Raw genomic sequence first — 57,671 nt, 5'->3', positions numbered from 1 at the left:
TATTATAATTAACAATTTATGCAGCAAACCACAAATACTATTTTAATGGTACGTCCGGAAAATTTTAGAATGAACGAACAAACGGCCGTAAACAATTATTACCAAAAAGTGTTGGATGGCATATTGCCTGAAACCGTTAATGTTAGGGCCCAAAATGAGTTTGATGCCTATGTGGAAAAACTTCGTGGTGTAGGGGTGGATGTAATTGTGGTTAAAGACAAGGTTGAGACAGATACGCCCGATGCCATTTTTCCAAATAACTGGGTGTCGTTTCATGAAAATGGTGATGTTGGACTTTACCCTATGTTTGCAGAAAATAGGCGGTTGGAACGTAGAGAGGACATTTTAAACATCCTTGAGGAAAAAGGTTTTCAAATAAATGATATTATTGACTACACAAGCGCTGAGGAAGAACATGTGTTTTTAGAGGGAACTGGAAGCGTAGTTTTAGACCGAATGAACAGAATAGCTTATTGTGCCCTTTCCCCAAGGGCAGATGAGGATTTGTTTATTGAGTTTTGCGAGGATTTTGAATATATGCCTGTCATATTTACTGCAAACCAAACAATAAATGGCAACCGAAACCCTATTTACCATACCAACGTAATGATGTGTGTGGCGGAAACTTTTGCCGTAATTTGTTTGTCTTCTATTGATGATAAAAAGGAACGCAAAAATGTGATTAAACACTTAAAGGAAAGTGGTAAGGAGATTATAGATATTACTGAAGATCAGGTGAAGCAATTCGCCGGTAATATGCTTCAAGTAAAGGGTTTTAATAATGAACGTTATTTGGTTATGAGTCAAGCGGCTTTTGATAGTTTGACTAAAGCCCAAATACAAACCTTAGAAAAGCATAATAAAATACTTTCTAGTTCTTTGGATACGATAGAAGCTTGCGGAGGAGGAAGTGCCCGCTGTATGATGGCTGAAGTTTTTTTGCCAAAAAATTAATGTATTCTATTCTGAAGGCCTAGATTTTGGTAACTGTACGTAAAAAGTACTGCCTACCCCTTGGGTGCTTTCAACCCAAATTTTGCCATTGTTGAGTTCAACAAGCTCCTTGCAGATGGATAAGCCTAAGCCCGTGCCTTTTTCGTTATCGGTGCCCATAGTGGTAAACGAACTATTTTTGAATAGCTTTTCCATATTTTGCTTAGAAATACCAACACCCGTATCGGCAACACTTACAATGCAACTTCCGTTACTAATATGGTTTGAAATGGTAATGGTATCGCCTCGTTTACAGAATTTTAAGGCATTGGCCAATAGGTTTTGAATAACGATTTCAAACATACTTCTGTCAGCATAGGCAAAATCGCGTAAAGAATGATCTACCAAAGTGATGCCCTTATTTTCCATGCGAGGCTCAATAAGTTTTACCTTGTCCTCAAATACTTCTTGGACGTCGAATAAACTCGGTTTAGGCTCTAGAGATTGCATTTGCGATTTAGACCAATTCAATAAATTGAATAATAGAAGTGAGGCATTATTTGCATTTTCGCTCAACTCAGGAATTAAATTATCAAATTCCTCTCTTGACAAGGATCCATCTTTTAGTAAATCTATAAAACCATTTATTGAGGATAGTGAATCTTTTAAATCGTGCGATACAATTGAGAAGAGCTTATCCTTTACATTATTTACGTTTTCAAGATGTTTGGTTTGCTCTAAAAAGGCTTCGTTTTGCAATTCTATTTTAATATTCTTCTCTTCAAGTTCCTGCATATACTTAATGTTGCTGTTACGCTTTAAGTATATTAAGATTAAAAAGGTGGAAACAATGGCAAGTGCAGCCAATAGTCCGTAGAATATTAATTTATATTTGCCTAAGCGTTCATCAGATTTTGTTTTTTCAGCTAATTCTTGTTGCTTGTTGCTTGTTGTACCGACTACTTCAGGTTCTATTGCATTGGAACCAAAATCAAAGCCTTCTAGTTCAGAATTTCTATTAAAATTTGTCTTTTCATCCTTTAATTCATTGCTTAATTCATAGTATTCGCGCTGCCAAATAAAAGCTTGGTCAAATTGTTTTCTTGTAGAATCAAGCGTTTTGAGCAATTTATAATGCTTCAGCAATTCGGTTTTGTTATTTAGGTCCTTGGCGATTTGTCCAGCTTCCATGAGTTGCTTTTCAGCAGTACCCAAGCGGTCTTGCCTGATGTTTAAATCGCCTAAATTGTTTAATGTTAACAGCATACCTAACTTATCGTTGGTTTTTCTATTAACATTGTAGCCATCTATGAGGTATTTGGTGGCATTGCCATAATCGTTGAACTTTAAGTATTCACCACCTAATTTAGGTAAAACTAGTCCTAGTAGCGAATCATTTGCAGCTGCATTGCCATTTAAAACTTTTTGATAGTAATCAATGGCCTTTCGGTGTTCTTTTCTGTTCGAATACAGTTCGGCTAGCTTTAAGTTAGATTCGTTGATGCCCTTGGTGTCTTTTAAAAGTTTTTGCTTTTCCAATGCTTTAAGGTAGAACTCAGTGGCTTTGTCGAAATCATTGATGTTGTAGTAAGCTTTCGCTAAGTTGCTGTACGCTAAATTAAGGTCTTTGTTAAGGTCTCTTTTTTCCAATTCATTTATGGACAAAAGAGAAAATTGTAAACCTTTAGTATAATTGCCACGTTCTATTTCAATCAACCCAATGCTGTTGTTTACTTTTGCAACACCTAACGTATCTTGTAATTTATTGAAAAGGTCTTTGGATTTGTTATACCCACTAATGGCATTTATGTAATCTCCTTTATGGGCATAAATTAGTGATTTGTAATAGGTAATTTCTGCAATGCCTTCCGTGTAATTTAGGGTATGTGATAATTTTTCACTTTCAATAACATACTTTAAGGCACGGTCGTAATCATTAATATTGTATAACGATTTTATAAGCTTCAGGGAAGTATCAACTTTTAAGGAGTCTTGATCTTGAAAAGCTAGTTCAATAGATAAACTATCTATATCATTGGTTTGTGCAAAACCAAGAGATAAAGATAGTACCATCAACAAAGTAATTATTCTCCTCATATAACAAGTTAAATCACAGCGGTAACAAAGCCACACTTTAAAAGGTGTCTTATAATTTGAGGGAAAATAAGAGAGCTTTCTTAAGCTATAATTGTTTGTTAGTTAATTTTATCCAACCTAGATTGGAAGTAATAGCATTACCACGCAAAAGTTGAAAAAAGTGATTTTATAATCTAATTTCTGCGTTTTAATACCAATAAATTAGTTGAAACGACATTGAAAAAAAAGGACCAAAATCGACCAATAGACGAAAGGCAAAAATCATGGAAAAAAGGAGCATTTGTCGATGAAATGCACACTTTTTCTTTTATTGTTTTTAATTAATTGTAACTAATTGAAAATGTGTATTTTATAATTTTTTAAATTTCTGTGTCGATTATAGCCTTTGTTTCTAAATAAGCGGAATATAAGTCTTCGAATTTATATAAATCCTCAGCATTATGAAGTAGTAATTGTGATAAGCCCTAAGAAAATCTACTTAAGAAATCCATTAAAAACTTGATTTAAAAATTCTATCTTTGCACACTTAATAAAACGAGTAGAATGGGCCTTCAGGAAACCTTATCAGATTATGTGAAACAAGCTGTAAAATCAAGTTTCAATGTTGCATTGGAATCTGTTGAATTTCAGTCTACTAGAAAAGAGTTTGCAGGCGATATTACAGTTGTTGTTTTTCCCATGTTGCGTTTTATAAAAGGAAACCCAGTGCAGATTGGTGAAACCATTGGTAACTATTTGGTTGAAAACGCAAAGGATGTTAAGGCATTTAATGTTGTAAAAGGGTTTTTGAACATTGAGATAAGCGATTCATATTATCTCAATTTTTTCAATGGAATTAAGGATAATGAAACTTTTGGATTTTTACAGCCAAGTGCCAATGAAAAGGCCATTATGGTTGAGTATTCTTCACCAAACACAAACAAACCTCTGCATTTGGGGCATATCCGTAACAATTTGTTGGGCTACAGCGTTGCCGAAATTTTAAAGGCTTCGGGTAAAAAGGTGTATAAAACCCAAATTATAAACGACCGTGGCATTCATATTTGTAAAAGTATGTTGGCGTGGAAGCTTTTTGGAAATGGTGAAACACCTGAAAGCACTGGTTTAAAAGGCGATAAATTGGTTGGTAATTATTATGTGAAGTTCGACCAAGAATATAAAAACCAAATTCAAAGTTTGTTGGCCGAAGGACGTTCAGAAGAAGATGCTAAAAAAAGTGCGTCTATTTTATTGGAAGCGCAAGACATGTTGCGTAAATGGGAAGCTGGCGATAAAGAAACAGTTTCCCTTTGGGAAAAAATGAATGGTTGGGTGTATGACGGTTTTAATGAAACTTACAAAAATTTAGGTGTTGATTTTGATGCGTTGTACTTCGAAAGTAATACCTATTTATTGGGAAAGGAATTTGTTGCCGAAGGTTTAAAAACAGGTGTGTTTTACAAAAGAGAAGATGGTTCGGTTTGGTGCGATTTAACTGAAGATGGACTCGACGAAAAAATAGTGCAACGCGCCGATGGTACAGCGGTTTACATGACCCAAGATATTGGTACGGCAATACAACGTGTAAAGGATTATCCGGATGTTGGCGGAATGGTTTACACCGTTGGCAATGAGCAAGATTACCATTTTCAGGTTTTGTTTTTAATTTTAAAGAAATTGGGTTTCGATTGGGCTAAAAACTTATACCATTTAAGTTACGGGATGGTGGATTTGCCTAGTGGAAAAATGAAAAGCCGTGAAGGAACTGTGGTTGATGCTGACGATTTAATTGCCGATATGGCCAAAACCGCCGAAGAAATCTCTGAAGAACTTGGGAAACTTGATGGTTATTCAGAAGAAGAAAAACAGGAACTCTATAAAATCATCGGTTTAGGCGCCTTAAAATATTACATCTTAAAAGTGGATCCCAAAAAGCGCATTTTGTTCGACCCAAAAGAATCGATTGATTTTCAAGGAAACACAGGGCCATTTATTCAATACACCTACGCCCGAATCCAATCAATATTGCGTAAAAGTAATATTGACGATGCGGTCACCCTGAGCGCAGTCGAAGGGTCAATAGAGTTACATTCAAAAGAAAAGGAACTTTTAAAACAAATACAATTATTCCCAGAAGTTGTTCAAAATGCCGCAGAAAACCATAGCCCAGCCTTAATTGCCAATTATACCTATGATTTGGTGAAGGAGTTTAATTCCTTCTACCAAAATGTGTCTATTTTAGGAGCAGATTCCGAAACAGAAAAAACATTTAGGGTACAACTTTCAAAAACTGTTGCAAACACCATTAAAAACGGTTTTGGGCTTTTAGGTATTCAAGTGCCCGAACGGATGTAAGGTTAAATACTAAAAGTTTCCGGTCTGTATTAGCTCGTCGAGGTTGCCAAGTGCCATTGTAAATCCTTCTTTAAAGCCCATTGCAATTATTCTTTCTAGTGCTTCAAGGCTTTCGTAAGTGGCAACAATAGACACTAATGTTTTATTTCCCTTTTCGGTAAAGGTGTTGGTCCATTTTGTTCTGGGCATATCCATGTTTTCATTTCCGTTTTCATCACAAAAGGCATCCAAACCCGTATAGCTTTCTTTTGGATTAATTTTTAAATAATCATTCTTACACCAGTGAATGTCATTTTCAGGACTTATCATGTAATACAACCACGTGCCACCTTCCCGAAAATCCATAGACTTGGTTACGGTTTTGTATGGTTTTGGTGCCCACCATTGGTCTAGTATCTCAGGTTTGGTCCAAGCATCCCATGCTAGATTGAGGTTAGCCGCAAATTCACGCTCCACATTTACCGTGTTGTTTTCTTTGTTTACAATGAAATTGAATAATAAGTTGGTTTGCATAATTATTGTTTTTTAAGGGTAATGTTGTTTTTCAATATTTTTTTAAGAGATGTCTGCTTTAAAGTGTTTAATTTTTGGTTAGTTATGTTGAAAATAGAAATCAATTATGATTTTTTGTTTTGAATTTTTGCAAAATAGTTGTCGAGGTTATCAAAGCGATCTTCCCAAATTCTTCGCAATTGATCCAGCCACAAATCAACCTCATTCATTTTGTTCATTTTAATATGGTAGTAAATCTCACGACCTTGTTTGCTGGATCCTATAAGTTCGCATTCATTTAAAATTTGAATATGCTTGGAAATGGTTGGCCGTGCCACATCAAAATTATTGGCAATGGCACCAGCGGTCATGGTTTGTGATGCCAAAAGGATTAATATTGATCTTCTTGTTGGGTCTGCAATCGCTTGGAAAATATCACGTCTTAATTTCATTATGAAGTTATTTGACTACAAATATATATGAAGTCATTTGACTACGCAAATTTTTCTATGAGTTTTTTGTTTTGAAATAAATGTGGAAATTAAAATCTCACCCTAAAACAAACATTAGGTGTAATACCTAAGGACTCATTTTCAACCTTATTCACTATATTTTCGTTATCAAGTGTGTAGTAGGTATTGATGATGTTTCTTTTGTTGAGCACATTCCAAACGGATGCTCCAATAGTAGCATGTGCGGAGTCCGAAATATTAAAGGCATATGTAGCCGAGCAATCAGCGCGTAAGTAATCGTCTAGATTGGTGCTGTTTGGGTCGGCATAGGTAATGACGTCATCATTTGGGTCGTCATCAATACTAGGTTCTGTGTTGGGTTTTCCGGAGTGCCAGTTCAGTCCCACAGCCAGTTTGATGTTGTTGTTGGTGTAGGTTCCGGCGAAGGTTACGGCATGGGTAATATCAACGTTGTTTGGAAAGGCTTTACCATTGTTCAAATTGTCAAATTTGTAATTGTTTGTGCTGTACGAGTAGGAAATCCAACTGCTTACAATATCACTAAATTGTTTGTTAATCAGTACATCAACACCTTTAATTTTGTAACTACCTATAGCGTTAACAAACTGAAATTGGTTTTGGAAACCCTGACTTCGGGTGGTTATGCCATCAACTTTTTTAATGTAAGTTTCGGCACTGACCAGTAATTTGTTTTTGTTGAAATGAATACCCGTTGAAAGTTGTTTGCTCTTTAAAACCGGAATAGGGTAAATGGTTTGGTTGCCATTAACAATTACTTCTGTATTGTTGTTTGAAAGCACCCACCGGCGTTTTTCAATTCCCAAAAAGTCATTTTGCAAATCGATAATCTGCGAGGTTGTCTGACTTTTATATTCGCCCAAAACTTCAAATCTAAAATTGCTTAAAAAACGTTGACTAAAACTCAATCGGGGTTCGGGCAAAATCATGTTAAATTTGCTGATATAGTTTAAACGGCCACCTAGGTTAAGACGTGTTTTTGCATTATCCGATAAAAATTGACTTTCGGTATAAATGGCATGTGTTCTTAAAACTTCCTTTACATAGCTTCTAAAGTTGGGGTTGTTAACATCTTCTAAATTGCTTATACCCACTTCGGTAAATTGGTAACCACCATTAAAATTGAAATTTAGATTGGCAGTGTAGTTAATGTCCAATTTCGCTGAGCCATCATAAACCTCATTTTCTTGGATGAGGCGTTGATTGTTTAAAATATCGAAATTTGTGGCATCCAAGTCGTAATTGGAAACATAAATTTGTGATGTGGTTGAGAGCTTGTCGCTCCAATCTCTAGTATATGTCAACCCTAAAGCTAAATTGTTCTGTACTAATTTGCTGTTTAAAGCCTCGCTTTGGTCATTTATGGTAGACTGCTCATCATAGTTCAAATTGTTGTTCACATTTAAAAAATGAAAGCGAAGATGGTCTTTTTTAGAAATATCATAGAGGAATTTGGCTGTGATATCATAAAAATAAAACGATTCATTTTGTGAAATAAAATCGTCACTTTGTTTTGCAACATTAAAGTCTGAATCCTGAAAAATTCGCTTAAAATATTGGTCATACGTTGAAGTGTTTATCCAATCGGTAATAGAACGCCGGGTAGATAGTTGCAACTCGGTTTTATTTGTCAGCGGAATTTTAGCAAAAACGTCGCCATTAATTAAATTGAAGCCTATTCCAGCGTCAAATTCTTGGTCAATGTAATCAGGCAATTGCATGTCAATAATACTCGAAATACCATCGCCATACTTAGCCCGAGTGCCATTTTTATAAACGTTTATGCGTCTGGTAATGTAGGGGTTAAAGGCAGAAATGAGCCCAAAAAAGTGTCCGGACTGGTACATTTTTATGCCGTCCCAAAGCAATAGATTTTGGTCGTGCGTACCACCACGAACGTTAATGTTCGAAACCGTTTCATCGGCACTTAAAACGCCCGGAATAGCTTGTATAGTCTGCAGAACATCAGGTTCAATAAGACCTGGTAGAATACCAAAAGTTTGTGGTTTTATGGTAAGCGATCCATCATTTAATTTTGTGATACCTGTGGTAAGGTAATTGGTTACAACCACCTCTTTAAGTTTTTGTCTTATAAAATTTGATTGGCTTTCTTTTTGTGTTTTAATGACGATGAACCTATTGTCCAAAATTTCAAAATCCAATTCGGTTTCAATTTTAAGGAATTCCAAAGCTTCTTCCAAAGAAAAACCTAGAGGTGGCATGAGCGCTTCTTTGCCTTCTATGGTTTCATCAACATAAGAAAAGCTTACGTCAAATCTCTCTGAAAGAACTTTTAAAATGGCAATAAGCGGTTGCTTTTCTTCCTGAATGGTCTGGGCCTTTAACATGGCAACATTCAAAAAAATTAGGGAAAAAATAATAGAAAGAATGTAGCTTCTATTCACGCTTTAATGTAATAGTATTGTTGGTTTTACTATAGGTTACATGTAAAGGTAAGGTAATTGATTTTAAAGCAACATCAATATCTTCGTGTGTAAAACTACCTGTGAACAATTGGGTGGAATCTATGCCCAATAAAGTAATATCAACATTGTATTGTCTTTCAAATTCGGCAATGACCACTTTGTAAGGTAAGCTTGTAAATGTACTGGCGTTATTTAACCACGAAGGCATGGTGAGGTGCTCTTTTTCTTTAGCAATTGTTTTCCCATCAATAATTAAAAAACTGTCTCCAGGTTTTAATTTTGTTTCTTGAGAATTGTAGGTTACCCCAACAAGTCCTTCGTAGCAAATAACCTCAAAATAATTGTCCCGATGTTTTACATTAAATTGAGTTCCGTAAACCGTAACGGTTCCAGATGTTGTGTTTACCTTAAATGATGATCCTTTGGCAACATTAAAAAAGGCTTCTCCTTGAAGTTCAACTTCACGGTCAAGTTTCCAGTCCTTTTTATTAAACACCAAAATGGATTTAGCATTGAGGGAAACACTAGATGCATCAGGTAATTCTATGGTTGTTTTTTGAGCATATTCTGTTGAAATGGTCGTATCTAAAGTCGTCGTGTAATAATACAAGCCAAAACAAATGGCCAATATGGCAGCAACGCGCATGAGTGGCTTAAACCAATGTGTTTTGGTTTGTTTTTTGCTTTTAATAGTAGATAATACGTTTTCCAGTTCTTTGGAAGTATCGTAATTATCTACTTTAAAAGCCTGCAAACTAGTATCTAACTTCACTAAATCATCATAGTTCTCAAGGTTTTTAAACGCCTTAAGTTCTTGATCATTTAGGTTGTTGTCCAACCATTTCGATATGAGTTCTTCTCTATTCATCATTTGCTTATTCAACTATATAACAGTTAACTTTTATTTTTTCCTACCCTACCTTTAAAATTTTTTTTCTTTTAAAGAGTTAAAGTGGAATTTGGAAATTATTTCCCAAGTTTCAAAATACGCATGGCTCCTTGAATGACCAATATCAATACAATAGTGCCAATAATTAAATCAGGTTTGTTGGAATTGAGCCAATTAACCAACAGCCCAGCGCAAATAACACCTAAATTTATTATTATATCGTTTGAGGTGAAAATCATGCTGGCTTTCATATGTGCTTCTTTTTTACTTTTTGATTTTTGCAACAGGTAAAGACAAATGCCATTGGCCAACAGTGCAAAAATGGAAACGACAATCATGGTAGAAAAGTTTGGGAGTTTTTCTGTTCCAAAAAAGCGCCTCAAAACCTCTAAAAAGCCAATGAATGCTAGGACAATTTGAAAATATCCTGCAAGTTTTGCTATTTGTTTTTTTCTTGAAAGTGTTCTACCTACTGCCAAAAGACTAAGTCCATAAACAAAAGAATCTGCCAACATATCTAAGCTGTCTGCAACCAACCCCATGGATTTGGAAAAAATTCCGGTAACCATTTCTAAAACAAAAAACAGAAAATTAATTCCTAAAACCGTCCAAAGTAGTTTTCTTTGATTTGAGTTTTCGGCAAAATTGATTTCTTCGGTTTGTTCTGTTTTTATTTTTTTATCACCTAATTTAAGCTCACCCAATAATTTTTCAATTTGGTCAATCCCTCCAGAATGATAAATGGTCAATTTTCTGTTGGGAATATCAAATAGCATATTTTTAATATCAGAAACTCCCTGTAATTTCATCCGGATTAAGTTTTCTTCCGAAGGGCAATCCATTTTGGTGATTTCAAATAATGTTTTTTCCACTTTTTATAGTTCCTTAATGTCTTGCCTCAATTTTTCTAAAGCACCATAAATACGCTTTTCTACGGCTTTGGTTGAAATATCCAAAAGTTCGGCTATTTCCTTAAACCGTTTCCCTTCAACACGGTTCATCATAAAAGCTTCTCGTTGGGCTTCGGTTAAATTGCTCAATGCTTTTTGCAATTTGTCATTATATTCAGCTTGCTGCATTAAAAATTCCGGGCTTTCGTTGGTGCTCGTTTTTGGTTTGGTTTGCTGATGCTTTAAAACTACCTTTTGGTGCGCTGCTTCGTTTAGCATTAAGTTATTGGCTGTGGTAAATACAAAACTCTTGGCTTTATCGGGTGTTATTTTTGAACAGTTTTCCCAAAGTTTAATGAAAGCTTCCTGTACTTTGTCTTTTGGGTTAAGTAAATCGCCAAATTTATAGTAAAGAAAATTGTGTAAGTCTTTTGAATATTTATTGAATATGGAAGAAAATAAATGCTCTTCACAAATATTTTCATGCAGCTGTTTTTCCATGGTTATTGGTAGTTGGTGCCACTAAAATAGGCTTTTTTTGAAGTTTGGGATTTAGAGATTTTAATTTTTTTTAACATTTGGGGTAGGAATTTTTAAAGTTATCCTGTTTTATAATAAAAAAGCTATGTTTAACCCAAAATCATTTACCATGAAAACTAACATGAAAACGTTATTATTAATTCCTTTTTTTGCCCTTTTATTGTTCACATCTTGTCAAGAGGAAGTTGTAGACATTACTCCTGCTGACGAAAGTGAAGCCCTCGCACCCGATTCTGAACTGACCACCTTAATGTTCTCCACTTCTATCATGGACGGATCTGCCGACAATATTATTGACGGTGCCAGTTGTCTGTCTGTTGAGCTACCGGTTACCGTTATAGTTAACGGGCTTGAAATCATTATCGACTCTAGAGAAGATTTTAAAGTTATTGAAGCTATTTTCAAAGAATTTGACGATGACGTAGATAGATGCGACATCGTGTTCCCTATTACCATTATTTTATCCAATCACGAAGAAATTGTGATTGAAAATCGTGCCGCCCTAGATGAACTGATTAAAGAATGTCGAGGCGAGAACGAGCCAGATGATGACATTGAGTGTATCGATTTTCAGTACCCTATTTCATTTTCAGTATTCGATAAAGATTTTCAAATTATTGATGTTGTACAAATAGAAAACGATAGACAATTATACCGTTTCATAAAGCGTGTAAAAAATGCAGAAGTTATAGCTAGCCTTAATTTCCCTATCACGCTTGAATATGCCGACGGTACAACCGTTGAAGTTAATAGTAACCAAGAATTGGCTACAACGATTAGAGAAGCCAAAGATGCCTGTGATGAAGATGATGATAATGATTACGGCGATGATGATTTCACAAAAGAGCGCTTAGACGAATATTTGAAAATGTGCCCATGGGTTGTTTGGGAATACAAGAGAAACAACCAAGACAATACAGCTGAATATAAGGAGTATGCCCTTAACTTTAAAGAAGATGGCGTGGTTGTTATGCGTGCCAGAGGTGGTGATATTTTAACCGGTACTTGGAGCACACGCGTTTCTGACAGAGGAGCTTTATTAAAAATGGAGTTTGACAATTTAGCTGACTTTACCCTAGAATGGATTGTTTACGACATTGAGGACGGAAAAATAAAACTTTATGAAGAAGGTGGTAATAGAATCATCATGAAGAAAAATTGTGATGTAATTATTGATATTACAAAAGAACGTATCGAAAACTTCTTGCAAGCATGTATGTGGCGTGTAGCTCGCTTAAATGTTGATGGCGTTGATAACGTATCAGACTATATTGGCACACCATTAAAATTCTATGCAAACAATGTTGTAAAACTAAGAGTAAACGGTGAGTTGGTTGAAGGTACTTACGAAATTGGTATCAGAAATATTGGGTTCATCTTGCAAATCACTTTGGACGGAAGACCTAATTTGAAACTAGAGTGGTTAATCACCTTCTTACAAGAAGATTTGATTAAGTTGGAAAATGCAAACAATCAAATGATACTTGAAAGACACTGCCCAGACGGCGATGGCGATTTAAATTACATTGATGACGTATTGACGAACGGATTGTGGGAAGTGGCCGCATATCATGTTGCCGGTAATAACAACCCAGAACCATTCTACATGTACACTCTAGATTTTAAAATATCTGGTAGAGTAGTGGTTACCGATCCTAACAATGGTACTTTTGGTGGCGCTTGGTTGTCCTACAGAAAAGAAGGTTTAAATCTTGGGTTATATTTTGGAAATAACGAACCATTTAACTTGTTAAACCACAGATGGAAAATCAGTGAAATCACACCAAACAGAATTGAAGTGAAAGACTTAAACGCCAGTGGCGAGATAGAAAGAATATTAGTATTGGAAAAGAAAGTTTAATTAGTTAAAAAGGGTACTTGCCTCATTCGGTTGGTTAGGTTAATTAGTTGAGTGTCCTTTTATAAAGGCTGTCAAAATTTGGCAGCCTTTTTTTATATACACATAATGTTATGTTTCTTGCCATAATACGCTTCAAATCATTAAATTTGCAACTCTAAAAATGAAGAAGAATTATGTTCAATAATTTAAGCGATAAATTAGATAAAGCCTTACACGTTTTAAAAGGTCATGGAAGCATTACGGAGGTAAACGTTGCCGAAACCTTAAAAGAAGTGCGTCGTGCGTTACTTGATGCCGATGTTAACTTTAAAATTGCGAAGGATTTTACCAATAAGGTTAAGGAAAAGGCATTGGGTCAAAATGTATTGACCACACTTCAACCAGGGCAATTAATGGTTAAAATCGTTAAAGACGAATTAACTGAACTTATGGGTGGTGATGCTGAAGGTATAAACCTGTCTGGCAACCCGAGTGTTATTTTAATGTCTGGTTTACAAGGTTCTGGTAAAACAACATTTTCTGGTAAGCTTGCTAATTATCTTAAAATTAAAAAGACAAAAAAACCATTATTAGTAGCTTGCGACGTGTATCGTCCAGCTGCGATAGACCAGTTACATGTTGTTGGAGACCAAATAGGGGTTGAGGTTTTTAGCGATAAAGGAAATAACGATCCCGTTGCTATTTCACAAGCGGCCATTGCCCATGCAAAAGCCAACGGATTTAATGTGGTTATAATAGATACCGCCGGTCGATTGGCTGTTGATGAGGCTATGATGACTGAAATATCAAACATTCATAAGGCTATCCAGCCCCAAGAAACCTTGTTTGTTGTAGATTCCATGACGGGTCAAGATGCGGTTAATACGGCAAAGGCTTTTAACGATATCTTGAATTTTGATGGGGTTATCCTAACAAAATTAGATGGTGATACCCGTGGCGGTGCTGCAATTTCCATTAAATCTGTAGTGAATAAACCCATTAAGTTCATTGGTACGGGTGAGAAGATGGAGGCTATTGATGTGTTCTATCCATCGCGTATGGCCGATCGTATTTTGGGTATGGGTGATGTGGTGTCTTTGGTTGAACGGGCTCAAGAACAGTTTGATGAGCAGGAAGCCAGAAAACTTCAAAAGAAAATTGCCAAAAACCAATTTGGGTTTGACGATTTCTTGAAGCAAATCCAGCAAATCAAAAAAATGGGAAATATGAAAGACCTTATGGGTATGATTCCTGGTGCTGGAAAAATGCTTAAGGATGTGGATATTGATGATGATGCCTTTAAAGGTATTGAAGCCATCATTCATTCCATGACTCCAGAAGAGCGTTCAAATCCATCAATAATAAATGGAAGTAGAAAAAAGCGAATAGGCAAAGGTTCGGGTACTTCGGTTCAAGAAGTGAACCAGCTTTTAAAGCAATTTGACCAAATGAGCAAAATGATGAAAATGATGCAAGGCGGTGGCGGTAAAAAGATGATGCAGATGATGAAAAATATGCGCTAATCAAGTTAAAAGTTAAAAGTTTCATGTTGAGCGCAGTAGAAGCATCTCAATTAAAAGAACCTATAATTTTTGCCAAACATCAATAAATAAGCAAAATGACCATTTTAGACGGTAAAAAAGTAAGTAACGACATTAAAGAAGAAATTGCTGAACACGTAAAGGCGATGGTTTCCAAAGGTGAAAAAGTGCCTCATCTGGCTGCAATTTTAGTTGGATCTGACGGTGCTAGTATGACTTATGTGAATGCCAAAGTAAAGGCATGTGAGCGTATTGGCTTTAACTCTACACTCATAGAATTGCCAGAATATACTTCTGAAGAAGAATTACTCGATAAAATTAATGAGTTAAATACAAATGACGATATTGATGGTTTTATAGTTCAATTGCCTTTGCCCGAACAAATTGATGAGCAAAAGGTACTCATGGCTGTAGATCCAGATAAGGATGTTGACGGTTTTCACCCTGTAAATGTTGGAAGAATGGCTTTAGATTTGCCTACTTTTTTGCCTGCAACACCCTTTGGAATTCTTGAATTGTTGGAGCGTTATCAGGTTGAGACTTCTGGTAAAAATGTTGTTGTTATGGGAAGAAGCCATATTGTTGGCCGTCCTATTAGTATTTTAATGAGTCAAAAGCGTAAGGCCGGTGATGCCACGGTAACTGTGGTACACAGTCGTTCAAAAAATTTAAAGGAAATTACCAAAGAAGCCGATATAATTGTTGCTGCTATAGGGATTTCTGAGTTCTTAACAGGAGATATGGTGAAAGAGGACGTTGTTATTATCGACGTGGGCATTACCCGAGTACCAGACCAAACCAAAAAGAATGGATACCGATTGGCAGGAGATGTGGAATTTGAAAGCGTTAGCAAAAAAGCAAGTTACATTACGCCGGTACCAGGTGGTGTTGGACCAATGACGATTGCTATGCTCCTAAAAAACACACTCTTGGCCAGAGAACGCAAAAGCCATCGAGACTAGGGTTATTTCTTTTTTTAGAATAGTTTTTTTATCTATTATAATTAACTATCTTTTTAAAAATTTCTGTTTCTATGAAATCTTTAAAATGTATACTGTTAATTGTAAGTTTCTCTTTTTTTAGTTGTAAGTCCGATACTAAATCCAAACTCACATTCAATGTTAGCTTATCAGACAGTTTATCAAGTCAAAAATACGATGGTAGGCTGCTGTTAATTATTGCTGACAATGATGCTTCAGAACCTCGTTATCAGGTAAGCGAAGGATTAAATGCGCAACCAATTTTTGGGTTGAATGTTGAGGAATGGAATGGAAATCAATCCTATAATTTTGATGATTCAGTATTTGGTTTTCCCTACAAACAATTATCTCAATTAAAGCCAGGAGAGTATTATGTTCAAGCTGTGTTGAATAAATATGAAACGTTTAATTTGTCCACTGGTCAACAAGTAAAGTTGCCTATGGATAATGGCGAAGGACAGAAATGGAATATTTCTCCAGAAAATTTATACAGTGAACCAGTTAAAATAACGGTTTTAGATACTGAAAATCAATCTTTTGATATTGTTTTAAATAAAGTTATTCCCAAAATAGAAGAACCTGAGGATACGGATTGGATAAAGCATATAAAGATAAAATCTGAACTGCTTTCAAAGTTTTGGGGGCGTGATATGTATTTAGGGGCTCATGTTCTTTTACCAAAAGGCTTTAATGAGCATCCTGAGGCTAAATATCCGTTAATGATTTTTCATGGTCATTTTCCATCAGATTTTGGTGGGTTTAGAACCGTTCCCCCGGATAAAAATTTAGAGCCTGACTATTCTGAAAGATTCCATGTTAATGGCTATAATAAGATTCAGCAACAAGAAGCTTATGATTTTTACAAGAGATGGAATGAACCGGATTTTCCAAGGTTTTTGATTATTGAAATACAGCATCCCACGCCATATTATGACGATTCCTATGCAGTTAACTCGGCTAGTCAAGGTCCATTTGGTGACGCCATCACCTATGAACTCATCCCATATATTGAAAGGATGTTTAGGGGTCAGGGACAAGGGTGGTCGCGCTTTTTGTATGGAGGCTCCACTGGTGGTTGGGAAGCTTTGGCAGTTCAGGTTAAATATCCTGACGAGTACAATGGCTGTTTTGCAGCTTGCCCAGACCCCATAGACTTTAGGGCTTATTGCCTAACTAATATCTACGAAGACGAAAATGCCTACTATGCTAAAAGTAAACACAAAAGTCTCGAGGTTCCGGGGCATAGGGATTATTTAGGTAAAGTGTCAGCAACCGTTAAAGATTATAATCACATGGAATTAGTGTTGGGAGATAAATCTAGGTCTGGTGGACAATACGATATTTGGGAAGCTACCTATTCACCACAGGGAGAAGACGGTTACCCTAAAAGAATTTGGGATAAAATGTCTGGTGAAATAGACCATGAAGTTGCGCAATATTGGAAAGAGAATCATGATTTGAGATATATTTTGGAGCGCGATTGGTCTAAATTGGGAGATAAATTAAAAGGTAAAATTCATATCTACTGTGGCGATATGGATAATTTCTATTTAAATAACGCCGTGTATCTCATGGAAGATTTTTTAGAAAGTACCACGGATCCTTATTATGACGGTGAAGTAGATTATGGAGATAGGGCAGAGCATTGTTGGAATGGTGATCAAGAAAACCCAAACCATATTTCAAGATTGCGCTATAATAGTATGTATGTGCCCAAAATCATGAAGCGTATATTAGAATCTGCCCCTCCTGATGCTGATTTAACCAGTTGGAGGTATAAGTAAGAAGGCACCAATATTTTTGAGCATCAAACTTACCTAGCCTGTATCTGTACGTGAAAAATTTATTTATTTTTTCGTTTCCCTTTTTGAGGCTTATATTCTTTTGAGGAATTGGAGATATGTTCACTTAGAATTTTGAATTCATCCTCGGTCAGTTCTCTATGTTGGCCTATAGGAACATCAAGCTTAATGTTCATTATTCTCACCCGTTTCAGGGTTTGTACTTCGTAGTTCAAATAGTCGCACATGCGCCTGATTTGACGATTTAGGCCTTGGGTAAGAATAATTTTGAATTTATAGGTCCCAAGTTTTTCAACCTTGCACTTTTTTGTGGTTTTTTTCAAATCTTCAAGATAAATTCCACCGGCCATTCGTTCAATAAAGGTTTGCGAAATGGGTTTGTCAACAGTAACGATGTATTCCTTTTCGTGATTATTACTAGCGCGCAAAATTTTGTTTACAATATCACCATCGTCAGTAAGAAGAATTAAGCCTTCACTAGGTTTATCCAATCTCCCAATAGGGAAAATGCGTTTTGGATAATTTATAAAATCAATAATGTTGTCTTTTTCAACTGAAGTATCTGTAGTACATACGATACCTATGGGCTTGTTGAAGGCCAAATAGACAAATTCCTCTTTAGTGTTTTTTATCTCCTTACCATCAACAGCAACCACATCGTTTGGGGCAATTTTGGTTCCCATTTCTGGAACAACGCCATTTATAGTAACCCTACCGGCATCAATAAGTTTGTCGGCTTCTCGCCTAGAGCAATAGCCAACTTCACTTAAATATTTGTTGATGCGTTTTAATTCGGTTTCTGCCATGGCTCAAAAATACAATAAACTTAAGCGTTTAAAAAGTCTAAAATATGTTGGTAGACTTTTTCAGATCGCAACCTGTGGCCATATCCGTTGGTTTTAACCAATACAGAATTCTTGTAAACACGTTTAATATCCAAAGCTTCCCTAAAGGAAATAATTTGGTCTTTTTTATCGTGAATAATGAGGCCTTTTGCATTAATGTTACTAAAGAAATTTTCAACGCAATAATATTCCGGTAAATGGCCAAAATATTTCAAATAATAACGGTTCATGGCCTCTGCAACTCTGTGGTTATACCCCATCATCGTTGTATAGTTTTTTACTGAAATGCCAAGATTTGAAGGGGCTCCCAATAAAACCAACTTTTCAATGGACGGAAGATTGTGCGTTTCTTGGGCAATAACAATGGCTGTTCCTCCAACGGAATGCCCAATAACAATTTCAGGCTTATATTGATTTATAACCACGTCTAGGCACTTGGCATATAATGGTGCGTTGAATATTTTGCTTCCTGATGCACCATGGGCAGGGGCATCAATAGAAATGATGTTGTAGTCGTCTTGTTTTAAAAGTTCAATTAAGTTTTTCCATCTAAATGAATTACTATCCCAGCCATGCACCAATAAAACAGTTTTGTGGTTGCCTTTCCATTGGTAAGTTTTTACCTGAAAGCCATCACATGTTACATCCATTTGTTCAGCTGAGCTTAAATATTGAATGCCTTCTTCGTTTAACTTGGCATTTCGAGGGGTAGAAAAGATTTTAACGGCAAGTTTGGCGGCTAAGTCTGATGAAAAATAACTTAAGGTGTTAATGGCCGACCCTACAATTTTTATTTGGTTCATTAACCTTCTCTGTTTACTAAATCCATAGAAAATGCAGGTGTGCAAATGGCAATATATTCGCAAACTTCAGTAAATGGGTTGGAATATTGAACCCTAGTATTCTTTTCAATCTTAATGGATTGTCCCGCTTCTAAAACAACGGTCTCACCTTCAATGATAAATTGTTTTTTCCCTTTAATGACAAAGGTGTATTCGTCAAATTCTGGGCTTTGAAAGGGTTCTCTCCATCCTGCAGGAGCTGTCATATGGGCAATGCTTATTTTTGAATTCCCGTCCGTGGCCAAACCAAAATGTTCTTTAATTATTTTTCCATCTGTTGTAGGAACAACAAACGGAGCATTTTGTATGGTGTATTTCTTTTTTGTCAAGATATTCTTTTTTGTCTATAGTCAATCGTCAATGATCTTTCATGGGTTTTCTTTTTATCATGCCACCCTTTAAATCTTTAACTATACCCATGATGATAAACGCTTTTTTGTCAATTTTGTCAATCTCTGTTTGCAGCCTTGGGAGTTCCAATCGAGTTACTACGGTATAAATGATGTCTTTGTCATAACTTTTTCCATGGCTGCCAAATCCACCCTTTCCCGCATAAATAGTACAAGCCCTACGTAACTTTTCAATTAACATAACCCTAATCTCTTCATGGTTATTTGATATGATTGTTACGCCAACATATTCCTCAACGCCATCAACAACAAAATCGACTGTTTTGGCAGCGGCCAAATAGGTTAAAATGGCATAAAGTGCTGTTTCAATAGATAAAATATAAGCGCCTGCCGAAAATATTATAATATTGATGATTAAAAGGACATCTCCAATGGTAAGTGATAGTTTCCGGCTTAAAAATATGGCCAAAACCTCGGTGCCATCTATAACGCTTCCGCCACGCATGGACATTCCTATTCCTGAACCTAAGAAGAACCCACCAAAAACAGCGATTAGCAGTTTGTCGTCTGTTATTGTTGGGTACTCTACAAAATGAACAACAATAGCCAAAAGTGCAATAGCAGCTATACTTTTTAAAGCAAATTTGCTTCCAATGGTTCTATAAGCCAAAATTAGAAAAGGCAGGTTAACCACTACCAGCAAAAGGCCCAATTCCAACGATGTAATGTTTTCTAGCAAAAGTGAAATACCAGTTGCTCCACCATCTATAAATTTGTTAGGTAATAAGAATCCTTTTAAGCCAAAGCCTGCTGAAAAAACTCCAATGACAATGAAAATATATTCCTTAATGGCATGAGCGAGCTCCACTTGAAACCTTCTCACCAAAGGCACTATTTGTTTTTTGCTCACGGGCTCTCCAGCTTGTTTTTTTTCAAGCCTTTTACGTGCGGCATCAACTAATAGTTTGGCTAAAAATGGATTCATTTAAAAGTTTTTCAATTATTCCAATTTATAAAAAAGTATTTAATTTTTGCATTATCAGGAATGTGTGTGGCTTCAAATTTTAAATCCATATCAAACCTTAAATTGGCGGGCAGTTCTTTTTTGTCTATGGTAAAGCTTGCGTTTATACCGTCGATGGTAACAACAATCGAATTGATTAAGTTACTGATTTTAGATATTTTGTAGCTGTCCTTAATGTCCTTAAAGGTACTTAATGTGCCAATGTTTTTTTCGGTTTTAAAACGTTCATCAAGAATACGGACACTTCTAATGGTTGAGGTAGAATCCAAAGCATGTTTGGGTGTAAGCGTCAAAAGCTTTTTGCCTCCTTTTTCAAAAATTTCAATAGTATTGGTACTCCCAGCAAATTCATCACCACTTATAAATTTAGAGATGGAGTCTGTAGCAAAAACAGTTTTTAAGTCTTTAACTTGGGTAGAATCAGTTAAAAAACCAATATGTTGTTTCCCAATTTCAAAAGGGTTTTGTTCTTTTTTGCAGCTGGCGAATAAAATGATTATCGCCATTGAGCCTAAAATAGATAAGCGCATAAAATGGATTTAGGTTTGTTAATTGTTAATTAGTTTTAGGTATGTAATGAAATCGAAAATTCTTAAAACGAGTGCCTTCTGAGGCTTTTCCTGCTGGAATTAGTGTAATATGCTCGGATTGTAAATCTGTTATTTTTCCATTAATTTCTCCATCCTTACGTTTTGTATAGATAACTTTTTCATCTGTATTATACTCCCAAGTCCCAATTATAAAGGAGTTGTCTTCATTATAGAGAAGATATTCACCATTCTGTTTGAATTCATAGTCGTTATTAGGAGATTGTGGAAGTCCTTCAATTTTTTTTCCATTAGCTGTTCCATAATCCAATTTCCAACGTTGGAAAAATTTTTCTGGCAATTCGGAATTTTTCTGAGCTTTACAAGAATTTGTAAAGACTAAAGCTCCTAATATTAATATCAATTTGAATATTTTTTTCACAACTTTAAATTGATTTCAAAAAACCTATTTTTTCATCACTTTGGTTAAAATACCAAAAACACTTCTAATAAAGGTAGCACTGGTCAAAACTTTAACCACAGGATTCATTCTTGTGCTTCTTCGAGTTGAAGAAGTTTTTTTGTTAGATTCCGCTTTTTTCAATGCCTCTTTTTCTTGTCTAGCCTTTTCTTTGGCCTCTTCAGCCTCGGCGCGTTCTATTTTATCGTTCAGCATCTCATAGGCACTTTCCCGATCGACAGTTTCGTTGTATTTTTTTACCAATTTTGACTTTGAAAGCAGTTGACTCAATTCGGCATCGGTCAATACATCCATTCTGCTCATTGGGGCACGCATCATGGTTGCAGCCAGTGGGGTGGGGCGACCTTTTTCATCCAAAGTGGAAACCAAAGCCTCGCCAATACCCAATGAGGTTAAAACATCGGTGGTGTCGTAATAATCTGAATCTGGATAATTTTGGGCAGTTAGCTTAATGGCCTTTCTGTCTTTAGCGGTAAATGCCCTAAGAGCGTGTTGTATTTTTAAACCTAACTGACTTAAAACGGCTTCTGGTACATCGGTTGGGTTTTGGGTGACAAAATACAGACCAACTCCTTTACTTCTAATGAGTTTTACAATGCTTTCAATTTGATTTAACAATGCTTTTGAAGCTTCGTCAAAAATTAGATGGGCTTCATCAATAAACATGATGAGCTCCGGCCTGTCGGTATCACCTTGCTCAGGGAATGTGGAATAGATTTCCGCCAATAGGCTCAGCATAAAGGTTGAAAACAGTTTTGGGCGATCCTGTATATCGGTCAGTCTGATGATATTGATATAGCCACGTCCGTTTTCATCAATGCGAAGCAAATCTTGAACATCAAAAGAGGTTTCGCCAAAAAATAAATCGGCACCTTGTTGTTCAAGCTCTACAATTTTTCTTAAAATGGCACCTGTTGAGGCTGTGGAAATTCTACCATAAGCATCGTCGAATTCTTTTTTGCCTTCATCAGTGGCGTATTGCAATATTTTTTTGAAATCCTTTAAATCTAAAAGAGGCAGTTTATTGTCGTCACAATATTGAAAAATAACGGCAACAACACCAGATTGGGCTTCGCTTAAATCTAAAATCCGTGATAGCAAAACTGGGCCAAATTCACTTATGGTGGCCCTTAACCTCACGCCATCTTGTTCCGAGAGGGTTAATATTTCAACAGGAAACGATTTGGCTTCAAAAGGCAAGCCTATTTTTTCGTGGCGTTCGTCAATTTTTGGATGTCCCGGGCTTGGCTGTGCTAAACCACTCAAATCACCTTTTATGTCCATCAACAATACGGGAATACCTTTATCACTTAAGTTTTCGGCCAAAACCTGCAACGATTTTGTTTTTCCGGTACCAGTTGCCCCGGCAATTAGCCCGTGGCGGTTCATGGTTTTTAATGGGATTTTTACATGCGCCCCAGTAATAGTTTCACCATCCAACATCGCGGCACCAACAGGTATAAAATCGCCTTTGGTTGTATTGCCCTCAGTTATATATTTAAAAAATTCTTCTGTTTTGCCCATACGCGTAATTTTTTATAAAAATAGATAATAAACTCATCAAGTTCCAAAAAATCAAAATCCAAATTCCAAAGTAGGTGCTCAATAATAAATCTTCAGGCTTCGTGCTTCTGTCTTCGGTCAAAAAAAGTATCTTTGCACACTTATGAATTTACAGATACAAGAATTGGTAAACAAAGGCGAAATGTTGCCGCTTATGGAAGAGTTTTACACCATACAGGGTGAAGGATTCCACAAAGGCACTGCGGCCTATTTTGTTCGGATTGGCGGTTGCGATGTGGGCTGCCATTGGTGCGATGTTAAAGAAAGTTGGAATGCCGAATTGCACCCACCCACCGAAACTTCTAAAATTGTTGAAAACGCCAAAAAATATAGTGATACCATCGTAGTAACAGGTGGCGAACCGTTGACTTGGGACATGACTACGCTGACCGCAAAACTAAAGGCCGAAGGCATGCAGATTCATATCGAGACTTCAGGAGCTTATAAATTAACAGGTACTTGGGACTGGATTTGCCTGTCTCCCAAGAAAATGAAGTTGCCCACAGAGGAAATTTACAGTAAGGCCGATGAACTAAAAATGATTGTTTATAACAAAGACGATTTTCGCTTTGCTGAAGAACAGGCTGCCAAAGTAAACAAAAACTGTATTTTGTATATGCAGCCCGAATGGAGCAAACGTGATAAGATGATTCCTGAAATTGTGGATTACGTGATGAAACACCCCAAGTGGAAAGTGTCGTTACAAACCCACAAGTATTTAAATATACCATAAATGAAAAGCCCTGAGAATTCAAGGCTTTTTTTATGGTCATGCTGAACTTGATTCAGTATCTCATCAAATATTTCTATTTTAAGGGAACAGCAACTCTGGTCGTACCCCAAGCTAAATACATATTATCATCGGCAAAAGCAATTGAAAACGCTTCAACTGCATCTCCACTAGAAACAAGAGCTTTTACACGCAAGACATCATTGTCTTCTTTATAGCCGTAGGCTCCCCAAACATCAGTGTCTTTGCTCAATATTATTGTCCATTCGGTTTCGCCGGGAATGGTATATAGAGAGTAAGTGCCTGCCTTTACTTCCTTCCCTCCAAATTTAGTGTCCTTATAAAATTTAATTTCGGTGGCCTCATTTGCTCCAGTTCTCCAAACTTTTCCCATTGGAGCTAAGGTACTCATGTCTCTACCATTAAGTTGCGGACGGCTGTAAATAACTTTTATCATGGGCGGTGCATTGCGGTCTGTTTTATAATAGGCAATGTCTAGCGGACTTTTATCAAGTTTTGCAAACTTTTGGGCATTGGCCTGAATTGAAAATACTAAGGTAAATGCTAAAACAATGGTTGGGATAAGCGCTGGCTTTTTCATATTCTTTTAATTATTAGTTTAAGTTTTAAAGTTAATGGTTAATTGTCTTAAAATAACGTTAAAGCTGTATGCAAGTGTTAAATTTTGCTTTTTTGACCGATTTTATGGATTGTTTCTTAAAATCCCTAATGAAAAAGACCTTGATGTAAAGTAGAAGATATGTTCCCTAGAAAATTGCGTATTTTTATAGGTGAACTTTAAAAGTACACCTTCTGATGAAAACACCGGTAAAGTTGAAAAAAATGAAACTTCTACGTTTTGGGCGCGATTTTAAACCCGACCAAGAAGTTATTTTAAGAGATTATTTGGCCATAGAACGTACCCGTTTGGCCAACGAGCGCACTTTGTTGTCTTACATCAGGTCTTCATTGTATTTGCTTTTAGGAAGTATTGCGCTTTTTCAAATAAAAACTTACCCTGATTTTCAGTATTTAGCGGTTACGGCTTTGGTTTTTAGCATTATATTTTTTTCTATTGGGGTGTACCGGTTTGTTCTATTAAAGCGAAGTTTGAAAAAGCTTTACTACATGTCTGAGGTCATTGAAAATGAAAGTAAAAAGGAATAGCTGATTTTTTGCGTTTTTACCATTCTCTAATTTTTCCTCGATGCCAAAAATGGCCACTTTCAGGATTGCTAATTAATAAATTTCTAATATCCTTAGCAACATCTGTTGGTTTTCTTGAAGCATCACTTCCACCCATATCTGTTTGAGTCCACCCTGGGTCAAAAGAAGAAACAATGATATTTTGTTTTTCAAGTCTTTTTGCCAACAGCTTTGTGTACATATTCAATGCGGACTTAGACATTTTATAGTGTGGTTGAAATTCATCAAAATTCTTTTCGCTGAACGAACCCCAATCTGAAGTAATATTGATAATTTGTCCGTTATCATTAAAATTAGAAATTAGCTTTTCAGTAAGCTCAATAGTTCCGAATAGATTCACATTAAATGTCTGTTTTAAATGGTCTAGGTTTATTGCAGATTCATTCCAGTTTTCCAATAAAATACCAGCATTATTAACAAGAAAATCAATTTTTATATTTCTAATGTCCTTAATGAAGTTGGCTATCGATTCACTTTCAGAAAGATTTAGTCTATAACATTCAAAGTTTGGCTTTGAAATGGAACAATTACCTGAAGTTGAGGTGCCAATAATTTTTATATTATCATTGGTCAATAAGTCAACCGTGGCTAATCCAATGCCCCTGCTACATCCAGTTATTATTCCAGTTTTCATTTTCGTTTAGGTTTTTCAATATGCGAGTTTAAATGAATTATATATTGTCTCCATCCTTTTTATTGTTTGTCTAAGCCAGCATGCCAAGTGTCCATGCATATTTTCCAAATGCCATTTTCTTGTTTTCTCCAAGTGGCCACATATATTCCTCGATTATGGGAGGTGTCTTTTGTTTTTCTGTTTACAAAATATTCATTGTAACCTCCAATTGTAATAACTTGATTTTTACTAATTATCATTTCTGGTTCATCAAAACTCTCTAGGCCTAATGAAAACATTTTTAAATAGTTATTCCATTCAATCTTTCTGTCTTCAACACCTTTCTGTAATTTTCCAGAAGGTGTGAGTCTTAAAAAGTCGTCTTCAAAATATTTAAAAAATTCATCTGTACCCTCTCCGTAAGAGTAATACATTTCATTGTATGTCGTTAAAACTTGATTCATAATATCTTCCTGATTAACCCTTTTTTCAGAACAACTCGTCACAATAAGAATTCCTATAATTAGTGCCGTTAATTTTTTCATAGATTTTATTTTTTGGTTAAAAATTATTTAAATGAATATACATGTCATTATAAAATGGTTTTCTTTTTCATTTTTAAATTAAGGGCAACTGTCCAAGAGAGTATCAGAATGAAAGCTGCTTTTTGTACCAAAGGCGAGTATTCTATCAAGTTTTCATTATAGTAGAACAAATTATTCATGCCCACAATTGCCATACAGAATATTCCAAATACTTTGAAAAAAGTGAATTTGTTTTTATGAAGTGCCCTAATCATTCCAATAATAACCACAACACCGCATATACTTAGAATGGTAGTCATGACGTCATGAAATTTTGTGAAAATGAAAACTGCCGACAACATTCCCAACGCACCAGAAATTTTTATAGTTAAATTCCAATTTCTGTTTTTTTCAAAGTAGTCTGCAAATTGAAAGAAGAAAAATGTCATACTGATGCAAAGCATACTTATTGCACCAATGGCAACCGGTCTTGCATTGTTTTTGAGGCCATTTATACCATTTTCGCGCATTAAGTTACACCAATAGTTATTGCTCCAATCAAACCCTACAGAGTTTACATCAAATTGTGAACCTCCAGGATATAATGTAGCAGCATAAATGTAAAGTATGATGAAAATCAAAATCCCTATAGTGGGCAAAAATCTAAATGATTCTTTGGCGTTTATCATTTTTTTTTCACTTTCAATAAATGTGTTCCATCTCGCTATATGCCAACTTTTATTCCACTTATCTGGAAAATAAAAAGGGATATCCCAAGTTTTAGGCTGCGTTCTTCTGTAAATATAACCTATAATTTGCTATAAAAAAATCCCGACAAAAACGGTCGGGATTTTTACTTGGTATGGTTTTATGCGAATTAAGTGATCTACTTGCGTATTACTTTTACATTCATTTCTTCTACCTTTTTATCGGACAATAAAGAAGGTGCGCCAAACAACAAATCATCGCTCGTACCTGTTTTTGGGAACGCCATCACTTCCCTAATTGATGATTTTTTCTCTAAAATCATCATCAATCTATCTACACCCCAAGCAATCCCACCGTGCGGTGGTGCCCCATAATGGAAGGCTTTGTACATGGTGCCTACGCTTTTTAGCATTTCTTCTTTATTGTAACCCATGTTACGGTAGGTGGCCTCTAAAATTTCAGGTTTGTGAGCCCGCACCGAACCGCCGCCAATTTCGTAGCCGTTTAAGATTAAATCGTATTGCTGCGCGATGATACTTCCGATTTCTTCCTCTTTGCCATTCATATGTTTTTCAATGTCGTAAATGGCTGGCATGGAGAACGGGTTGTGGGTAAAGGTCCAACGGCCTTCATCGGTTTTTTCAAACATTGGAAAATCAATAACCCATGCAGGTCTCAATTCCTTCGGGTTGATTAATTTCAACATACTACCCAATTCCTGACGAACGGCATCCAAGGCTTTGTTGGCCGTGGCATAATCGGCAGCCGAGAAAAACACAATATCACCTACTTGAGCGTTGGTGGTTTTAATGATTCCTGCGGCAATATCTTCACCTAAAAACTTGATAATGGGCGACTGCAAATCGTTTTCGTTTACAATAATATAGGCCAAACCTCCCAAACCGTGTTGTTGGGCTATGGCGGTCAGTTTTTCAATTTGCCCTTTTGATAAACGCTTTTTGCCTTGGTCTTCAGCCGAAACTTTAATGCATTTTACAATACCGCCATCGTCAATAGGTTTACTAAATACTTGGAATGTGGTATCCTTTACAATTTCGGTAATGTCTTGAAGTTTTAAACCGAATCGTAAATCGGGTCTATCACAGCCATAGCTGTCCATAGTTTCTTTATAGGTCAATACTTCAAACTGACGCAAAATCCATTTGTTTCCATATATTTTGGTGACAATTTCATTAAACATTTTGGTGTTTAAATCTATAATTTGCTGCATACTGGCAAAGGCCATTTCAATATCCAATTGCGTGAATTCCGGTTGGCGGTCGCCACGGGAATCTTCATCCCTAAAACAACGGGCAATCTGGAAATACTTTTCGTAGCCACTAACCATCAACATTTGTTTAAACTGCTGTGGTGCTTGTGGCAAGGTATAAAACGCACCTGCCTGTTTTCTTGATGGCACGATGAATTCGCGTGCACCTTCATCGGTTCCAGCACTTAAAATTGGCGTTTCAATTTCCAAGAAATTTTCTTCATCCAAAATGTCGCGCAACAGTTTGATGACTTTGTGGCGGTTTACAATCACACGGCGCACATCGTCATTTCTGTGGTCTAAAAACTTATACTGGAAACGTACGTTCTCGTTGGACTTGGTGGCTCGTTTTATTTCAAAAGGAAGTGTTCTAGATAGGTTTAACGTATCTAAATTGGTGGCTTCCAATTCAATTTTTCCTGTTCTTAACGCAGGGTTATAATCGTCCTCTTTACGTTGAACGATGGTTCCTGAAACACTAATAACCGATTCGGGTTTTAGTTTTACCAATTCGTCCAAATTTGGGAACGATTCCCTGCTCAAACGCACTTGGAATTTCTCGGTACTTGAATCGCGCAAATCGATAAAAATAAGTTCACCATGGTCGCGCACACTTGATACCCATCCTGAAAAAGTTACCTTTTCAGAAATACTTTCATCGGAAATATCGGTGATGAGATGTGTTCTGTATTCGTCTTTTACAACAATAGGAATTTGCGGTAGAGCCTCTTCCTCTTTTTTTGTAGTTTGTTGTGGAGTTGTTCGTTGTTCAGTTGTACTTCCGTTTTGCGTCTTCGGGCTTATATCTTCCCCAGAAAGCGCATCCAAAATTCCCTCGCGAATCACTTTTCCAGAAGCCCCCTTACCAATAATGCCAATTACTTTTCCAACTAAAATGCCAGCTTTTCCTTGATTGCCCGCTTTAATGTCGTTGGCAATGGCTTCATTTTCTAAAATCACCTTGGCAATGGAAGCCTCTATTTTTTCTTTGGAAATGGTGTTCTCTTCAAAATATTGGTTGTAATCAAAGGTTCTATCTTTTAGGTATTTGGTAATTGCATTTTGTACCAAAACCGACGTGATTTTTTCCTCTTTGAACAACTGAAAAATTTCAATTAAATGCTCAATACGGTGAATATCGCCATAATCATCTGCACCAATATTGTTCACCAAGGTTTTGGCTACAAACGATGGATCTTTTAGCTCATCATTTATTTGCATAAAGGTTTTTGAGCGCAAGGAATCTGCCGTAAAAAACTTGGCATCCTGCGGTAAAACACCACCTTTTATTAAAATAGATTCCACAGCAAAAGGCAGTGAACTTACATCCACATCAATAGATTCTACAACGCTTTTTATATTCACAAAAGGTAAATCGGGCTCCGAAATAAAACGGTAATCGGCCTCAAATTCCTTTTTACGCATCGTTTTTGTTTGCTTTAAATCGGCATCAAAAAGTACGGTGGTTTGTTCGGGCCTAAACTCCTTGTGCTCCAAATAGTAGTTGAGTTGTTTTTCAACTTCCTCCTTTAAAGCCTCGACCATAAACTTAAACGAGTTGAGGTTTTTTATTTCGGTACGCGGATTTAAATTGTAGGTATGTTTTTTACGAAGTGAAACTGAAACATCCGATTTAAATTCCCCTTTTTCGAGGTTGGCTTCGGAAATTTTTAAATTTTGAACAATACGCTGAATGTATTGTGCGTAGGTTGAAGCATCCTCAATGTGGCGAATACAAGGTGTGGTTACAATTTCAATTAGCGGCACACCAGCTTTGTTGAAATCGACCAAAGAGATTTTCTTTTCGTGCATCAATTTTGCGGCATCTTCCTCAATATGAACTTGGGAAAGACTAACGGTAAATTGCGAGCCGTCGTTTCGGAAACACGAAATCTGCCCATCAGGAATCACTGGATTGTGAAACTGCGTAATCTGAATATTTTTCGGGTTATCTGGGTACTCGTAATGCTTTCTGTCCCAAGAAATCACTTCATTTTCAAAAGTTGATTTTACGGCTTTTCCAAAATAAATGGCTTTTTTAACAGCCTCTTTATTTACGGCAGGTAAAACGCCCATTTGCCCCGTGCAAACCGAACAGATGTTTTGGTTTGGGATGTCGGTTTCTTCGTTCGCGCACGAACAAAACAATTTTGTTTTTGTGTTCAATCGAACGTGGGTCTCCAGACCGATTACTAACTCCAGTTCGTGAGTTTTTAGTAACTCATTTAATTGTTCCAGTTCCATTATATCGTGTCTTTTAAGAAGTTAGCAAACTTCAAAACAAGTTCGTCGTTATTTTTTGCGGCGGTAATTTGCATGCCTGTTTCGGTACCTTGTGGTACGGTTAATGTTGGTAGTTGACCCAAACTAAAACCAACCGTGTAGGCATCGCTTAAATACATGGCCAGCGGGTCTTTTAAGCTGTCCCCAATTTTTGGCGGTGTACTTGGAGTTACAGGTGAAATGATGATATCCACCTCGTTAAAATCTTTTTCAAAATTGTTGGAAATGGCGTCGCGAAGTGCCAATCCTTTTAAATAAATTTCATCTGAAAATCCTTGGGAGAGCACTTGGTTTCCACCGACAATTCTGCGTTTTGTTTCTTCCGAAAAATTTTCAGAGCGTGTTACTGCATAGGTTTCTTTTAGGTTTTCAGATTCAATACGGTTGCCGTAATTAGTGCCATCCAACCGTGATAGGTTAGATGCCGTTTCAGCCATGGCTAAGGTATAATATGTCGAAACCAAGGTGTTTGATTCAAAGAAATCCAATGCTTTTACTTCAATGCCTTTGGCTTTTATTTTTTCAATGGCGGCTAAAAAGTCAGATTTCACCTTGCTGTCAATAGCTTCACTTTCAATAAAGTTTTTAAAGTAACCAACTGTTTTAATGCCCTCTGAAGTTGCTATGCTCTCTTCCGAAATAGACTCAGAAGCATAGGTGGTTTGGTCTTTGGCATCTTGTCCGCTCATCACATTCAAAACAATGCGAATATCTTCAACCGATTTGGCAATTGGGCCAACGCAGTCGGTTGATGAAGCATAAGCCATCAATCCGTAGCGGGAAATACGTCCATATGTAGGTTTCAAACCATAAACATGGTTGTATCCAGCAGGTTGTCGCACCGAACCTCCCGTATCGCCACCGATGGAAAATACGGTGTAATCCAACGCTACATTAACCGCAGAACCACCACTGGAACCACCACCAACCAACTCTGGTTTAATAGCGTTTTTAACGGCACCAAAAATGGTGTTTTCACTCGAAGAACCATGACCAAAACTATCGCAGTTTTCTTTCACTACCGGAATGGCGCCGGCATCCAACAACTTTTGAATGGCCGTTGCGGTGTAAGCCGATTTGTAGTTTTTAAGTAATTCTGAACTGGCAGTAGTGATGGTGCCTTGAACCATATACACGTCTTTTATGCCAAAAGGAATACCTTCAAGCAACCCGATGGTTTCGCCATTTGCAATTTTAACATCTACTTTTGCGGCCAAATCCAATGCCATTTTGTCGAGCAGAGAATTGACCGTGTTGTGTGTGTTCTGTTTTAGAAAGTTGAGTTTCTGCTGTACTAAATCCGTACATGTGATTTCCTTGTTCACCAATTGTTGATGAATCTTATGTATTTGAGAGGCCATAATTATTCTTCTATAACTTTAGAAACCACCAAGTAGCCGTTTTTTTCTTTTGGAAAGTTTTCGATGATGATTTTCTTTTCGATTTCTGAACTGTGAATTACCACATCGTCTCGTAAACTATCAAAAGACACGCTATTACGATTAATGGATGCATTATCATTTGACGCGTTGGCATTTTTAATTACTTCAAATAACTTGTTTACCGCCTCACTGGGCTGTGCTCCTTTAATGCTCGACAATACATCGACTGTCATAATTTTGCTCATGTCTTAAATTTTTAGATTAAAAAAAGCCTTCCACATTAGGAAGGCTTTTACATATTTTATAAACAATAACCTTCCTGACCCTAAAAATTAGGATTATTGAAATTATTATTGTTATTATTGTTTTTCATCTTGTTGCGCCTCAAAGATATGCAAATATTCATAGTCTGCTCAATTTTATTTGCATGCTATTTCACAATTAACAATTTCACAAAAAAAATGATTTTAATTTTAAGGTTTTAAAAGGAATCAATCTATTTGTTCGTTTTATATTAACCTATGAAATAATAAATTGTAAGTAAGTCAAAGGATTTAATGGTTTTTACAAGGTTATTTAGTCAACCTCATTGTGCTCATAGTAGAACAATCTTAGCAAGTCTAATACATATTCAATAAACGAAACGGCACCAATAAAATGGTGCCGTTTCGTTAAAAAATGCGCATATCAAACTATTAATTTATCGCTATCCTTGCTTCAAAATTTGAAACACAAATGGTCTGTTGTGTTTCATAATTATAAAGTGTCACGTTTGTAGTTACTTTTATAGTTACTGTAGAGCCATCGTTCGAAATGTCTACCACACCTTCAAGATTGGTGTAGCTCACATATTGATTGCCTTGGGCATCAATATAGTAAACAAATACTGAGTTGGCGGACCATGAATCCCCAGTAATGGAATAGTCGCCGGATTCCAAGTCGGCGTTAAAAATGTTCATGCCCAAATCGGGTTCTTCATCAACTGCATTGGCAGGGTGAGCGCCTACCTGCCAATAAGTGCCAATATAGTCATCATTTACTTCGTAACCATAGATGTCGGTACCTGAAAAGTTTTGGTCATTGTTGCAATTAGTGTGAATTGCTGCCCTTAAGTATACTAGGGTAGCACCGTCGTCCTCGCTACAATTGTAAAAGGAAAAAATAAGAAGAATTGAGAGTGAGAGTAATAGCTTTTTCATTTTTGTTGATTTTAAGATTAAAACATGTTGGTTAATAGAATAATCTAGTTAAGTTAGCCAAATTACCCCTAAAATGCTCCAGTTTTTTGAGGATGTCAATTATCTGGACTTTATTATGGGATGCGAGTAATCCCGGTGAATTCTAAAAAATGGGGGACCTGAAAAATCATAAATCATTTTTAAGGTATTCCTTTTTGTATTGAAAAGGTGTTTTTCCTGTTTCTTTCTTGAAGATGTTAAAAAATGCCGATCTAGAATTAAAGCCAGCTTCAAGACCAATGGCCACCATAGTGTATTTTGAAAACTCTGGATTTGATAAATAGTTTTGAGCTTCCTTTGCCCTTAAGCTGTGAACGTAATCTGAAAAGCTTGTATCAAGATGGCTATGAATGATTCTTGACAAATAGCTGGGGCTTAATTTGAGATGGTCGGCCACACTTTCCAACGATAAATTAGAATCCAAATAAGCCTTTTCGTTTATCAGATAATTTTCAAAATCTTTAATATTTTGGTTGGTGTGCGATGCTTTTTTGTCGTTTTTTTCATTGGTGTTGATGTAGTTCCTAATTTTAAGCCTTTCTTTTATTATGCCATGTTTATAGACGCCAATATGCCCAAAAAGGTATATCGTTACTGCCATTGGAATCCAGAGGTAATAAAAGTGATTTTCTTTAATGCTCGAAGTGAAAATATTTACATAAGTCAAATACCCCCAAACAAAAACAAAAACGTAAATGAAGATGAGCATAGTTTTTAACCAGGTTAATCCTGGACGAATAAATTTTAAATCAAACTTTTCTTTTGAAGCGCCATACTTAAACACTTTAACCATTAAAATTCCTATAAGGACTATGGAATAAAAAACAGAAAAAATTTCGTTGAAGTAAATCCAAAATTTAAAGGTAGAGGTAATTGTCTCCATTGCTTCTATGCCAAACAAAATGAAAGCCTTGTATGCAATAAAAACTGAAAGAAATAAGACAAAAGGCAAGAACAGTAGCTTGTCTGTTAGCGAAAATTTATAGGACGGATTTAAAAAATAAATCACATAAAAATAAATGAGGACAGGGATAATAGAGGCAAAAGGTAGAAAAAGGTACCTATAGGCTTCTGTTAATGATATTAGACCGATATCTGGAAGAATATAGATGAGTATACTCGCTGAATAACAGAAAATTAAGCCAGTAAGAAATAATGTGCTTTTCGATTGGTATTTTTTGGAGCATAACACAACGGCAACAAAAATGAATCCTTGCAAAATACCCGCTATAATGATAATATTATAAATATTGAAATTCATGGTTGGTTAAATTTCATATTAAATATACATAATTAATCGTGCAAGTATCTGGAAATCACCCAATGAACTTGTTTTTTTGGGATTCATATATTTACATGAGTTGAATTATTTTTATTGAAACAGATACCGTTTCACCGCCTAAAATTTTATACTTTTCCTATTTTTAAAACATGAAATTCAAGCTGTCAACCACCCATTTTCAATTGCCGTTAAAACACCCATTCACCATTTCCAGGCATACCATAAATGTTCAAGACGCTCTCATCGTGTCAATTTCAGATGGTATAACAACAGGATTTGGTGAAGCAACGGTAAATGCTTATTATGGCACTACTATCGAAGATTTAAAATCTTCAATCGAAAATGTGAAGACCGAAATTTTGACTCAAATGGGGAAGCATCCAGAAGTACTCTGGCAACATATTGAACCCAATCTAAAACATAACTATTTTGCTCTTTCAGCCATTGATTGTGCTTATTGGGATTATTTTGCTAGAAAAAATCAGCGAACACTGAGAAGTTACTGGATTACAAAAGAAAGACGTGAGCCAAAAACCAATTACACCATCGGTATTGATGGTATTTCGGTAATGATTGAAAAAATCAAGCAAAAACCATGGCCGATTTATAAAATTAAATTAGGGGTTGGTAACGATTTGGAAATAATGAGGCAATTGCGACAAGTGACTAACGCCGTATTTAGAGTTGATGCCAATTGCGCTTGGGAAGTGGAGGAGGCCATTCAAAATTCAAAAACATTGAAGGAATTGGGTGTTGAATTTATAGAACAACCGCTTCGTGGCGATAATTGGGAAGGGATGAAGATTTTAAGAGAAAAAGGAGCGCTTCCAATTATAGCAGATGAAAGTTGCCAAAAGGTAGAAGATATCCAAAAATGCGCTGAATTTTTTGACGGTATTAATATCAAATTAATGAAATGTGGCGGCATCACCCCGGCCTTAAAAATGATTCAAAAGGCTAGGGAGCTAAACTTAAAAATCATGGCTGGTTGCATGACAGAATCTTCAATAGGCATTTCAAACTTGGTACAACTAGCTCCGCTTTTGGATTATATAGATGCGGATGGAGCCATGCTTTTGGCAACGGATATTGCTTCAGGGGCTCAATTTCAAAACGGTGAAATTATATTTCCAGAAGGTTATGGCTCTGGATCTGAATTGCTCTAATTGATGTCTAGAACGGATTAATTTAACGAAATCTGGTACTGCATTACTGCCATTCCCTTATAGTCTTTTTGTTGTAAAGTGTTCGCATCAAATATTGGACGATGTTGGTAACCAAGGCTTATCTTGTCTTTATGCGAGCCGTTCACAAAAAAGTTAACGGTAAAATCATAAACGGTCATGCTATCATTCAAAGCGTCCCAATCAGAATGCTGTATGGCAATATTGGGTTGAATCACCGCCATGTGGTTGAGAATTTTGGTTTGCTTAAACGCATAGCCAAACTGTCCGTACCAAGTGGTGCCTGTGCCAATCATTGGAAAGGCTACACCGGAACCATTAAAATCTGTTCCGCCGCCCGTTGTGGGATTGTTGGCACCAACATTTCTAATGTAGTCTTTTCCAAAATCATAACTGTAATAACCTAAATAAGCGGTTATGGCATTACCGTTGGCCAATGGAAGGTTTAAAAAAGAGTCCGCGGAAAAATGTGAAATATCATAAATATTTGTTTCAGGAAGATTGGCATCTCCATCACTCATAGCATCGGGTTGAAATTGAAATCCAGCCCCAATATTAAAAACCTTTTTAGTTTGCATGTACGTACCAACTTGATAGGCAGATTTGTTGGATTCGTGTTCAAAGAACTGATATTTTACATAAGCCGATGTTTTTACCCTCGGTTTGTTATTTGCAAAGTTTACAACACCGTTTGGAATGGCGGTTACAAAGAAAGGCCTATTAAAGGCCATTCTATAATCGAATTTTCCTGCTTGACCTTTAACCCAAAAACCGAATAAGCGCCCTATATCATCATTTATCTCAACAGAGTTTAGGGTGAAAAGTGGCGAATCAAGGCCCATTAATGTACTGCTAGATCGGATGTTCCAACGGCTCAAGCCCTGCCAGCCCGATTTGCCCAGCCCGATTTCAAAATATTTAGCAAAGGAGTATTCGGCATATAAATCTAAAACTTCAAGTGGGAAATCCTTTCCTTTAAAGTTATAGTTATTGCCACCAAAAATGGCATACACATAAACTTTAGGGGAAATCTGTGAAGATACGGGAATTCGCAATCTTCGGATAGATATATCAAGAAACTCGGATGTGGGCTCGCCATGGATTACAGAGCCATCGTTTAGCTCAGAATATCTCAACCAAAATTGAGAGGTGAGGTTCCATTTGAAGGTTGGTTTAAATTCTTCATTTTGACCAATTAGTAGCGCCGGGGAAATTAGAGCTATGGAGAATAACCATAGTATTAAAGCTCTTTTTTTTAGTATCATGTAACGTTTATTTCTGAAATTCAAGGCAAAGTTAGGCGGAATGAATATACTAAAAAGTGACATACATCATGTTAAAGAATAAATTTCCAATTATCAAAGCTTGAATTAAAGTTGCGTTTTTTTATGATTTTTGAGGTAGGTTTTTCCTGATTTTTTAATTGATAAAAACTTCGAAAAAGCCGCTGTGCCGATTTTTGTTAATGTCGGTGTTTTGTTAAATCGTTAAAAATGGTCAATATCCATTTTAAGGTACTTTTTAGACGATTTAAGACATTTTCAAGTAATTAACAAATGTTGATAATTTTATACTTTAGTCGATAAAATGCTTTATAATGGGGTGGAAATTTCGTATATTTGTTTGTGTTCAAGGGTCCCGAAAACGGGATTTTTTTGTGAGATACAACTAAACTTAAAATAAGATAAAATTTAGGATATGAGCGAAGCAAAAGAAGAATTTAACAAGCATAACTATTCGGCAGATAGCATTCAGGCTTTAGAGGGCATGGAACATGTGCGCATGCGTCCGTCTATGTACATTGGAGACGTTGGTACGCGTGGTCTGCACCATTTGGTTTATGAGGTGGTAGACAACTCTATTGATGAGGCTTTGGCTGGGCACTGTAACAATATTACGGTCACCATAAATGAGGACAACTCTATTACTACTGAAGATGACGGACGTGGTATCCCTGTGGATTTGCACAAAAAGGAAGGCGTGTCTGCGCTCGAAGTTGTAATGACCAAGATAGGTGCCGGGGGTAAGTTTGATAAAGATTCTTATAAAGTTTCTGGTGGATTGCACGGTGTAGGTGTTAGTTGTGTTAATGCTTTGTCCCAACATTTAAAGGCTACCGTTTACAGAAATGGGCAAATTTGGGAGCAAGAATATGAGCGTGGAAAGGCGCTTTATCCGGTAAAATCAATTGGTGAAACTGAAAAAAGAGGTACAGTGGTTACCTTCAAACCGGATCCGATTATTTTTACCCAAACACTTGAATATAGTTATGATACTTTAGCGAGTAGACTTCGCGAGTTGGCCTTCCTTAACAAAGGCATTACGGTTCATTTAGTTGATAAGAGAACGAAAAAAAGTGATGGTACTTTTGAGGGTGAAACATTTCATTCAAAAGAAGGTCTAACAGAATTTGTGAGATATCTTGATGCAACCAGAGAACCTTTGATGAAAGATGTTATTGCGTTTGAAGGTGAAAAAAATGATATCCCTGTTGAAGTAGCGATGGTTTATAATACCTCTTATGCAGAGAACCTTCATTCTTATGTAAATAATATTAACACCCATGAAGGTGGTACACATTTGTCTGGTTTCCGTCGTGGTTTAACTCATACGCTTAAAAAGTATGCTGATGAGTCAGGATTATTAAAAAACTTAAAATTTGAAATAGCGGGTGATGATTTCCGAGAGGGATTAACGGCTATTATTTCAGTAAAAGTTGCAGAACCGCAATTTGAAGGACAAACCAAAACCAAATTAGGTAACCGTGAGGTTTCAGCTTCGGTAAGCCAAGCAGTTTCAGAAATGCTAACCGATTATCTTGAAGAACATCCTGACGATGCCAAGACCATTGTTCAAAAGGTGATTTTGGCTGCACAAGCACGTCACGCAGCACAAAAGGCACGTGAGATGGTGCAACGTAAAACTGTTATGAGCATTGGTGGTTTGCCGGGTAAATTATCGGATTGTTCAGAGCAAGACCCTGCAAAATGTGAGGTGTTTTTGGTAGAGGGTGATTCTGCAGGTGGTACTGCAAAACAAGGTAGGGATAGAAATTTCCAAGCTATTTTACCGCTTCGTGGAAAAATCTTGAATGTTGAAAAGGCTATGACCCACAAAGTGTTTGAGAACGAAGAAATAAAAAACATTTTTACGGCTTTGGGGGTTACTATTGGGACAGAAGAAGATAGCAAAGCGTTGAACCTTTCTAAACTTCGCTATCATAAAATTGTCATTATGTGTGATGCCGATATTGATGGTAGCCATATAGCGACTTTAATTTTAACGTTCTTTTTCCGATATATGAAGGAGCTTATTGAAAATGGGCATGTGTATATCGCAACTCCGCCATTGTACTTAGTCAAAAAAGGCAACAAAAAAGCTTATGCTTGGAATGACAAGGAACGTGATGCACTGGTTGAGGAATTTGGAGGGTCGGCCAACATTCAGCGCTACAAAGGTCTGGGAGAGATGAATGCCGAACAACTTTGGGACACTACCATGAATCCTGAGTTCAGAACACTGCGTTCGGTTCAAATAGATAACGGATCTGAAGCCGATAGAATATTCTCTATGTTAATGGGCGATGAAGTACCACCACGAAGAGATTTTATTGAAAAGAACGCTATTTATGCAAATATTGATGCATAGATAATAAAGAGTAATATATAATTTAAAACACCCTTGATAGAAATATCAAGGGTGTTTTTTTGTGGCATTAATATCTATAATATCGTTAAAATGCAAATAATTTCGATTAAATGTTGTTTTTCGTGATTTTTTTCCTATGTTTGTAAAACCAAATCGAAATTATGAAAAAGATTTTTCCACTTGTCCTACTAAGTTTGGTTGGCTTTGTGTCCAAAGCACAAGACATTGATGCACTTCTTGCCGCAGGTATTGAGGACGCTCAAAGATTTGCAAATGGTTATTTAATGCCCGGTACCAATGGCTTAATGCACAGCATGAATGCCAACTGGTTTAATACGGCCGATGCCAAGCCTTTAGGTGGATTTGAGATTTCAATTATAGCCAATGCATCATCTGTAAAAGATGATAATAAGATGTTCAACTTGAACACGGCCGATTACAATAACATTACTTTTCCTGATAATTCAGCATCCAAAATGGTTTCAACTGTGCTTGGTGAAAACGACCCAGTAATTTTTGTTGAAGTGGAATATGAAGACCCCATTTTTGGAAATCAAACAGAGATTATAGAATTACCAAACGGTATTGGGTCTAGTAGTGCTGATTTATTGCCTACAGCCTTTATTCAAGGTGCATTAGGGCTAAGCAAAGGGATTGAAATAAAAGCCCGTTTTGTGCCAAAAATTGATGCGGAAGAAGTGTCTTTAAGCATGTACGGTGCTGGATTACAATTTGAAATGACCAAATGGTTGCCAGCAGATAAAGTTCTACCAGTAGCCATTTCAGGATTGGTAGCATATACTCATTTAGATGGGTCTTATGATTTAACAGATTCCTCAGGAATTCAGGGTGACAACCAACGCATTGAAAGTAAAACCAACACATGGCTATTTCAATTAATAGCTTCAACCAAACTTCCTGTTATAAATTTTTATGGAGGTTTGGGTTATATCAAAGGAAAATCAGAATCAGATTTGTTGGGAACGTATATAGTTACGGATGGTATTTTAACCTCCCAACCGATAGTTGACCCTTTTTCAATTTCAAGTGAGGTGTCTTCTGTTAGAGGAACCATTGGAACAAAATTAAAATTGGGCTTTTTTAGGCTCAATGCCGAATATCACTTATCAGAATTTAATGCCTTTTCAGTAGGATTGAATTTTGGATTTAGATGATACGGCGAATTTAAAAATGGATTTATTTAGTTTTAGTTAGTTATATTTAATTTTTGTTGAAAAGTGCGAGATTTTTATCTCGCACTTTTTTATTAAACGCTTATTAATTCGTAATTTCGCATGACCAAAATCATATAATTTTTGGTGTGAAACCGAGAATTTTGTTCCGTAAAAAATAATAACAAATATATAACTAAACACAAATCAAATGAAAGTAACAGTAGTAGGTGCTGGAGCAGTAGGTGCCAGTTGCGCAGAATATATCGCCATTAAAAATTTTGCCTCAGAAGTTGTATTGCTTGATATAAAAGAAGGCTATGCAGAAGGAAAGGCTATGGATTTAATGCAGTGTGCATCATTAAATGGTTTTGACACAAAAATTACAGGGGTAACAAACGATTACAGTAAAACGTCAAATAGTGATATTTGCGTTATAACCTCAGGTATTCCTCGTAAACCGGGTATGACACGTGAAGAATTAATTGGCATTAACGCTGGTATTGTAAAAGCCGTTGCTACTAGTTTATTGGAACATTCTCCAAATATGATTTTAATTGTGGTGAGCAACCCAATGGATACCATGACTTATTTAGCGCACAAATCACTAAACTTACCAAAAAATAGAATTATTGGAATGGGTGGAGCTTTAGATTCTGCTCGTTTTAAATACAGGTTAGCAGAAGCTTTGGATGCCCCTATAAGTGACATTGATGGTATGGTTATAGGAGGACATAGTGATACTGGTATGGTACCATTAACATCCCATGCAACAAGAAACAGTATCAAAGTTTCAGAATTTTTAAGTGAAGAGCGTTTGGCTCAAGTTGCGGAAGATACTAAAGTTGGAGGCGCTACACTTACAAAATTATTGGGGACTTCAGCTTGGTATGCGCCAGGTGCTGCAGTTAGCGGATTGGTTCAAGCTATTGCTTGCGATCAAAAGAAAATTTATCCTTGTTCTACCTTATTGGAAGGTGAATACGGTTTAAGTGATATCTGTATAGGTGTTCCTGTAATTATAGGAAAAAATGGTATTGAAAAAATAGTTGACGTGCCATTAAGTGATGCTGAAAAAGCACACATGCAAGCCAGTGCAGAAGGTGTTAAAAAAACAAACGACTTGTTGGAAGTTTAAACAAGTTTCAGCAAAATACTTAATTTTATAAAGACTGTAGCAATACAGTCTTTATTTTTTTATATTTGGCGCATGATTGCTAGATGGTGCATTAGTGTTTTAATTTTTACGCTTACTTTATTTGGTGTTGTTAGCCAACAACAAGTTACTTTACCAAATCAGGAAATAGTATTGCAGTTTTCAGATGTTGCTTTAACTTCTGATGATACGCAATACGCCATTGCTTCGGTTAAAAAGCAACTTCAAGATTTAGGGGCGGAAAACATAAAAGTAAAACACCTTGAAAATGGAAGCATCAATATTGAATATTTCAGTGATGCTGATACTGCAAGTATTAAAGAAATCCTCTCCAATAATGAGGTTTTAGCATTCGACTTTTCCGATAACCCTACAAAAGAAAATAAATCACACCTTCCTTTTAATGATAAGGTTTATTTCGACCTTGATGTTTATGAAATTCAAAATGGGAATGATACCAAAGGTGATTTAAACGGAGCCATTGTTCTAGAGGTTGAGGTTAAAAGTAACCGTTCGTTAGAGCCTAATATCAATCTGTTTTTTAACCCAACGGATTTAAAAGGGGAAGCAGATTTTACAAAACGGCCAAATACAATTCGCAAAAACATTGCGATAGCTATAAAGAATACTTCACATAAAATACCCGAAGGCAGGGCAGGGCCTGTTTGTTAAAAAAAGAGACTTGTTTAAGTTTCATAATTCCATAAAATTCAATTTAAAAGGTGGCTTTCGTTGTTGAAAAAGCGTGGCTGCAAATTCATATTAAAATAAAAATTGTCAAATCTTGAGGTAAATGATATATTTGCCCGTTTTAAAAATTTGACCAACTAAATTTATACACATGCAAAATAAAGGATTAGTAAAATTGTTTGCTATTTTGTTTGGTTTGGTAAGTATTTACCAGCTTTCATTCACATTCAAAGCAAGTTCAATTGAAAAAGAGGCCGAAGAAATGGCCATCAACAAAATTTCTGATACTGAGGATGATTACCGTGCAAAGCGTAGTCAAGAAGAGGCTAATTATCTTCAATCGATTGCTACCGATACGGTTTTTAATATCGGTGTTGCAAAATTCACTTATAACGAGGTGAAGCAAAAAGCCATGAACCTTGGCTTAGATTTAAAAGGAGGTATTAATGTTATACTTCAAGTTTCTGTAAAGGATATCTTAAAAGGCTTGGCCAATAATACTAGCGACCCTGTTTTCAATAAGGCTTTAGATGATGCTTCAGAACTTCAAAAAAACAGTCAGAATACCTATTTACAAGATTTTTTCACCGCTTTTGATGCCATAAAAGGTGATACAAAATTGGCTTCTCCAGATATTTTTTACACCAAGGAATTGGATGGCGAAATTGATGGAAGCATGAGTGATGATGAGGTTAAAGGCATCATTGAAACTAAAATTGATGAGTCCATCGTTTCTGCTTTTGAAGTATTGCGTAAGCGTATTGATGAGTTTGGTGTAACCTCACCAAATATTCAGCGTTTAGGAACATCGGGCCGTATTTTGGTTGAATTGCCAGGTGTTAAAGATGTAGAAAGAGCAAAATCTTTATTGCAAAGTACTGCACAATTGGAGTTTTGGGATGCTTACAAAGGTGAGCAATTCTATCAATTTTTAGGTCAAGCGGATGCAGTTTTAAAGGATATTGTTGAAGATGAGGCTAAAACTGAAGAAGTTGAAAGCCAAGATCAGGAAGATGCCCAAGATTCACAAATCGATGAATTGTTGGGGGATAGTCAAACCGATTCAACTGCGGTAAACACCAATAACAACCCATTAGGGAAATTAATAAAAGGAATTGGCTACCAAGGTGGTCCAATCATCGCAAAGTTTGCTATTAAAGACAAACAAACTGTTCTTGATTATTTAAACATGCCAGAAGTAAGAGCATTGCTTCCAGCGGAAATGCGCTATACAAAGTTCGTTTTTGGCAAACCTGAAAAGGATAGCGAGTTGGTTGACTTATATGCTTTGGTTGGTAATAGAGAAGATGTGCCACCATTAAGCGGCGCCGTAGTAACCGACGCCAGCAACGAATTTAGCCCTGTGGGTAACAGACCAGAAGTGGCCATGCAGATGAACTCTAAAGGTGCTAAAATTTGGGAGGAAATGACGGGCAATGCCTATCAGCAAGGAAGCCAAATCGCCATTGTATTGGATGATGTAGTGTATTCAGCTCCGGGTGTAACTTCAGGCCCTATAGCGGGAGGACGTTCTTCCATTTCTGGAGATTTCACCCTAAATGAAGCCATCGATTTGGCCAACGTTTTGCGTGCAGGTAAATTGCCAGCTTCAGCAGACATAATCCAAAGTGAAGTTGTTGGTCCATCATTGGGTCAAGAAGCTATTGATAGTGGTACAACATCATTCATGATTGCATTGGCTTTAGTATTGCTTTGGATGCTTTTTTATTACGGAAAAGCGGGTATTTTTGCCGATATAGCCATGTTATTAAACATCCTTTTAATCTTTGGGGTTTTATCTGGTTTAGGTGCTGTGTTAACATTACCAGGTATTGCGGGTATCGTGCTTACTATAGGTATGTCGGTTGATGCCAACGTACTTATTTATGAGCGTATTCGTGAAGAATTGTTAAAAGGAAAAGGGCAGCTGGAATCTATTAAAGATGGATTTGGTAACGCCTTATCGTCCATTTTGGATGCCAACATTACAACAGGTTTAACAGCGCTTATCCTATTTGTATTCGGTACAGGCCCAATCAAAGGATTTGCTACAACCTTACTTATAGGTATTTTAACTTCTTTATTTACTGCAATTTTCATAACTAGATTGTTAATCGATTGGTATGTGAATAGAGGAGGTAAACTGGATTTCTCTACTGGAATAACCAGAAACCTTTTCAGAAACATCAATATTGAATTCCTTAAAAAACGTAAACTTGCTTATATCGTTTCGGGAGCATTTATCGTCTTAAGTTTAGGGTCTTTGTTCACAAAAGGATTGGATCAAGGTGTAGATTTTGTTGGAGGTAGAACGTATCAAGTTCGTTTTGCCCAAGATGTTAGTGCAGAAGAAATCACAAATCTGTTATCACAGCCTGGCGTATTTTCAAGTGCAGATGCCAAAACTTTTGGAGATGCCAACCAATTGAAAATTACAACCAAATTTAAAGTAAATGAATCTGGTGCCGATGTTGATGAAGAAATCAGAAAAACACTTTACACTGCTTTGGTGCCTCATTTAGAGGGTATTTCATATGAGCAGTTTATCGATTTAAATGACGAAAATAAACAAGTAGGGTTATTGGAATCTTACAAAGTAACACCAACCATTGCCGATGATATTAAACAAGCTTCAATCTGGGCTATTTTAGGGTCATTGATTGTGGTGTTCCTTTATATTTTATTCCGATTTAAAAAATGGCAATATTCATTGGGTGCCGTAGTCGCTGTATTCCATGATGTATTGATTGTGTTGGGTGTATTCTCAATAACATACAGTTTTATGCCATTCAATATGGAAATTGACCAAGCTTTTATTGCGGCCATTCTTACGGTAATAGGTTACTCACTTAACGATACGGTGGTAGTATTTGATAGAATTAGAGAGTATTTCAACGAGCATACCAGCTGGAATTTCAACAGAGTGGTGAATTCGTCATTAAGCAGCACATTAAGTAGAACATTAAATACCTCCTTGACTACCCTTGTGGTGTTATTGGCCATCTTTATTTTTGGTGGCGATTCCATCCGTGGGTTTATGTTCGCACTTATTGTGGGTGTAATTGTAGGTACCTATTCATCATTGTTCATTGCAACACCGGTAATGTACGATACCATAAACAGACTTGAAGAAAAAAAGAAGAAAAACTAAAACTAACTCATTTTTCTTTGAAAAGGAGCCCGTTAACTTTTGTTGACGGGCTTTTTATTTTCCATTCAAAAAAATCACTTTAACAAATCTTTAAAAATAAAAATGGGGTTTTAGTCAAAAAGACTTAATATCTTCACTAAAACTAAAAAAACATCCTAATTTTAAAAAGATGATTTCAAGGTACTTGAAGCTTTTATTTTTAGTGGTCTTTGTCCATTTTTTTGGCGGGACGAGTTTAGCCCAAACCATTGAAATAAAAGGCAAAGTGGTTGATGAAAACAGCAAGCAGCCCTTGGCTTATGCCACAGTAATGGTTGCTGATAATGAAACCCAAAAACCCATTACAGGTTCTGTAACTGCTGATGATGGCTCTTTTGTATTACGAACCGAAGCCAAAAACTTTTATATCGAAATCAGTTTTATTGGGTTCGTATCTAAAACTATAAGAGATTTCGGCATTTCTAATAATATGATTGATCTGGGCACAACTTACCTTTCGGAAGATTCCCAGCAACTAGACCAGGTTGTGGTTCAGGCCGAAACTTCACGTACGCAGTTTAAGCTGGATAAACGGGTGTTCAATGTGGGTAAAGATATCGCCAATACCGGAGTTAGTGCATTGGAGGTTCTCAATAATGTGCCGTCAGTAAATGTAAATATTGAAGGTGTTATTAGTCTCCGTGGTAATTCAGGCGTGCAAGTACTCATTAACGGAAAGCCCTCAATTTTAACAGAAGATGGCGGGGCATTGGGCAGCATCACCGCCGATATGATTGAAAGTATAGAAGTCATCACCAATCCCTCTGCAAAGTATGATGCTGAAGGTACATCAGGAATCATCAATATCATCATCAGGAAAGAGGAACGAAAGGGTTTGAATGGCTCGGTTAGTTTAAATACTGGTTTACCGGATAATCATAGCGTGGGGATAAGTTTAAATCGTCGGTCGGAAAAGTTTAACCTATTCACGCAGCTTGGCTTGGGACGGAGAAGCTACCCTCGTGATGGTGAAAACGCAAATACAGACCTTGTGAACAACACAGCTCTTTACAACGTTGGCACAGACTACAGAAACGAAAAGTTTTATAACATGACCCTTGGCACTGATTATTACATTACCCCAACAGATGTGATAACGCTATCTGGTAATTTCGCCTACGAAATCGAGGACCAACCCTCAAACAATAACTTTAAATTGTTTGATGAAAACGATGATTTGGTTTCTGAATGGAATCGCTCCGAAGCCACTGAAGCTACAAACCCCAAATGGCAATACGAACTGGTTTATAAAAAGGATTTTGAAGATCATGAAGACCACGACCTGTTGTTCAGTGCCATAGGAAATTCCTTTGCAAAAGATTTGTCTTCCTTGTTCAATGATGCAACAGTTTCGGGTAATGACCAGGATGGCACGCAAAGAACCCGATCGGATTTCGCAGAGTACATTTATACCTTTAAGTTAGATTATACCAAACCTTTTTCAGAACAATGGAGTATGGAAACAGGTGCTCAATATGTGCTGAACGACGTAAGCAACGATTATGAAGTTGCCAACTTGGTGAATGGGAATTTTGAGCCCGACACTGGTCTGACCAATATCTTTAATTACGACCAAAAAGTTTTTGGAGTCTATTTTTCGGGTGCTTATGAAGGCGAAAAATGGGGATTGAAAGCAGGACTTAGATTGGAGCAAACCGATTTAAAAACCTTTCTGGAGACCACCAACCAAAGCAACAATCAAAATTATACCAATCTTTTTCCTAGTGTGCACACGTCCTATAAATTTTCAAAGGTTGTTTCGCTTCAGGCGGGCTATTCAAAGCGGGTGTTTAGGCCGCGACTTTGGGATTTGAATCCATTTTTCAACATTCGTAACAGTTTTAATATCCGTCAAGGAAATCCAGAATTGATGCCCGAGTTTACAGATTCTTATGAGCTGACCACCATTTTGGACATCGGCAAAACCTCATTAAATTTTGGGGTTTACCATCGGTACACCACCGATGTTATTGAACGTATTTCCACTTCCGAAAATAATGTCAATACCACAAAACCCGAAAATATTGGAACCAACAGCACCATCGGAATTGAATTTAACACCAAATACACCCCAATTAATTGGTTGATCTTTAATGTAGATTTTAACTATAACGGATTTAATAGGGAAGGTACTTTTGAATCTCAGGTTTTTGATTTTAAAGGTGACCAATGGACGTCTAAACTCATGGCGAAATTTAAATTGCCCGCTAATTTCGATTTTGAAGTCACTGGCAATTACGAATCCGAATACAAAACAGTGCAGGGCAGCATGAACGATATTGCTTTTTTAGATTTGGGCCTGCGTAAAAAAATATTGAAAGGCAAAGGCGTTTTTAGTGTTGGTGTTCGCGATGTATTTGCTTCACGATATTTTGAAAGTTTTACTACTCAAACCAATTTTACCAACTACAGTAAAAATACGCGCGGACGCTTTGTAAGCTTCGGTTTTAGCTATGGCTTTGGAAAGGGTGAGGCTATGGAATATAGCGGTGGAAGGCGGCATTGATTTAGTTTTTTTGAGGGGTTTGCTGAACTTATTGACAAAATCAGTTTTTGTAATCCCAAAAAAATTAGAAGCTTAAGCTATCACCAACACGAAGGTTCCAGGTATCGGCCAAACCAGCATTAACCTCCAAAACATATTTTGCTGGCGCATTTGAGGGTAGAGAAGATTCATCAAAAGGCTTGGCGTTTTTTTGAAAACTTACAATTTTTTTGTTGGCAGCAACATATATCAAGTCCAATGGAATCTCGGTATTCTTCATGTAGAAATTGCGAGGACGTTCATCTTCAAAAACAAACAACATGCCTTGGTTGTTTGGCATATTATGACGGTACATAAGGCCCGTTTCGCGATCAAACTCGGTATCGGCAATTTCAATATCCAAGTTGATTTGTGTAGAATCGACACTTTTAAAAATGGTGAGTTCACCTTCCTTTTTAAAGATTACTTCCGTCTGTTTAATGACTTTTTTGTCATTTTTACATGACGATAAAAGCATTGAAAAAACAAGACAGACAAGTAAAAGGAAAGATTTAAAACGCATGTTAGTTTACTACATTTTTGGGTTTATAAATAAACATAAAGTACAGTCCAATCAAAATAAAAGGAATACTCAGCCATTGGCCAGTGTTTAGTCCTAACCAATTGATGTACTCATCGCCCTGTGGTTCTTTAACGAATTCGACAAAAAATCTGATGGTCCAAAGTAGGATTAAAAACAGCCCAAATAAAAATCCAGTTTGGTCTTTTTTAGAGGTTTTCGAGTAGAAATACCATAAAATCAAAAACACAAAAATATAGCAAAACGATTCGTACAATTGTGCTGGGTGGCGGTAGGGCACTTGTTCCACTAATTCGGGGTTGGCAGCAATGGCATCGTAGGCTTTTTGTACGTTTTTGGTGCCTGCAATACGCATGGCGTCGTACTTGTTGTAATAATCTTGTATAAAACGTACGCCCAAAGGGAAATCGCCCGATTCTTTTCCAATAATTTCAGAATTGATAAAATTTCCAATCCTAATAAAAACAGCCCCTGAAGCTACTGAAATCACCACTCGGTCTAAAATCCAGAGCAGTGATTTGTACTTGTATTTTCGTCGGTAGAGGTACATGCCAATAATAATGCCAATGGCTGCACCATGGCTGGCAAGACCTTGAAAACCTGTAAACTCAAAACCACCTTTAAATTTAAACGGTAAAAAGATGCTGAAAAAATCTTGGGTAATCAATTCCGATTGGTAAAACAACACATGGCCCAATCTTGCGCCCAGCATAGTGGCCAAAACGGTATAGATAAAAAGTGGGTCGAGGTAGTCCAAAGATATTTTTTCTTTGGTGAAAATGCGTTTCATAATGTACCACCCCAATATAAATGCAACCACCCACATGAGGCTATAAAAATGGAGTTTGAAATTTCCAGAAATATCAATGCCCGTAATGGGGTTCCAATCAAATTTTAAAAGTTGCATGTGCTTTGTTTTATGCCGTAAATATAAAGGTTTGTGCTGTGTTTAGTGTTAAAATTTATTTAAGAAGTTCTACTATTTCAACTTCAAAAATTAGGTTGGATTGCGGTGGAATACCACGTGTGCCAGATTCCCCATAAGCCAGATGATAGGGTATAAACAAAGTAGCCTTATCCCCAACGCTAAGCTGTTTTAGGCCTTCTTTAAATCCAGGAATCATTCGTGCATCAGGGCCTAATTCAGCAGAAATGGGCTGGTATCCGTCTGCTGCTTTTCGTCTTGGATTAACGGCATCCAAAGCTTCTGCAATTTCCAATTTGCTGGTTTCCAATAATTTTCCGTTTTCAAAATACACGGCATAATGGGCTAAAACTTCAGCGTCTTCTGGTAATTTTTCGCCTGATCCTTTTTCTGAAATATAGTATTGTAAACCAGATTCCATTGTTGTGGCTTGTACCTGTTGTTTGTCAAATTTTGCTTTTGACGCTTTTATGATGGCTTCTGCTTTTGCTTCTTTTTCTTTTTCAAGACGTTCGGCTTCAACAAAATGATTTTTAAAAACCTTAGGAGCGTCAAAATTTTTAGCAGCTTTCCCTTTTCTAATGATTTTTACTTCTTGCATCACATCATCCTGTTGAATGGAATCAATAACCTCAAGCCCAAGAACCACTTCTCCAAAAACAGTGTGACAACTTACACGTCGATCCTCACAATTTTTTAGATGGCCTTCTTCATCATAGGCATCAAGCCAAGGTGTGGCCTTATGTGTGATGTAAAACTGACTTCCATTGGTGCCGTAACCAGAATTGGCCATGGCCAAAATCCCTTTTTTGTCGTGTTTTAAGCTAGGGTCAAATTCATCATTAAACCTGTATCCTGGGTTTCCAGAACCATCACCGTTTGGATCACCGCCTTGTATCATGAAATCGGGTACTACACGGTGGAATTTCAGCCCATTATAAAATTTCTTGTCTTTCAGCGAATCGCTTACCAAAGTATTTGTACCTTCAGCCAACGATACAAAATTAGCCACTGTTGTTGGTACTTTTTCTTGTTCCAGTTTGGCTACCATAATACCCTTATCAGTAGTGAATTCGGCATACATGCCATCCTCCAATTCTGGATATGGGGCTTTACAGGAAATGAATGAAAAAAGTAGTGCTAAGGTTAAAAGTTTAACGGCGTTTTTCAGGGATTTCATTTTAATTGGTTTGATTTGGCGTAATGGAGTTTATGGTGACTTCGCAAATTAAAGGCGTATTGCTACCTATTTTATTCTCGTCGCCGTAATATCCGAATGCTTTTTGCGATGGAAATAAAAATGTGACTGTTTCACCTGTTTTCATCAATTTTAGGCCTTCACGCAACCCGGTAAAAAGCTCTTCCTTATCCATGGCATAGGTTTGCGTTTTTAGGTCTTCAAAAGAATAAATAGTATGTCCTTTTAAGGATTTTACGTCATAATTAAAGTTGACAATATCACCGAAATCAGGTGTTTTTAAAGTATCGTTTTCAGTTTTAATATTGTAGTAGTACCAAAATCCGCTCTCTGAAGCAATATAATCTTTCTGTTGTTGCTCCATTATTTTTTCAATGGTAGCTTGTTCTTTGGCGTTCAATTTTTTGTTTCGCTCGACGGAAGCATCAATGAAAGAGCCCGTTTTTACAGAAATTGGGCGTCTTGCTTCGGGCGTTTTGCAGTTAAAAAGGAGCAAAACAAAAGCTATGGTTAATAGTTTATTCATCATTCAGGGCTTTATTATAACTAGGCAATATACTAATAAATTTTTCAACTGTGTCTTTTAAAGGCAAATAGCTCTTGCCGCCGGCAGCATTGATGTGCCCGCCACCGTTGAAATGCGCCCTAGACATTTCATTAACCGAAAAATTGCCTTTTGAGCGTAACGATATTTTTATGATGCCCTCTTGTTTGTCTTCTATGAAAATAGCGGCCAAAATAACACCTTCAATGGATAGGCCATAATTTACCACACCTTCGGTATCTCCCTTTTTGTAATTAAAGCGGTTCAATTCTTCTTGTGAAAGCGTGATATAGGCTGTTCTAAATTCTGGAATGACCACTAAATTGCTAAGCGCACAACCCAATAGCTGTAGCCGCTCATAGCTGCTGGAGTCGTAAATGTTATTGTGTATTTCTGCATTATCGGCTCCTTTTTCCATTAAATTGGCAACAACATTGTGCGTGGTGCTGCTGGTAGATGAAAACCGAAACGAACCCGTATCGGTCATAATGCCAACATACAAACATGTGGCAATATCTTTATCGATTAAATCAATATCGCCGAGCATATCAATAAAGTGGTAAACCATTTCGCAAGTTGAACTCATATGCACATCGCTGTAGGTATAGAGTGCGTAATCATCTGGTGCTTGATGGTGGTCTATCATGATTTTGACACCTTTGTTTTCTGCCAAAACTTGTTCCATTTGGTCGGTTCTATGAAGGGCATTAAAATCTAATGTGAAAATTATATCGGCATCTGCAATTAGGCCATTGCACATTTTTGTTTGCGAATCGTGCCTTAAAATGGAATCGCTTCCAGGTATCCATTTGAGAAAGGAAGGAAAATCATTCGGCACTAAAACATGAACATCATGATTTCCTTTTAAGAGATAGTGATACAAACCTAAAGAAGACCCAATAGCGTCACCATCAGGATTTTTATGGGGTACAATAACTATCTTTTTTTTTGTGGCCAATAGCTGCTTAACGCTAGCAATATCTTGTTTTGTCATAGATTGCGAATATACAATATTTTTAAAATTGGCAGACTTGCCATTAAGCAGAAATACATTACTTTTGCACGAAAATCAACGAAAAGGTTTTGTTGGTTTTATTAATTATTGAATACATTAAAACAATATAAATGGCAACAAACAGAACATTTACCATGATAAAGCCGGATGCGGTTGAAAAAGGGCACATAGGTGCTATATTGGAAAAAATTGCAGCTTCGGGTTTTAGAATAGTGGCAATGAAATTAACCCAAATGACAAAAGCAGATGCACAGGAGTTTTACGGCATCCATAAAGCGCGTCCGTTTTTTGGCGAATTGGTAGAATATATGACGCGCGGTCCAATAGTGGCTGCTATTTTGGAAAAAGACAATGCCGTGGATGATTTTAGAACTTTAATTGGAGCAACAAACCCAGAGGAAGCTGCCGAAGGCACCATCAGAAAAATATATGCCAACTCCATAACTGAAAATTCAATTCACGGAAGTGATAGCGATGAAAATGCCGCTATTGAAGGCGCCTTTCACTTTTCAGGACGCGAGATGTTCTAAGATAAAAACATAAAACTTTAAAAACGGACGGAAAGTTAATTGATATTTTCCGTCCGTTTTTTTGTCTGTAATCTTTAGAGTCAAAAAAATAGGTGCAAAAAAAAGCCTATCAATTTTGATAGGCCTTACTTGTAATTGTTAAATAGTATATGGTGTTAGACTACTTTTACGTTTACGGCGTTTAATCCTTTTCTACCTTCTTGTAGATCGAATTCTACAACATCACCTTCACGAATTTCATCGACTAGTCCGGAAATGTGTACGAAATGTTCTTTTTTGGTGCCTTCTTCAATGATGAATCCAAATCCTTTAGAATCATTGAAAAATTTTACTGTACCTTTACTCATTGTATTTTGTATTATAAAAATTAAAGCACCAAAGGTAATGTAAATAATAATACCTTGTTGCATTTAGGGCAATTATTTCAATTTAATTTTAAGTTGTAATTATCTTAAAACCAGTTTTTTAATAATTTCTTTGCCCAGCTCTTCATTTAGCATGTCAATAATTTTTTGTTTGCCATAACTTAGTTCTTCCCTCAAAACACTAGAACTTAGCTGTACATAAAGCGTCTCTCGTTCTAGGCTAACCGAAGTTGTGTAATTGTTAACACCATTGCCCATAAGTTTTGCCCAGGCCTCTGCAACATTTACTTTGTTAAGTCCCTTTTCAAGCTTGTTGGTTTCTATAAATTCTTTTAGGGCATCGCTTATACTGATATGTTCATTGTTGCGTTTTGGCATGTTGTTTAATTTTTTTGGCGTTACCACAAGGGTCGGGCTTTCCGCTGTATCTTTTTAAAAACGTCATTGCGCGGAGGTAGCCTGCACTGAGCGAAGTCGAAGTGTGGCAATCTGTTAAATCTAGGTCCTCACTAAAATCAATACGCTTTTTAAATTTTAAAAAGGATATCGCTTCAATCCCTAACGCAATTCATTTTATACTGTGTTATAAGTAGTTTTTTATAATTTCACTTTAGATATTTTTTCATTACCGTAGTATAATTCTAAATCTGGATTTTCGGCAGAATTTAAAATTGCAAAAAAGAATAAAGATTTAAAATCGTGAAATCCATGAGATTGGAAATATATAACTGTTTTTTTTGGTTTCTTGTTAGTTCCAAAATCAGAAGGTATTTCAATATTGGTATAGCCTTCAAAATAATAATCAGTATACGAGTCTTTAATTTCTGGTTTATATGCAATATTTGCTTGATGCATATACATACTACCAAGTTTTATATCAGTTTTTAATAATTTCTTATAAGCAATATATCCTGTTGAAGGTTGAAAAGAAACATCTATTGGTCTATATCTTAATTTATTTTTATTATCAATTAATGAAAACTTATTAATATCAACATCTACTTTGTTTAGTGACTCAATTTTGCATTTTACACTTATTTTTTTTAATTCGTTAGATTTTACTTTTGATGATGAATTTAAATTAAATGTATTAGAAACTTTTTTCGCCTTTAAGAATTCAATATATAGCATCCCGTTTTCAACCTTTTTTTCTTGTCCAAAACTCAGTATTGTTAATAGGGTAAGAATTGAAATTGATAATTTTAATTTCATTTTATTTGTTTTTAATTACTTGCAACTTGGTGATATGCGTCGACTTAATGACTTATATCTGTCGTTAAACGAAAGTAGTTGAAATTTTGTACAAAGTCAAATAATAATAAATCAACTATAACCTAAAAATCTCATAACTTTGGTGCACCTGTTTTACGGCATTTTCAGTGCGTTCGGCATGGGTGTCGCTGATAAAAAGTTGACCAAAGTTTTCGTTATCCACTAATTTAATAATTTGTGCCACACGGTTTTCATCAAGCTTATCAAAAATATCATCCAACAATAAAATGGGGTTTACGCCACTTTGTGCTTTTATAAAATCGAATTGTGCCAATTTCAGCGCAATTAAAAACGATTTTTGCTGCCCTTGGCTACCAAATTTTTTAATGGGGTGGTTTTCAATGTTAAAAAGCAAATCGTCTTTGTGAATACCGACACTTGTATATTGTAAAGCTTTATCCTTGTTTATGGCTTCCTTTAAAAGTTGGTTTAGCTGACCATCAAACAAATCGCTTTTATAAACCAAATCAACATCTTCCTTGCCATTGCTAATAGCCTCATAACGCAACTTGAAAATTGGAATAAATTCCTTTAAAAATTCATTGCGTTTAGTAAAAATTTGGTTGCCATAATCTGTTAATTGGGCATTGTAAACATCCAGGGTGTCTTGGTTAAACGTGTGGTTTAAAGCAAAATATTTTAGCAGGGCGTTGCGCTGTGCCAGTATTTTGTTGTAATTGATTAAATGCCCAAGATAGTTTTTGTCGCTTTGTGAAATGACACTATCAATAAACTTTCTCCGCGTATCACTGCCCTCAATAATTAAGTCCCTGTCAGCCGGCGAAATAATAACCAAAGGCAAAAAGCCAATGTGGTCGCTAAATTTTTCGTAGGCTTTACCGTTTCGCTTGATTACTTTTTTTTGCCCGCGTTTAAGGCTAACGGCTACTTTTTCGGTTTTATCTTCCTTTTCATAATCACCGTTAATCACAAAAAAGTCCTCATCATGCTTAATATTTTGCAGGGCCACGGGGTTAAAATAGCTTTTTCCGAAGGATAAATGGTAAATGGCATCAAGTACATTGGTTTTTCCAATACCGTTATTGCCAACAATACAATTTATTTTATCATTGAAAATGAATGACTTACTATCAAAATTTTTGTAGTTAAGTAACGAAAGTGATTTTAAAATCATAAAAAAGCAACTTATAGGGGCGTTAGAGCGCAAACTCCTAAAAAGAATTGCAAATTATTGAAAAATATCAAATAAATACCCTTTTAGTTATGAAGAAAAATTATATTTTTGCGCCACATTAATTGAGAAAAATAAATGGCAACGTACAAGAAGAAAGGTTATAAACCAAAAACAAAAGTAGAGAAAGAGCACAGTATTGAAGAGGGGTCTACAACTGCTGAAGTTTTTAACACACTTGATGAAACGGCTTCAAAAACAGAGGATTTTGTAGCAAAAAACCAAAAATATATTTTCATAGTCATAGGTCTTGTAGCACTTGTGGTTCTTGGCTCTTTGGGGTATAAAGAATTTATTTCTAAACCAAAACAAGAAGCTGCAATGAACGATATGTTCCAAGCGCAAAAGTATTTTAACGATGCCGTAAACGGTGTAGAAAAGGATTCGTTATACAATTTAGCCCTTAATGGCGGCGAAGGTAAATTTGGTATGCTAGACATTATTGAAGAATATAGCGGTACGCCATCTGCCAATCTTGCTAACTACTATGCGGGTACTGCCTATTTAAGATTGAAGGATTACAAAAATGCCATTGAGTATTTAAGTGATTTTAAAAGTGATGATGAAATTTTGGCACCTTTAGCTAAAGGAAATATTGGTGATGCCTTTGTGCAATTAAACCAACCTGAAGATGCTTTGGGCTACTATGAACAAGCTGCCGAAATGCGTAACAACGAATACACAACACCAATGTACTTGTTTAAAGCGGGAACAACAGCTTTGGACTTGGGACAAGCTGATAAAGCTTTAAATTACTTTAAAAGAATTAAAGACGATTATTCCAATTCTACGGAAGCTTCAAAAGTAGAAGTGTTTATAGGAAAAGCACAGGTGTTGGCAAATAAATAATATGGCTACGGCGAATAAAAATTTATCCGATTACGATAAAAATACAATCCCAAACGCGAAAGGTTTTCGGTTTGGGATTGTTGTTTCAGAATGGAATGATAATATTACGGAAGGGCTCTTTCAGGGGGCCTATGATGCCTTTATTGAAAATGGTGTTTTGCCCGAAAATATTATCCGTTGGAATGTGCCCGGAAGCTTTGAGCTTATTTACGGAAGCAAAAAAATGCAAGAGCAATATGTCGATGCCGTTATTGCCATAGGTAGTGTTATTCAAGGAGAAACCAAGCATTTCGATTTTGTTTGTGAAGGCGTTACCCAAGGGATAAAAGACCTAAACGTCTTGCACAATACACCAGTTATTTTTTGTGTGCTTACCGATAATACCATGCAACAGGCCATTGAGCGTTCTGGCGGAAAACACGGTAACAAAGGCACAGAAGCAGCCATTGCTGCCATCAAAATGGCTGAGCTTCGAAAAAACAGTTAGTTTTTTTATACTTCTCGCTTACATCTTCCTGCTTTAAACAGGTTTTATTTGTTAACATATTTTAGCATTACACGCCATGCTTTCTGCCTATTTTTAAGTACTTTTGAGGGGTAACAGATTAGATTTTGTTTAAGCAACGCAAACATAGAACCTTTAATTATCAGCCTAGATTTTCTGAGGAAAATAAAGCAGATTATAGTTTGAATGACAATGACAAAACCAAAGATTTTATTTCGAAATGGAGAGCTGGTAGAGATAGTAAAACTAAAGTTCGTGGCATGATGTCTATGAGAATCCTGATTTTGGCTTTGGTATTATTATTGATTTGTATGTATTTGTTAGAAAAAAAATACATGTAACGAAAAACTGGAAATCATGGGACTTTTAAAATTGCGAAAAAACAAAAAATTTAGTTACACCCCCCGATATTATGATGATAAAGGGGAAGGCAATCCGTTTGAAATAAAACACAAATTTGATGAATACCGAAAAACGGTTGGGGCAAATAAAGGTATAAAAGCAAAGTTTAACGATGCATGGGACGACTATAAAAATCCAGATAAAGCCGCCAATAGACGTATATTGATTATTGTTGCCATTCTAGTTTTAATTTTTTTATTTATCATCGAATTCGATTTATCCATTTTCTTACCCAAATAATATATGGCAGACATCATACAGCTTTTACCCGATCACGTAGCAAATCAAATTGCCGCTGGAGAAGTTGTACAACGTCCCGCCTCGGTAGTTAAGGAACTCCTTGAAAATGCCATTGATGCTGGCGCAGATTCCATAAAACTCATTATAAAAGATGCGGGCAAGACCCTTGTTCAGGTGATTGATAACGGCAAGGGCATGAGCCATACCGATGCTCGTTTAAGTTTTGAGCGTCACGCCACCTCTAAAATTAGAAATGCCGAGGATTTATTTCAACTACATACCAAAGGCTTTCGTGGTGAGGCCTTGGCAAGTATTGCCGCCATTGCCCATGTTGAATTAAAAACCAAACAGCCCGAAGACGAAGTTGGCAATTGTTTGGTTATTGAAGGGAGTAATGTGGTTTCAC

At 36.4% G+C, this 57,671-nt stretch carries 53 protein-coding genes and 2 pseudogenes (1 of these 55 running past the window's edge); 21 read left to right on the top strand and 34 right to left on the bottom strand.

The window, feature by feature from the left end:
• Window positions 1-18: 18 nt before the first annotated feature.
• Window positions 19-954 (top strand): citrulline utilization hydrolase CtlX, encoded by a 936-nt coding sequence (gene ctlX, locus WJN01_RS00985; protein WP_445195306.1) that lies wholly within the window; start codon window positions 19-21, stop codon window positions 952-954.
• Window positions 955-960: 6 nt separating this feature from the next.
• On the opposite strand, the gene WJN01_RS00980 is transcribed toward ctlX, so the two are convergent.
• Entirely contained in the window at window positions 961-3,030 is a 2,070-nt protein-coding gene (locus WJN01_RS00980) for a tetratricopeptide repeat-containing sensor histidine kinase (protein WP_445195305.1), read from the bottom strand.
• 543 nt (window positions 3,031-3,573) lie between these two features.
• Here WJN01_RS00980 and argS point away from each other — a divergent pair.
• Window positions 3,574-5,364 (top strand): arginine--tRNA ligase, encoded by a 1,791-nt coding sequence (argS, locus tag WJN01_RS00975; protein WP_445195304.1) that lies wholly within the window; start codon window positions 3,574-3,576, stop codon window positions 5,362-5,364.
• 9 nt (window positions 5,365-5,373) lie between these two features.
• Here the strand turns inward: argS and WJN01_RS00970 are convergent, their stop codons facing one another.
• The 6 genes from WJN01_RS00970 to WJN01_RS00945 form a co-directional block, all read right to left on the bottom strand.
• Window positions 5,374-5,877 carry an SRPBCC family protein gene (locus WJN01_RS00970; protein WP_445195303.1) on the bottom strand — a complete coding sequence of 168 codons (504 nt, stop codon included), beginning with the start codon at window positions 5,875-5,877 and terminating at the stop codon, window positions 5,374-5,376.
• Between the two features lie 104 nt (window positions 5,878-5,981).
• On the bottom strand, window positions 5,982-6,308 hold the full coding sequence (locus tag WJN01_RS00965; protein WP_445195302.1) for a metalloregulator ArsR/SmtB family transcription factor: 327 nt from the start codon (window positions 6,306-6,308) through the stop codon (window positions 5,982-5,984).
• Between the two features lie 89 nt (window positions 6,309-6,397).
• Entirely contained in the window at window positions 6,398-8,695 is a 2,298-nt protein-coding gene (locus WJN01_RS00960) for a TonB-dependent receptor plug domain-containing protein (RefSeq protein WP_445195301.1), read from the bottom strand.
• Window positions 8,696-8,744: 49 nt separating this feature from the next.
• A complete protein-coding gene (locus WJN01_RS00955) occupies window positions 8,745-9,644 on the bottom strand; it encodes a FecR family protein (protein ID WP_445195300.1) in 900 nt (299 codons plus the stop codon).
• A 95-nt stretch (window positions 9,645-9,739) separates the two neighbouring features.
• Window positions 9,740-10,534 (bottom strand): cation efflux transmembrane domain-containing protein, encoded by a 795-nt coding sequence (locus WJN01_RS00950; protein ID WP_445195299.1) that lies wholly within the window; start codon window positions 10,532-10,534, stop codon window positions 9,740-9,742.
• Window positions 10,535-10,537: 3 nt separating this feature from the next.
• Window positions 10,538-11,053 carry an RNA polymerase sigma factor gene (locus tag WJN01_RS00945; RefSeq protein WP_445195298.1) on the bottom strand — a complete coding sequence of 172 codons (516 nt, stop codon included), beginning with the start codon at window positions 11,051-11,053 and terminating at the stop codon, window positions 10,538-10,540.
• A 148-nt stretch (window positions 11,054-11,201) separates the two neighbouring features.
• Between WJN01_RS00945 and WJN01_RS00940 the strand changes: the two genes are divergently transcribed.
• The 4 genes from WJN01_RS00940 to WJN01_RS00925 all read left to right on the top strand — a co-directional run bounded on the left by WJN01_RS00940 (window position 11,202) and on the right by WJN01_RS00925 (window position 17,237).
• A complete protein-coding gene (locus WJN01_RS00940) occupies window positions 11,202-12,953 on the top strand; it encodes a hypothetical protein (RefSeq protein ID WP_445195297.1) in 1,752 nt (583 codons plus the stop codon).
• Window positions 12,954-13,126: 173 nt separating this feature from the next.
• A complete protein-coding gene (ffh, locus tag WJN01_RS00935) occupies window positions 13,127-14,455 on the top strand; it encodes a signal recognition particle protein (RefSeq protein WP_445195296.1) in 1,329 nt (442 codons plus the stop codon).
• A 95-nt stretch (window positions 14,456-14,550) separates the two neighbouring features.
• The gene (gene folD, locus WJN01_RS00930; RefSeq protein ID WP_445195295.1) at window positions 14,551-15,435 is read left to right on the top strand and encodes a bifunctional methylenetetrahydrofolate dehydrogenase/methenyltetrahydrofolate cyclohydrolase FolD; all 885 of its coding nucleotides are present in this window, start codon (window positions 14,551-14,553) and stop codon (window positions 15,433-15,435) included.
• 71 nt (window positions 15,436-15,506) lie between these two features.
• A complete protein-coding gene (locus WJN01_RS00925) occupies window positions 15,507-17,237 on the top strand; it encodes an alpha/beta hydrolase-fold protein (protein ID WP_445195294.1) in 1,731 nt (576 codons plus the stop codon).
• A 59-nt stretch (window positions 17,238-17,296) separates the two neighbouring features.
• Here WJN01_RS00925 and rluF read toward each other — a convergent pair whose 3' ends face one another.
• Genes rluF through WJN01_RS00890 form a run of 7 tightly spaced genes read right to left on the bottom strand, consistent with a single transcriptional unit; the run spans window position 17,297 to window position 22,848 of the window.
• Window positions 17,297-18,061, bottom strand: a complete 765-nt coding sequence (gene rluF, locus WJN01_RS00920; protein ID WP_445195293.1) for a 23S rRNA pseudouridine(2604) synthase RluF — start codon at window positions 18,059-18,061, stop codon at window positions 17,297-17,299.
• A 20-nt stretch (window positions 18,062-18,081) separates the two neighbouring features.
• Window positions 18,082-18,903 (bottom strand): alpha/beta fold hydrolase, encoded by an 822-nt coding sequence (locus WJN01_RS00915; RefSeq protein WP_445195292.1) that lies wholly within the window; start codon window positions 18,901-18,903, stop codon window positions 18,082-18,084.
• The gene (locus tag WJN01_RS00910; RefSeq protein ID WP_445195291.1) at window positions 18,903-19,271 is read right to left on the bottom strand and encodes a cupin domain-containing protein; all 369 of its coding nucleotides are present in this window, start codon (window positions 19,269-19,271) and stop codon (window positions 18,903-18,905) included. Before WJN01_RS00910 ends, WJN01_RS00915 begins: the two co-directional genes overlap by 1 nt.
• Window positions 19,272-19,299: 28 nt before the next feature.
• Window positions 19,300-20,277, bottom strand: coding sequence for a YitT family protein (locus WJN01_RS00905; RefSeq protein ID WP_445195290.1), 978 nt, complete (start codon window positions 20,275-20,277; stop codon window positions 19,300-19,302).
• Between the two features lie 11 nt (window positions 20,278-20,288).
• On the bottom strand, window positions 20,289-20,846 hold the full coding sequence (locus tag WJN01_RS00900) for a hypothetical protein (RefSeq protein WP_445195289.1): 558 nt from the start codon (window positions 20,844-20,846) through the stop codon (window positions 20,289-20,291).
• A gap of 25 nt (window positions 20,847-20,871) precedes the next feature.
• Window positions 20,872-21,267 (bottom strand): hypothetical protein, encoded by a 396-nt coding sequence (locus WJN01_RS00895; RefSeq protein WP_445195288.1) that lies wholly within the window; start codon window positions 21,265-21,267, stop codon window positions 20,872-20,874.
• Between the two features lie 42 nt (window positions 21,268-21,309).
• Window positions 21,310-22,848: a helicase HerA-like domain-containing protein gene (locus WJN01_RS00890; protein WP_445195287.1), complete on the bottom strand. Its 1,539-nt coding sequence runs from the start codon at window positions 22,846-22,848 to the stop codon at window positions 21,310-21,312.
• Window positions 22,849-22,990: 142 nt separating this feature from the next.
• Between WJN01_RS00890 and WJN01_RS00885 the strand changes: the two genes are divergently transcribed.
• A complete protein-coding gene (locus WJN01_RS00885) occupies window positions 22,991-23,620 on the top strand; it encodes a 7-carboxy-7-deazaguanine synthase QueE (protein ID WP_445195286.1) in 630 nt (209 codons plus the stop codon).
• A gap of 73 nt (window positions 23,621-23,693) precedes the next feature.
• Here WJN01_RS00885 and WJN01_RS00880 read toward each other — a convergent pair whose 3' ends face one another.
• Window positions 23,694-24,218: a DUF2911 domain-containing protein gene (locus WJN01_RS00880; protein ID WP_445195285.1), complete on the bottom strand. Its 525-nt coding sequence runs from the start codon at window positions 24,216-24,218 to the stop codon at window positions 23,694-23,696.
• A 215-nt stretch (window positions 24,219-24,433) separates the two neighbouring features.
• On the opposite strand from WJN01_RS00880, the gene WJN01_RS00875 reads away from it, so the two are divergent.
• On the top strand, window positions 24,434-24,784 hold the full coding sequence (locus tag WJN01_RS00875) for a DUF202 domain-containing protein (RefSeq protein WP_445195284.1): 351 nt from the start codon (window positions 24,434-24,436) through the stop codon (window positions 24,782-24,784).
• Between the two features lie 16 nt (window positions 24,785-24,800).
• Here WJN01_RS00875 and WJN01_RS00870 read toward each other — a convergent pair whose 3' ends face one another.
• The 9 genes and pseudogenes from WJN01_RS00870 to WJN01_RS00830 form a co-directional block, all read right to left on the bottom strand.
• A complete protein-coding gene (locus WJN01_RS00870; protein WP_445195283.1) occupies window positions 24,801-25,457 on the bottom strand; it encodes an SDR family NAD(P)-dependent oxidoreductase in 657 nt (218 codons plus the stop codon).
• A 59-nt stretch (window positions 25,458-25,516) separates the two neighbouring features.
• Window positions 25,517-25,981 (bottom strand): Cif family virulence factor, encoded by a 465-nt coding sequence (locus WJN01_RS00865; protein ID WP_445195282.1) that lies wholly within the window; start codon window positions 25,979-25,981, stop codon window positions 25,517-25,519.
• A 47-nt stretch (window positions 25,982-26,028) separates the two neighbouring features.
• Entirely contained in the window at window positions 26,029-26,649 is a 621-nt protein-coding gene (locus tag WJN01_RS00860) for a hypothetical protein (protein WP_445195281.1), read from the bottom strand.
• 197 nt (window positions 26,650-26,846) lie between these two features.
• Window positions 26,847-28,670: pseudogene (gene aspS, locus WJN01_RS00855) on the bottom strand (aspartate--tRNA ligase); the annotation flags it as partial.
• A gap of 80 nt (window positions 28,671-28,750) precedes the next feature.
• A pseudogene (gatB, locus tag WJN01_RS00850) lies at window positions 28,751-30,182 on the bottom strand (Asp-tRNA(Asn)/Glu-tRNA(Gln) amidotransferase subunit GatB); the annotation flags it as partial.
• Window positions 30,182-31,582: an amidase family protein gene (locus WJN01_RS00845; protein ID WP_445195280.1), complete on the bottom strand. Its 1,401-nt coding sequence runs from the start codon at window positions 31,580-31,582 to the stop codon at window positions 30,182-30,184. The pseudogene gatB and the gene WJN01_RS00845, both read right to left, overlap by 1 nt.
• 2 nt (window positions 31,583-31,584) lie before the next feature.
• Window positions 31,585-31,848, bottom strand: coding sequence for a hypothetical protein (locus WJN01_RS00840; RefSeq protein ID WP_445195279.1), 264 nt, complete (start codon window positions 31,846-31,848; stop codon window positions 31,585-31,587).
• A 450-nt stretch (window positions 31,849-32,298) separates the two neighbouring features.
• Window positions 32,299-32,802, bottom strand: a complete 504-nt coding sequence (locus WJN01_RS00835) for a hypothetical protein (protein WP_445195278.1) — start codon at window positions 32,800-32,802, stop codon at window positions 32,299-32,301.
• Window positions 32,803-32,968: 166 nt separating this feature from the next.
• Window positions 32,969-34,102: a helix-turn-helix domain-containing protein gene (locus WJN01_RS00830; protein ID WP_445195277.1), complete on the bottom strand. Its 1,134-nt coding sequence runs from the start codon at window positions 34,100-34,102 to the stop codon at window positions 32,969-32,971.
• Between the two features lie 170 nt (window positions 34,103-34,272).
• Between WJN01_RS00830 and WJN01_RS00825 the strand changes: the two genes are divergently transcribed.
• Complete coding sequence (locus WJN01_RS00825) at window positions 34,273-35,289, top strand: dipeptide epimerase (protein ID WP_445195276.1); 1,017 nt, start codon at window positions 34,273-34,275, stop codon at window positions 35,287-35,289.
• 17 nt (window positions 35,290-35,306) lie between these two features.
• Here WJN01_RS00825 and WJN01_RS00820 read toward each other — a convergent pair whose 3' ends face one another.
• Window positions 35,307-36,572: a porin gene (locus tag WJN01_RS00820; protein WP_445195275.1), complete on the bottom strand. Its 1,266-nt coding sequence runs from the start codon at window positions 36,570-36,572 to the stop codon at window positions 35,307-35,309.
• 433 nt (window positions 36,573-37,005) lie between these two features.
• Between WJN01_RS00820 and gyrB the strand changes: the two genes are divergently transcribed.
• The 6 genes from gyrB to WJN01_RS00790 all read left to right on the top strand — a co-directional run bounded on the left by gyrB (window position 37,006) and on the right by WJN01_RS00790 (window position 47,669).
• Window positions 37,006-38,955, top strand: coding sequence for a DNA topoisomerase (ATP-hydrolyzing) subunit B (gene gyrB, locus WJN01_RS00815; RefSeq protein ID WP_445195274.1), 1,950 nt, complete (start codon window positions 37,006-37,008; stop codon window positions 38,953-38,955).
• Window positions 38,956-39,116: 161 nt separating this feature from the next.
• Window positions 39,117-40,130, top strand: a complete 1,014-nt coding sequence (locus WJN01_RS00810) for a DUF6588 family protein (protein ID WP_445195273.1) — start codon at window positions 39,117-39,119, stop codon at window positions 40,128-40,130.
• Between the two features lie 208 nt (window positions 40,131-40,338).
• Window positions 40,339-41,265: a malate dehydrogenase gene (mdh, locus tag WJN01_RS00805; RefSeq protein ID WP_445195272.1), complete on the top strand. Its 927-nt coding sequence runs from the start codon at window positions 40,339-40,341 to the stop codon at window positions 41,263-41,265.
• A 72-nt stretch (window positions 41,266-41,337) separates the two neighbouring features.
• Window positions 41,338-41,955, top strand: coding sequence for a hypothetical protein (locus WJN01_RS00800; RefSeq protein WP_445195271.1), 618 nt, complete (start codon window positions 41,338-41,340; stop codon window positions 41,953-41,955).
• 169 nt (window positions 41,956-42,124) lie between these two features.
• Complete coding sequence (gene secDF, locus WJN01_RS00795; RefSeq protein ID WP_445195270.1) at window positions 42,125-45,124, top strand: protein translocase subunit SecDF; 3,000 nt, start codon at window positions 42,125-42,127, stop codon at window positions 45,122-45,124.
• Window positions 45,125-45,293: 169 nt separating this feature from the next.
• Window positions 45,294-47,669: a TonB-dependent receptor gene (locus WJN01_RS00790; protein ID WP_445195269.1), complete on the top strand. Its 2,376-nt coding sequence runs from the start codon at window positions 45,294-45,296 to the stop codon at window positions 47,667-47,669.
• A gap of 64 nt (window positions 47,670-47,733) precedes the next feature.
• On the opposite strand, the gene WJN01_RS00785 is transcribed toward WJN01_RS00790, so the two are convergent.
• Genes WJN01_RS00785 through WJN01_RS00765 form a run of 5 tightly spaced genes read right to left on the bottom strand, consistent with a single transcriptional unit; the run spans window position 47,734 to window position 51,889 of the window.
• Window positions 47,734-48,210: a DUF192 domain-containing protein gene (locus tag WJN01_RS00785; protein WP_445195268.1), complete on the bottom strand. Its 477-nt coding sequence runs from the start codon at window positions 48,208-48,210 to the stop codon at window positions 47,734-47,736.
• 1 nt (window position 48,211) lies between these two features.
• Window positions 48,212-49,135, bottom strand: a complete 924-nt coding sequence (gene lgt, locus WJN01_RS00780) for a prolipoprotein diacylglyceryl transferase (protein WP_445195267.1) — start codon at window positions 49,133-49,135, stop codon at window positions 48,212-48,214.
• 55 nt (window positions 49,136-49,190) lie between these two features.
• A complete protein-coding gene (locus tag WJN01_RS00775) occupies window positions 49,191-50,333 on the bottom strand; it encodes a peptidylprolyl isomerase (RefSeq protein ID WP_445195266.1) in 1,143 nt (380 codons plus the stop codon).
• 1 nt (window position 50,334) lies between these two features.
• The gene (gene gldI / locus WJN01_RS00770; RefSeq protein WP_445196285.1) at window positions 50,335-50,877 is read right to left on the bottom strand and encodes a gliding motility-associated peptidyl-prolyl isomerase GldI; all 543 of its coding nucleotides are present in this window, start codon (window positions 50,875-50,877) and stop codon (window positions 50,335-50,337) included.
• Window positions 50,870-51,889: a DHH family phosphoesterase gene (locus WJN01_RS00765; RefSeq protein ID WP_445195265.1), complete on the bottom strand. Its 1,020-nt coding sequence runs from the start codon at window positions 51,887-51,889 to the stop codon at window positions 50,870-50,872. The genes gldI and WJN01_RS00765 overlap by 8 nt, the downstream gene beginning before the upstream one ends.
• Before the next feature lie 131 nt (window positions 51,890-52,020).
• Between WJN01_RS00765 and WJN01_RS00760 the strand changes: the two genes are divergently transcribed.
• A complete protein-coding gene (locus WJN01_RS00760; RefSeq protein ID WP_445195264.1) occupies window positions 52,021-52,440 on the top strand; it encodes a nucleoside-diphosphate kinase in 420 nt (139 codons plus the stop codon).
• Between the two features lie 155 nt (window positions 52,441-52,595).
• Here the strand turns inward: WJN01_RS00760 and WJN01_RS00755 are convergent, their stop codons facing one another.
• The 4 genes from WJN01_RS00755 to recF all read right to left on the bottom strand — a co-directional run bounded on the left by WJN01_RS00755 (window position 52,596) and on the right by recF (window position 55,212).
• Complete coding sequence (locus WJN01_RS00755) at window positions 52,596-52,787, bottom strand: cold-shock protein (protein ID WP_445195263.1); 192 nt, start codon at window positions 52,785-52,787, stop codon at window positions 52,596-52,598.
• A 99-nt stretch (window positions 52,788-52,886) separates the two neighbouring features.
• Complete coding sequence (locus WJN01_RS00750) at window positions 52,887-53,183, bottom strand: DciA family protein (protein ID WP_445195262.1); 297 nt, start codon at window positions 53,181-53,183, stop codon at window positions 52,887-52,889.
• Between the two features lie 219 nt (window positions 53,184-53,402).
• Window positions 53,403-54,017: a hypothetical protein gene (locus WJN01_RS00745; protein WP_445195261.1), complete on the bottom strand. Its 615-nt coding sequence runs from the start codon at window positions 54,015-54,017 to the stop codon at window positions 53,403-53,405.
• 115 nt (window positions 54,018-54,132) lie between these two features.
• Entirely contained in the window at window positions 54,133-55,212 is a 1,080-nt protein-coding gene (recF, locus tag WJN01_RS00740) for a DNA replication/repair protein RecF (RefSeq protein ID WP_445195260.1), read from the bottom strand.
• 135 nt (window positions 55,213-55,347) lie between these two features.
• Here recF and WJN01_RS00735 point away from each other — a divergent pair, with 135 nt between their 5' ends.
• From WJN01_RS00735 to mutL, 5 genes are all read left to right on the top strand, one after another.
• Window positions 55,348-56,118 carry a tetratricopeptide repeat protein gene (locus tag WJN01_RS00735; protein ID WP_445195259.1) on the top strand — a complete coding sequence of 257 codons (771 nt, stop codon included), beginning with the start codon at window positions 55,348-55,350 and terminating at the stop codon, window positions 56,116-56,118.
• Window position 56,119: 1 nt separating this feature from the next.
• The gene (ribH, locus tag WJN01_RS00730) at window positions 56,120-56,605 is read left to right on the top strand and encodes a 6,7-dimethyl-8-ribityllumazine synthase (RefSeq protein ID WP_445195258.1); all 486 of its coding nucleotides are present in this window, start codon (window positions 56,120-56,122) and stop codon (window positions 56,603-56,605) included.
• A gap of 125 nt (window positions 56,606-56,730) precedes the next feature.
• Window positions 56,731-56,964 carry a hypothetical protein gene (locus WJN01_RS00725; RefSeq protein WP_445195257.1) on the top strand — a complete coding sequence of 78 codons (234 nt, stop codon included), beginning with the start codon at window positions 56,731-56,733 and terminating at the stop codon, window positions 56,962-56,964.
• 16 nt (window positions 56,965-56,980) lie between these two features.
• The gene (locus WJN01_RS00720; protein ID WP_445195256.1) at window positions 56,981-57,265 is read left to right on the top strand and encodes a riboflavin synthase subunit beta; all 285 of its coding nucleotides are present in this window, start codon (window positions 56,981-56,983) and stop codon (window positions 57,263-57,265) included.
• Between the two features lie 3 nt (window positions 57,266-57,268).
• Window positions 57,269-57,671 carry the start of a DNA mismatch repair endonuclease MutL gene (gene mutL / locus WJN01_RS00715; protein WP_445195255.1) on the top strand. 1,448 nt of this gene lie beyond the right edge of the window, so the window shows 403 of its 1,851 coding nt (coding positions 1-403); it begins with the start codon at window positions 57,269-57,271; its stop codon lies beyond the right edge, outside the window.

Origin of the sequence: Tamlana sedimenti, from assembly GCF_038148895.1 — a bacterium.
Classification (GTDB): domain Bacteria; phylum Bacteroidota; class Bacteroidia; order Flavobacteriales; family Flavobacteriaceae; genus Tamlana.
The sequence above is the reverse complement of the archived record's forward strand: the minus strand, read 5'-3'. Positions and strand labels throughout refer to the sequence as shown.

What these genes read in the sequence shown, in the direction of transcription:
- WJN01_RS00765 (WP_445195265.1), bottom strand. Translation starts at nt 51,889, where the DNA reads ATGACAAAACAAGATATTGCTAGCGTTAAGCAGCTATTGGCCACAAAA.
- WJN01_RS00915 (WP_445195292.1), bottom strand. Translation starts at nt 18,903, where the DNA reads ATGAACCAAATAAAAATTGTAGGGTCGGCCATTAACACCTTAAGTTAT.
- WJN01_RS00790 (WP_445195269.1), top strand. Translation starts at nt 45,294, where the DNA reads ATGATTTCAAGGTACTTGAAGCTTTTATTTTTAGTGGTCTTTGTCCAT.
- WJN01_RS00800 (WP_445195271.1), top strand. Translation starts at nt 41,338, where the DNA reads ATGATTGCTAGATGGTGCATTAGTGTTTTAATTTTTACGCTTACTTTA.
- WJN01_RS00875 (WP_445195284.1), top strand. Translation starts at nt 24,434, where the DNA reads ATGAAAACACCGGTAAAGTTGAAAAAAATGAAACTTCTACGTTTTGGG.
- WJN01_RS00835 (WP_445195278.1), bottom strand. Translation starts at nt 32,802, where the DNA reads ATGAAAAAGCTATTACTCTCACTCTCAATTCTTCTTATTTTTTCCTTT.
- WJN01_RS00845 (WP_445195280.1), bottom strand. Translation starts at nt 31,582, where the DNA reads ATGGCCTCTCAAATACATAAGATTCATCAACAATTGGTGAACAAGGAA.
- WJN01_RS00720 (WP_445195256.1), top strand. Translation starts at nt 56,981, where the DNA reads ATGGGACTTTTAAAATTGCGAAAAAACAAAAAATTTAGTTACACCCCC.
- ffh (WP_445195296.1), top strand. Translation starts at nt 13,127, where the DNA reads ATGTTCAATAATTTAAGCGATAAATTAGATAAAGCCTTACACGTTTTA.
- WJN01_RS00900 (WP_445195289.1), bottom strand. Translation starts at nt 20,846, where the DNA reads ATGCGCTTATCTATTTTAGGCTCAATGGCGATAATCATTTTATTCGCC.
- WJN01_RS00870 (WP_445195283.1), bottom strand. Translation starts at nt 25,457, where the DNA reads ATGAAAACTGGAATAATAACTGGATGTAGCAGGGGCATTGGATTAGCC.
- gyrB (WP_445195274.1), top strand. Translation starts at nt 37,006, where the DNA reads ATGAGCGAAGCAAAAGAAGAATTTAACAAGCATAACTATTCGGCAGAT.
- ctlX (WP_445195306.1), top strand. Translation starts at nt 19, where the DNA reads ATGCAGCAAACCACAAATACTATTTTAATGGTACGTCCGGAAAATTTT.
- WJN01_RS00865 (WP_445195282.1), bottom strand. Translation starts at nt 25,981, where the DNA reads ATGAAAAAATTAACGGCACTAATTATAGGAATTCTTATTGTGACGAGT.
- WJN01_RS00775 (WP_445195266.1), bottom strand. Translation starts at nt 50,333, where the DNA reads ATGAAATCCCTGAAAAACGCCGTTAAACTTTTAACCTTAGCACTACTT.
- WJN01_RS00825 (WP_445195276.1), top strand. Translation starts at nt 34,273, where the DNA reads ATGAAATTCAAGCTGTCAACCACCCATTTTCAATTGCCGTTAAAACAC.
- lgt (WP_445195267.1), bottom strand. Translation starts at nt 49,135, where the DNA reads ATGCAACTTTTAAAATTTGATTGGAACCCCATTACGGGCATTGATATT.
- WJN01_RS00750 (WP_445195262.1), bottom strand. Translation starts at nt 53,183, where the DNA reads ATGCCAAAACGCAACAATGAACATATCAGTATAAGCGATGCCCTAAAA.
- WJN01_RS00980 (WP_445195305.1), bottom strand. Translation starts at nt 3,030, where the DNA reads ATGAGGAGAATAATTACTTTGTTGATGGTACTATCTTTATCTCTTGGT.
- WJN01_RS00885 (WP_445195286.1), top strand. Translation starts at nt 22,991, where the DNA reads ATGAATTTACAGATACAAGAATTGGTAAACAAAGGCGAAATGTTGCCG.
- secDF (WP_445195270.1), top strand. Translation starts at nt 42,125, where the DNA reads ATGCAAAATAAAGGATTAGTAAAATTGTTTGCTATTTTGTTTGGTTTG.
- folD (WP_445195295.1), top strand. Translation starts at nt 14,551, where the DNA reads ATGACCATTTTAGACGGTAAAAAAGTAAGTAACGACATTAAAGAAGAA.
- recF (WP_445195260.1), bottom strand. Translation starts at nt 55,212, where the DNA reads ATGATTTTAAAATCACTTTCGTTACTTAACTACAAAAATTTTGATAGT.
- rluF (WP_445195293.1), bottom strand. Translation starts at nt 18,061, where the DNA reads ATGGCAGAAACCGAATTAAAACGCATCAACAAATATTTAAGTGAAGTT.
- WJN01_RS00945 (WP_445195298.1), bottom strand. Translation starts at nt 11,053, where the DNA reads ATGGAAAAACAGCTGCATGAAAATATTTGTGAAGAGCATTTATTTTCT.
- WJN01_RS00955 (WP_445195300.1), bottom strand. Translation starts at nt 9,644, where the DNA reads ATGATGAATAGAGAAGAACTCATATCGAAATGGTTGGACAACAACCTA.
- WJN01_RS00745 (WP_445195261.1), bottom strand. Translation starts at nt 54,017, where the DNA reads ATGAAATTAAAATTATCAATTTCAATTCTTACCCTATTAACAATACTG.
- WJN01_RS00810 (WP_445195273.1), top strand. Translation starts at nt 39,117, where the DNA reads ATGAAAAAGATTTTTCCACTTGTCCTACTAAGTTTGGTTGGCTTTGTG.
- WJN01_RS00830 (WP_445195277.1), bottom strand. Translation starts at nt 34,102, where the DNA reads ATGAATTTCAATATTTATAATATTATCATTATAGCGGGTATTTTGCAA.
- WJN01_RS00965 (WP_445195302.1), bottom strand. Translation starts at nt 6,308, where the DNA reads ATGAAATTAAGACGTGATATTTTCCAAGCGATTGCAGACCCAACAAGA.
- WJN01_RS00890 (WP_445195287.1), bottom strand. Translation starts at nt 22,848, where the DNA reads ATGGGCAAAACAGAAGAATTTTTTAAATATATAACTGAGGGCAATACA.
- WJN01_RS00785 (WP_445195268.1), bottom strand. Translation starts at nt 48,210, where the DNA reads ATGCGTTTTAAATCTTTCCTTTTACTTGTCTGTCTTGTTTTTTCAATG.
- WJN01_RS00940 (WP_445195297.1), top strand. Translation starts at nt 11,202, where the DNA reads ATGAAAACTAACATGAAAACGTTATTATTAATTCCTTTTTTTGCCCTT.
- mdh (WP_445195272.1), top strand. Translation starts at nt 40,339, where the DNA reads ATGAAAGTAACAGTAGTAGGTGCTGGAGCAGTAGGTGCCAGTTGCGCA.
- WJN01_RS00840 (WP_445195279.1), bottom strand. Translation starts at nt 31,848, where the DNA reads ATGAGCAAAATTATGACAGTCGATGTATTGTCGAGCATTAAAGGAGCA.
- argS (WP_445195304.1), top strand. Translation starts at nt 3,574, where the DNA reads ATGGGCCTTCAGGAAACCTTATCAGATTATGTGAAACAAGCTGTAAAA.
- WJN01_RS00760 (WP_445195264.1), top strand. Translation starts at nt 52,021, where the DNA reads ATGGCAACAAACAGAACATTTACCATGATAAAGCCGGATGCGGTTGAA.
- WJN01_RS00905 (WP_445195290.1), bottom strand. Translation starts at nt 20,277, where the DNA reads ATGAATCCATTTTTAGCCAAACTATTAGTTGATGCCGCACGTAAAAGG.
- WJN01_RS00820 (WP_445195275.1), bottom strand. Translation starts at nt 36,572, where the DNA reads ATGATACTAAAAAAAAGAGCTTTAATACTATGGTTATTCTCCATAGCT.
- WJN01_RS00880 (WP_445195285.1), bottom strand. Translation starts at nt 24,218, where the DNA reads ATGAAAAAGCCAGCGCTTATCCCAACCATTGTTTTAGCATTTACCTTA.
- WJN01_RS00755 (WP_445195263.1), bottom strand. Translation starts at nt 52,787, where the DNA reads ATGAGTAAAGGTACAGTAAAATTTTTCAATGATTCTAAAGGATTTGGA.
- WJN01_RS00860 (WP_445195281.1), bottom strand. Translation starts at nt 26,649, where the DNA reads ATGATAAACGCCAAAGAATCATTTAGATTTTTGCCCACTATAGGGATT.
- WJN01_RS00970 (WP_445195303.1), bottom strand. Translation starts at nt 5,877, where the DNA reads ATGCAAACCAACTTATTATTCAATTTCATTGTAAACAAAGAAAACAAC.
- gldI (WP_445196285.1), bottom strand. Translation starts at nt 50,877, where the DNA reads ATGAATAAACTATTAACCATAGCTTTTGTTTTGCTCCTTTTTAACTGC.
- WJN01_RS00925 (WP_445195294.1), top strand. Translation starts at nt 15,507, where the DNA reads ATGAAATCTTTAAAATGTATACTGTTAATTGTAAGTTTCTCTTTTTTT.
- ribH (WP_445195258.1), top strand. Translation starts at nt 56,120, where the DNA reads ATGGCTACGGCGAATAAAAATTTATCCGATTACGATAAAAATACAATC.
- WJN01_RS00735 (WP_445195259.1), top strand. Translation starts at nt 55,348, where the DNA reads ATGGCAACGTACAAGAAGAAAGGTTATAAACCAAAAACAAAAGTAGAG.
- WJN01_RS00960 (WP_445195301.1), bottom strand. Translation starts at nt 8,695, where the DNA reads ATGTTAAAGGCCCAGACCATTCAGGAAGAAAAGCAACCGCTTATTGCC.